A 57671-nucleotide genomic window follows, 5' to 3' on the forward strand; every position below is an offset into this window, starting at 1 on the left:
AACTGCCTCATTCTGCTGATTCGATAGCCCTCTGCTTTCAGCATTGGCATGGCATCAGTTTGGATGATTTTTAATAATTCATCATGACTACGGGTTTGTCTCAAACAACTAAAAATAGTAAATGCCATTTCTAAATCTTCAAGAACTCTGTTGTCATCTTCCTCTTGTGACCATTCAATCTCAAAATCAATCAGCCGCACATTTCCTTGGGAATCTATAATTTCATTTTTCCCCCAGCGATCGCCATAAATGATTCCCTGTCTGTGAGCCAAGTTAAGTTCTCGCAGAACCTTGAGCAGAATTTCTACTTGTCCTGCCTCCAGTAATTCATGGAATAATTTCCCTTCAATGTATTCAATCAGCATCCAATCTGTATCTGCTTTAATTAACTTAGGAACAGGCAAGCCAACAGTTAGGGCGCGGCTGATAAAGTCAATTTCTTCAGCAATCGTTCTAAGTTTAAATTTTCCTCCTATTTCTAAAAAACCTGTGTTCTCATACATCCGCTTCAAGTATGCGTTAATTCCTTCTAAGGAATTGCCACGTCTAGCGCGAAAAACGTATCGTTCCTCAGCTATTGTAATTAATAAAACATAGTTTAATGCCGCTTCCCATTGAGTAGGCTCCTCTATTTTTGCTGTTTTTCCTTTCGGCAGTTGAGCTAAAGCACGCTCAAGTTTTTGAGCAATGTTTTCCGGGAGTACAACTTTTAAGTTTTCATTCAGTGGGTCGTTCATCACCTTTAACCGAGCCTTAATTATAGGGGGAGCGAACATCTACAGAAAAGAAGCGTCTTCATTCAGAATATAATGCTTCACCTCAGATCCTTTGTTTGATGTCATAACTATGTTTTTGACTGAGTACAGCGTCAATTTTTTTTTTGTCATAGGAAACCCCTAAAAAGTCAAGCATATTTTTAAAATTACTACTTTTACTAATAACATCTTCATATTGAATATGAAACGTGTTTTCATAGTTCTTTAGATAATTATTAAATCGCTCCTCAGTTGTTAATATTATCTCTTTACTTGTGTTATAATCTCGTTCTCGCCACCACCCACTTTGAAGAACATTCTCGATATTTCTAGTGTTAAAAAGAAACGCAACATTGGGAAAAATATTGGTTAAAAAGCTAAGATATTCTTCAAAATTATTCAAAATTTCTGGATAAGTATATCTTTCTTTAAAGCCGTAACACTGGATTTGTGGGGAATGGCTCTCGTCAGCAATAATTAATTCTTTAACTAATGATTGGCATCGGATGAGAAATAATTTCTCATTTAATAAAGGCGCTCCATACCAAGGATGGTTGACAACCGTAGCTGGATAGTCAGCCGGAACATTAGCTGCTTTTTCTTTGGCTTTTAAGATTGCTTGATAAGTGTTAAATAGGGGAAAGCAGAAATTATTATTTTCTCCTCTAATCAGGCAACCTTCTAGGCTATTGAGAACTCCTTGTAATAACGTAGAACCAGTTCGCCCGTAGGTAATTATTAAAATTGATTGATAATTCATAGTTGTTTGCTGACTGCTGATGTGAATAGAATATAGATGATTTTTAAATCAAACTCTCTGCCTAATTAATAGTACTATTAACTTCCTTTGTCAAGCATACGCTTGACAAAGTCATTTAATTCACTGCAATTAACAATCATGTCATCATCTTGTGGTTTGCACAGAATAAAACCATGTTTAAATCCTAGACCTTTAGCCAGAGTATAAAAAAAGTAGCTGGGTTTTTGACCAAACAACTCAATAATAATTGGGTTGTTAGAAAAGATCATATTAGCAAAACCAGCTCCATGAGGAGCAACAATAATTTTTGCCTGGGAAAATATTTTTACCTGAGTTGGAAAATCTAAATCTTCCAAAACATAGGAAATAAAGCCCATTTTAGCTAAATTTTTATTTAATTCTTCTTCATTAATTACCCGACGGCAAAGAGCTTTTCTTCTGGAGATGATAATTTTTGGAGACAAAGGAATATCGCTAGTTTTACTAAAGTCAAGATTACTAAGTATTCGTTCGCCAAGCCAACGACAAGCTTTAATTGATTGACGACGTTGCTCCCGTCGGTTGGAGGGAATAACCAATCGGTTGACTTGAGCTTTATAGCCTTGCCATTCAATGCAATCCTCTCGGCTATACCCCATCAGTTCCAATGACTGAAATTTCCACAAAGGAGCATTTTTTTCAATAATTAATTTAGGTCGTTCACCAGTTTTTTCATAGTAGTGTTCAAGTGCTTCAATTCGTGTCAAACATTCTACAATCCAATGGGCATATAAATCGCTCCAACAATTAATTAATGAGCAAGCAAAATCAATTTTTTTTATATCTGAGGCAGGTTTTAGGTACTGTAGATAAAATCCTTGATTTATAGTAGCTGTAATACTTTTTTCAAGACAGTCTTCTCTCGCTAACGCTGTCTCTAAAACAATTTTTATATCTTTTGTAACGCCAACAGCATGAGGACCAATTAAATATACATTTTGAATTTCCGCAACAAAAGGAATACTAAAACTAAACTCTCCTTCTTTTTCTTTGATAATTTCTGGAACCTCGTAGGAAGAGATTGACTGGTCATAATAAATTGATTCTTCGTACTTAAGCGAAAAAAAATTATTTTCCTTACGAGTATCAGCTTGAAAAATTAAGGTTTTTCTATCAAGTAGATTTTGATGAATATATTTCATTAATAGAGGCTTTATTAGATACTGTAGCCACTTTAGTTTTTGCCATGTTGGTATCTGTTTAATCAACCCGAACATCAAATTATATTTTTCCTTAGTTTTTGTCAGCCCCTAAGATATTAGCCTATTTCTAATATCTGTGTGATTAAGATATTAATTTAACACAAATGTTTAAATGTAAAAAATATAAAACTATAAAAATTTGTTACGTTACTTTGTGAAGTAACGTTAAAGACAATGAGTCGGGGAGACATTGAGGCACTAGAATACTCTGGGTAAGTGTTAGCGCTAATTTTTTAGGGCGCATTTCACTTAAGGAAAACTTGATAAGCTCTAAGGAACGAGAACCAATGCCTGTAACAACCTTACGCTTTCCCATTAACCTAGATACTTACAAACCGTTAAAATTAGACCCGACTAATTCAACTTTGACGAATGAGCAAAGAGAAACGCTGAAAGCTAATATTCAAGTTTGTCGAGACACTATTGTTTTTTTTACTGCCATAGCAGCAGCAAAAGGTCTAGGCGGTCATACAGGAGGGGCTTATGATACAGTTCCCGAAGTTATGATTCTAGATGCCTTCTTTCGGGGAGTACCAGATAAGTTTGTACCGATTTTCTTCGATGAAGCCGGACACCGAGTTGCCACACAATATCTCATGGCGACTCTACTCGGTGATCTTGATGCTGAAAATCTGCTGCACTATCGAGAACCCTATTCCAAACTTCTTGCTCATCCGGAACGCGATCGCACTCCTGGGGTAAAATTTAGTGGTGGTAGATTAGGACATCTGTGGGCTTATGTGAATGGAGTTGCGATCGCTAATCCTAATCGGGTAGTCTTTTGTCTGGGATCGGATGGATCGCAGCAAGAAGGAAATAATGCAGAGGCAGCACGTTTAGCTGTAGCCAAAAATCTCAACATTAAGTTGATTATTGACGATAACAATTCCACCTGTAGTGGATACCCTTCAGACTATTTGACGGGTTTTAGTGTAGGTAAAACCTTATCTGGACATGGGCTAACTGTGTTACCAGGAGAGGGCGAAGACTTGGATGATTTGTATTGCCGCCTCTGTGAGGCAGTTACCACAGTCGGCCCAGTAGCGGTTGTGAATAAACGTAAGATGTGCCCTGGCATTGCTGGGGTAGAAGGTACGCACCTTGGTCATGATGCCCTCTCGCGGGATTTAGCGATCGCATATCTCGAAACTGGCGGACACACCCAAGCCGTTAATTATCTCAAAGGAATTGTTCCGCTCAAAGCATCTTATACCTTCGCGGGTTCTAGCAGTAAAACTCGCCATATCTTCGATGCCACCGTCGTTTCACTTCTCAGCCATCTAACTCCATCTGAACGCCAAGAAAAAGTCATGTGCATTGACAGTGACTTGGGAGAATCTTGTGGTATCAACAAAATTAGTCAAGCCTATCCAGAAATTTTCTATCGCGGCGGCATCATGGAGCGGGGAAACTTCTCGGCAGCGGCGGGGTTTGGCATGGAAAAAGGCAAACAAGGCATTTTCAGCACCTACAGCGCCTTTTTAGAAATGTGCATCTCCGAAATCACAATGGCGCGGTTGAATAAATCTAACGTTCTTTGTCAATTTTCCCATAGCGGTATAGATGAAATAGCAGATAACAGCTGCCATTTTGGTTTGAATAATATGTTTGCAGATAACGGGCTAGAAGATGGCTACGAAACCCGTCTGTATTACCCAGCCGATGGCGGACAAATGAAAGCCTGTGTGGAAACTATATTTCACCAACCTGGCTTACGGTTTATCTTTTCCAGTCGTTCCCCTGTTCCCGATATCTTTAATGCTGATGGCAAACCTTTGTTTGGGGAAAGCTATACCTTTATTCCCGGAAAAGATGACATTGTACGTGAGGGAACATCTGGGTACATCGTCAGCTTTGGTGAAGTGCTTTACCGCGCCCTTGATGTCGTAAAAAAGCTCAAGCAAGAGGGAATTGATGTAGGGCTAATCAACAAGCCAACCCTAAATATGGTTGATGAAGAAATCATAACTCATATTGGCTCCACACCCTTTGTCTTGGTCGTGGAATCCTTGAATCGTCGCACAGGTTTAGGAAGTCGCTTTGGTTCCTGGTTATTAGAGAGAGGTTTATCTCCCAAATATGCTTATATGGGTACTCATCAAGAAGGATGTAGTGGAATATGGGAGCAATTACCCCATCAAGGTATTGATGCTATTGGAATCATGAACAAAGTTAAGGAATTATTGACGTGATCAAAGTTGCTTTTCTTGACCGCGATGGCGTTATCAATGTTGATTACGGCTATGTTGTCATGCGATCGCAGTTTGAGTTTGTCGATGATGTGTTTACAGTCTGTCGTCTACTGCGGGATTTGGGCTACTTCCTGATAGTAGTAACTAATCAGTCGGGTATTGCTCGTGGTTATTATTCTGAACAGGACTTTTTATATCTGACTGCCTGGATGTGTGAGCAATTTAACAGACAAGGTGTACCCTTGCTTGATGTGTTTTATTGCCCACATCATCCCCAAGCTGCTATACCTAATTACCGCCAAAATTGCCGATGTCGTAAACCTTACCCAGGAATGATTGAGCAAGCTTGTCAAAAATATCCCATAGACCTTAAAAGGTCAATAATGATTGGTGATAAAACATCGGATATGCAAGCAGCAAAAGCCGGAGGAATCGGTAAATTTTATTTGCTGAGTAAAGAAGTTGCTCAAAAAAAATGGAGGTGTCTACTCGACTGGACAACTTAGCTCAAATAAAGTATTTTATTTAAGAATATTTGAGGGAAATTTGTTGATTAATCATTGATAATATTCACCTAATTTATTCCAATTTGTTGCAAATCTAAATTAAGAGTTTTATGAACAGATGAACAAAATTTGGAGTAGTTTACAACAATTATTGATTACCAAACTAATTTATCCTATATTATTAAAATATATTGATACTCACTTGCTCACTACTACTGAGGTGATGGAGCAATCTAAAAGGGAAAATAATATCCCTAATTTAGAAGAGGAATATAAACAAATACCTGCTTTAAAATTTATATATTTTATTTTATTTAATTATATTAACAAGAATTTAATTAGTAGAGTAGGGTTGACAGTAACCTCTAAAAATCAACATAAATTATACCAATTAAACTATGAAAAAAATATTAAAATTCAACTTCCTATTACCGATCAAGAAATACCCAATATATTAAAAGAAAAAGCAGGAATATTTAAATTTACCGTTCCTTTTGCTGCTGAAATCAAAAATGTTGAATTATTTGGAGTTGATGCTATTGGATTTACTGAAGATAAAAAGATTATTTTAGAAACAGCTTTAGACAGAGTAGATTGTTTACAGCACAGTGTCATTTCAACACTTAAGCAAGGGTTTAATTTTCAATATATTAGACCTATGCCTAATTCAGAAAATATTGATTTAGCTTGTTCATTAGTTAATTATTGGAGCCGTTTGTATGCTCATTGGATTTCTGAGGGATTAACTCGGCTAGAAGCCCTGGAATATTATTCTAAAAAAACAGGTAAAAAACCAGTATTAATTATTGATAAAGACCCTCCAATTTGGAAAATCAAATCTTTAGAATTGATGGGTTATCGACCAGAAGATTGTATTCAATGGAATGGATATAGAGCTAAAGTTAACGAATTAGTTATTTGCTCTAAACGTAGGGAAGAAGGTCGTGTTTCAATTAAAGCTTATTATTGGTTAAGAGAACGTATTCTTGGTAATATAGATAGTTATGCGGTTTCCAAGGTTCCTTTGAGTCCAAATATTTTTATTTCTCGTAGGAAAACAAATGCTCGATGCATTCTCAATGAAGAAGAAGTGATAAATACTTTAGCTGAGATGGATTTTATTACTTATGTTTTTGAAGATATAGATTGGCAAAATCAGGTAAAAATATTTGCTCAAGCTAAAATTATTGTGGCTCCTCATGGCGCGGGATTAACAAATATGATTTTTTCTCAGAGGGCAACTATAATTGAAATATTTGGCGATAAAATTAGTCATTTCTTCTATACTATGGCTCAGGGATTAAAATTTAATTACGGATGCCTGTTTTGTGAAGCAAATAATGAGAATATGATTGTTAACTGCGAACAATTGAGCAAACTGATTTATAAAATGTCAAATAAAACGTTATTTAAATGAACAGTGAATTGAATTCTGCTAAACATTGCTTAGTGACGGGTGCTGCTGGTTTTATCGGCAGTCACTTGTGCGATCGCCTCCTCAAATTAGGTCACAGTGTTGTTGGTTTGGATAATCTAGTCACAGGACGAACTGCAAATTTAAAAGTAGCTCAAACATATAAATCATTTACTTTTATTGAGCAGGATCTAGCCAATATTTCAGCTTCCACCCTAGTAGACATTGATTGGGTATTTCATTTAGCAGGATTAGCTGATTTAGTGCCATCAATCGAAAATCCAGGGGACTACTACCATTCAAACTTGCACAGTACCTTCGCTCTTTTAGAGGCTTGTCGTACTGCTCAAATCGAGAAGTTTATTTACACAGCCTCCTCAACCTGCTACGGTATTCCTGACCAATATCCCACACCAGAAACATATCCCTGTCATCCCAAACACCCCTACGGATTGACTAAATATATGGGGGAACAACTTGTGATGCACTGGGCGCAAGTTTATCAACTGCCAGCCCTATCATTACGATTATTTAACGTTTATGGGCCGCGATCGCGCACGACTGGGGCGTATGGTGCGGTGTTTGGTGTGTTTTTAGCTCAGAAACTAGCTGTAACGCCTTTCACTGTCGTTGGAGACGGGACTCAAACTAGAGATTTCACCTTTGTCAGCGATGTAGTAGAAGCCTTCGTCAAAGCTGCCCAATCTGATATTACAGGGGAAATCATTAACATTGGTTCCGGTAAATCCGAAAGCGTTTTGACACTCGTGAAATTATTGCAGGGAGAAATCACTCATATCCCCAAACGACCAGGAGAACCTGATTGTACTTGGGCAGATATTACCAAAGCTACTACACTTTTAAAATGGCAACCTCAAGTAACTTTAAGTCAAGGGGTAGCCGAGATGTTAGCTAATATTGAACTCTGGCGAGATGCTCCAGTCTGGACACCAGAAGCGATTCAGCAAGAGACAAAATCGTGGTTTGAGCATCTAGGGAAGGAATCAGCATGACAAACTCATCAATAAGACTTTACCAACAATCGATTCAGGTACAAACCACTGGTAAATCCCTGTGTCAGATTACACCACAAGTGCAAGCGGTAATTACAGAATCAGGACTTCAATCAGGACTTTGTACGCTTTTCCTGCGTCATACTTCAGCCAGTTTACTAATTCAAGAAAATGATGCCAAGCCGGATGTAGAAGCCTTCTTTGCAAAATTAGTTCCAGAAACAGGTCAATACCTATTAGCAGGAGAGGGTTTAGACGATATGCCTGCCCATATTCGATCTGCCCTCACTCATACCTCTGAACAAATCCCTGTTGCTCAAGGTTTGTTGCAGCTGGGTCGTTTACAAGATATCTATATTTGGGAACATCGCCAGTCTGGTCACACTCGTGAAGTCTTTATCAATATTCTGGGATATTAAAGTGTAACAATTAACGATTAATAGACCTTTTGCATAAGTTTTTGAAGGGAAATTAACCACAGATATCCACAGATAAACACAGATGAACACAGATGTAATTACTGATTTTTGCAAGAGGTCTAATCAAATTCCCTACATCGACCTCAAAAGTCAACACGCTTCCCTGAAGTCTGAGTTGTTAACAGCAATTGGCGAAGTTATTGATGATGGCAACTTTATTTTAGGTGAGCAAGTTGCAGAGTTTGAGCGTCAGTTTGCTCAATTGTGCGGTGTTCGTTATGCAGTTGGCGTTAATTCTGGGACAGATGCCTTAATTTTTGCACTCAAAGCGATCGCTATTCGTTCTGGTGATGAAGTCATTACTGTACCTAATTCCTTTGTGGCTTCAGCTAGTTGTATTCGCGTCCTTGGTGCTAAACCTGTATTTGTTGACGTGGGTGATGATTACAACATCGATCCGAGTCAAATCGCATCTGCCATTACTCCCAAAACGAAGGCAATTATTCCAGTGCATCTGACGGGGCGACCCTGCAACATGGAACCGATTTTAGCTATTGCGAAAGAGAAAGGAATAGCTGTAGTGGAGGATGCAGCCCAAGCGATCCTCGCTGAATATCAAGGTCAGCGAGTGGGTTCTTTTGGAATAGTAGGCTGTTTCAGTTTACATCCCTTAAAAAACTTAAATGCTTGTGGAGATGGGGGGGTGCTAGTTACAGATGATCCAGAACTGTACGAACAGTTCAAAATCATGCGTAATATTGGCTTGCGTACCCGCGATGATTGTGTTTTGTGGTCTCACAATTCCCGTTTAGATACCCTACAAGCAGCAATTCTTTTAGTAAAATTGCGCTACATCCAAGAATGGACACAGCAGCGTCGGCAAAATGCCCGTTACTACCAAACTCAACTTGCTGACATTCCTGAGATCAAAATGCCACTAGAACGTGAGTGGGAAAAATGCGTGTATCACACCTTTGTCATCCAAGCTGAACGCCGCGACGAATTGCGCCAATTTTTGAGCGATCGCGCGATCGGTACTGCAATCCATTATCCAGTACCAATTCACTTATCCACAGCAGGTAAAGAATTAGGCTATCCAGAAGAAAGTTTCCCTGTTACAGAGATGCAGGCACGCCAAATCCTCAGCTTACCTATTTATCAAGGATTAACCGTTGAGCAACTTGAGAAAGTCTGTGATAATATTAAATTATTCTATCAATAATCTCTGAACGATTCAGCTAAAGAAAATCTAAATAATACACTGCCAATGAGAGATGTTTATGATACGCTCATACACGCCTTGTCAATCTCACGAGAGTATCTGTTTTTTATTCAAATAGGCTCTAATGATGCTACGCATGGCGATCCACTTCATAGATTTTTGAGACATGAACACTGGCATGGAATCATGGTTGAACCTGTTAGCTATGTGTTCGATCGCTTGCGTGCTAAATATGGTGGTTCAGAACGGTTTATACTAGAAAATGTAGCTATTGCTGAAGTTAACGGTACTAAAGAGTTTTACTATCTTGAGCAGTCAAATGACGATTTACCAGTTTGGTATGATCAGCTTGGATCGTTTTCACTACCGATTATTATGAAGCATACTGATTTCATTCCCAATATAGAGAAACGTATTAGAAAAACCAATATTGAGTGTATAACGTTTCAAGCATTGTGTGATAGACACTCAGTAGGAAGTATAGATATCATCCATATAGATACGGAGGGTTTTGACTATGAGATCCTCAAATTGATTAATTTTGAATACTATAAACCTGTTCTATTAATTTATGAACACAAGCATTTATCTAAAATCGATCAAGCTGCCGCCCAAAGACTTTTAGGTGAGCAAGGGTATGAAGTGTTAGAGGTTAACAGTTCTGATACAATATCAGTTAATTTAGAAGCTATAGAAAATGAACATTTGTTAAAAAAAATATGGGACATTGTACTCAAAGAAGTTGGTGTAAGCAATGCCAGTTTGGAAAATAATTATTAAAAAGAGTCTTTTGTCTATCAGATAAATTTATCAGAATACGAAGAAGGCAGTAAAATTTTGCAATTCTGAAGTTTTTGAATCGTTAGATTATCAAATTTAAGATTAAATATGCCAAATAACATTAACCCATCAAACATTGGCTGTGCAGCTTGGGGCTGGAGAGAAGTAGAAATACCGGAATATTTTCACTGGATAGCTAGCCAAGGCATTCGTTTAGTAGAAGTCAATGCCCATCCCCAAGCACCCAAACATCTTATAGATGGTGGTAACGACGAATCAATCGCCAAGATTGCAACTTGGGCAGAGGAAGCCGGAGTAGATATTATTTGTATCGCGGCACGAAATAATTTTACAATTCCAGAAGTTGCTGAATTAGAAAAAGAGATTCAAAGAGTAGAGCGTTTCGTTGATATAGCACAACAACTAGGGGCAAAATTTGTCCGATTATTGTCTGGCGATCACAGAAACGCTCATATTCTTCCAGATGTTTTCCCTCGGCTTCACTATGCTTTTAATAAAATTGGAGATTATGCCGAAAAACAGGGGATTAAAATAACCATTGAAAATCACGGTGGCCCAACAGCAACAGGGCAACGAGTTGCTAAGATTATGGAAGGCATCAAGAGTCCTGCAGTTGGTGTCAATTACGACCCGGCTAACTTTTTGAACCAGGGAACCGACCCTTTGATGGCACTACGCTACATCCTGCCTTGGGTAAACTACAGTCATTGGAAAGATGTCCGATGGGCTAATGGCAAACCCGAATTTTGTGCTTTTGGAGAAGGAGAAATTGTTTGGCAACCGATTATTCAAGAACTTCTAAATTCAGGTTATCAGGGATATTGGGTAGTTGAATATGAAGAGCCAGCAGATGTGCAGCATGGAACCAAAGAGAGTTTAAATAATTTATCTCAATTATTAGAAAAATTCTGATTTTTGTTTCCTCATTTTCATGTTTAGGTTAGCAATTAAATGTCATTTTCTCTAGATGGACACGTTGCCCTAGTCACAGGAAGTTCTGCTGGCTTGGGGAAAGCGATCGCGCTGAGGTTAGGTTTAGCTGGTGCTAAGGTAGCACTTAACTACTGCAACAATATATCGCGTGCAGAAAGTGCCTTGGCAGAGTTACAAAACCAAGGCTGTGAGGCTATCCTCGTCAAGGGTGATGTCACCCAAGAAGAAGATGTGGCAGCTATTTACGAAGCGATCGCTACACAGCTAGGTTCAGTGGATATTTTGGTGCTGAATGCAACAGGAAATCAGCCCCAGATACCCTTTGAGGAGTACACCTGGCAAGATTTCCAGACGATGATCGACTTTTTTATCAAGAGTCCTTTCTTGCTGACTCGTGCTTGCTTACCCGCGATGAAGGAGAAACAATGGGGACGAATTATCAATATCAGTAGCGATGTTTTTTTTCGGACAGTTAACCACTTCAGTGCTTATGTTACCGCTAAAGGCGGGCAAATCGGGTTCACGCGCAGCATGGCAACCGAACTTGCGCCCTTTGGAGTTACAATAAATGCGATCGCTCCTGGGTGGATTCCCGTAGAACGGCACGAAACAACCGCTCAAGAGAAAAAGGATGCTTACCAAGCAAGAGTTCCTATGCAGCGTTTCGGAACTCCACAAGATATTGCTGAAGCGGTGCTTTACTTCGCCAGCGTTGAGTCTGCATTTGTTACCGGACAGTATCTTTGTATCAACGGTGGCATCAGCCTAATGTAATTAGTTGAGTTTATACCTGTGGATACAAGCTTTTTATCAGTGGGTTGTGTGAATCTCAATTGGAAATGGTAGCGATCGCACTCGTTCCAGCGTGTCTTTCAATCAGGGATTATGCCGCAATACTTCGGGCAACTGCATACCAGCGAGCAGCCTTGGTCAACCCTTGGGGCAGTACAAACAATACAACAGGATAAGCGCCGTATCCTCTTCAACTGCGGCGACTTCCGTCTGACCATTAGCGTCCTAGCAGCAAACTTAATTCGGGTACGGATGACACCTACTGGCGAATTTCTGCCACGTCGGTCATGGGCAGTCACACAGGCAGATGAAGAATGGTCTACTGTGCCATTTGAGGTGCGAGAAAAAGCAGATGTTGTAGAAATTGAAACTCAACAGCTACGAATCCTCGTTAACCAAAACCCCTGTCGCATCCAGTGCTTCGACCTAGCAGGACAGCCCTTTGCTCAGGATGCAGCCCCAGGAATGGGTTGGCGGACTGGCGCTACTGCTGGGTGGAAACAAATTGAAGCTGACGAACATTTCTATGGCTTCGGCGAACCCACTGGTTTACTCGACCAACTGTCTAAAGTGAGAACTAATTGGACGAGTGATGCAGTTGATTTCGGCATCCTTACAGACAGTATGTATCACGCAATTCCGTTTTTCCTGGCGTTGCGTCCGGGAGTGGCCTATGGCATTTTCTTCAATACCACATTTTGGAGTCAGTTCGATCTTGGCGCAAAGCAACCCGGTGTTTTGCGGATGGAAACGCTTAGTAGCGAACTGGATTATTACATTATTTATGGCCCCGAACCGGCAAAAATTCTCGAAACTTACACCCAGCTAACCGGACGGATGCCTATGCCGCCGCGATGGTCGCTTGGTTATCACCAGTGTCGCTGGAGTTACGAGTCACAAGATATAGTCCGCAAATTGGCTGGTGAATTTCGTCAGCGCCGCATTCCCTGCGATGTCATCCATTTCGATATCGACTACATGAATGGGTACCGGATTTTTACCTGGAGTCCTAAACGCTTCGCCAACCCGAAACAATTGGTAGACGACTTAAAGCAGAATGGCTTCAAGGTGGTGCCAATTTCTGAACCAGGGGTGAAGTACGATCCAGAAGCAGATTACCAAGTCTTCGACGACGGACTCAAGAACGACTATTTTATCCGTAAAACTAACGGTCAATTGTTTCACGGCTACGTTTGGCCTGATAAAGCAGTTTTTCCCGACTTCATGCGCCCTGAAGTCAGGGACTGGTGGGGAATTTTGCAAAAAAGCCTAACCGACATCGGTGTTGCTGGTATCTGGAACGATATGAACGAACCCGCACTTGATGACCGTCCGTTCGGCGACCCCGGTAACAAGATAACGTTTCCCCTTGACGCCCCGCAGGGGTCAGCTGATGAGAAAACAAATCATGCGGAGACTCACAATCTCTACGGGTTGATGATGGCACAGGCTTCTTATCAAGGGATGGAAAAGTCACGTCCACAAGAGCGTGCTTTTTTCCTAACACGCGCCGGATATGCTGGTATTCAACGTTGGTCAGCCGTATGGACGGGAGACAATCAATCTTTGTGGGAACACCTGGAAATGTCCATCCCAATGCTCTGTAACCTGGGGTTATCGGGCGTCGCTTTTGTGGGTACCGATATTGGGGGGTTTGCGGGTAATGCGACGGCGGAACTATTTGCGCGTTGGATGCAGTTAGGGCTACTTTACCCGTTCATGCGGGGACACTCAGCGCTAACTACAGCACAGCACGAACCTTGGACGTTTGGCGACCAGGTTGAAAAAATTTGCCGCGAATACATCGAACTCCGTTACCGACTCCTGCCCTACATTTACAGCCTCTTCTGGGAAGCAGCAACTACTGGAGCGCCAATTCTGCGCCCCTTGCTCTATCATTTTCCCAATGACCCGAAGACTTTCACCATCGCTGACCAGATAATGCTGGGTTCTTCATTACTAGCAGCACCGATTTACCGTCCGGGTGTCGAACATCGTGCTGTGTATTTGCCGGAAGGTCGCTGGTATGACTGGTGGAGTGGTGAAGCTTTCGATGGATCAACCACTATCCTAGCCCACGCCCCACTGGAGCGAATGCCATTATATGTCCGTGCTGGCTCGATTATTCCGATGGCACCAGTAATGCAATACGTAGATGAACGCCCTTTAGACCAGCTGACGCTTCGGATTTGGATGGGCACAGGTCAGTTTACTCTTTATGAGGATGACGGTCATACTTTTGAGTACACAACAGGAGCCTTTTGCACGACAACTTACCACGTTCGTTCCGAAGGGCAACAAACCATTGTTGAGATTGAAGCACGAGAGGGTGGCTTTTCACCCGCAGCGCGTGAAACTATCGTGGAACTGGTCGGGATTGGCGAACAGCGCTTTGTCGATGATGGCATGGCACGTCAGTTGACGTTTTCAACCGACACTCCGCACCCTTAACTGTCGCATCCTCAGGACTTACGCAAAGCTTATACATATAGCGTTTTGTAGGGGCAATCCTCCAGGGGGATTGCGGTGGCAGATGTGGTGATGTTGCGTAAGTCCCGATCTTCTAAGAAAGCGATCGCTCAATTGTGCCCGATGAAGGTGCGAAATGTGAGATGTAACTTACATCTGGCACCAGTTGCATTAATCGCTAAGGTTTTAACAATTGGCGAGTAACTTAATTCCTGTTATATAAAACTAAATGCCTACTAGATAAGAATTTAACTCGGTTTTAACTGATATCTTGCACCACGATCAAGTCGAGGCTGGAGCCTCCGGCTTATTGATAATGGTGCAAGATGTGAGATGTAGCTTTATACTGATTTTCCATGACCTAAATATATAATCTATCCTACTTTTTGTGCATTTTTCCCCAGTCAACGAAAAATTTAGCTTTTCATAGCCCGATTACGCGAATAGTGAGTTATTAGGTTTGGTGTGATGCTATAGAGAGGAGAATTTATTGCCGATTTGAACAGTGTTTACTATTTATAGATCGCACTATGAGTGATGTGCGACCCGATGGATGCTTCTCTTAATATCTAGTTACAAACAGTTTTTAATGCATAAATTTGTAAAGAAAAGATAAAAATAAAACTGGGCTAAGCCAAATATTAGTATAATCAATAACCAAAATAAAAATTTGCTTGATATAAGAAGGTTTTTGCTGGATTACAAAGATTTTTCAGAAAGTTGACTTATAGCAGCATTGCTATTAAGATTTGGCGTCATACGATACATTTCACTTTCTGAAAGGTAGCTCGAATTGAGAAAAGTTTCGGACAACTAAATAACAGAATATCTATGCATTCAGCACCATCCCAAACGCTCCCGTTTTCTAGTGATTACTTTCGCCAATTAGCTGCCCTTGGCGAGAAGTTTCAGATAACAGATACCCAAGGTAAATTTATATCAATCTCTGAAGGAATTAATCGGGCTGCGGCTTTAGTCTATCGACAAAGAAAGCAGCAGCGAAAAGTTATTTTCATTGGTAATGGAGGGAGTGCAAGCGTAGCCAGCCATCAGGCGGTTGACTACTGGCGCAATGGTAACATTCCTGCGATCGCTTTCAACGACAGCGCCTCGCTGACCTGCATTAGTAATGACTTCGGCTACGAACAAGTTTTTAGCAAACCGATATCAATATTTGCTCAATCTGGAGATATTTTGTTTGCGATTAGCAGTTCTGGAGAGTCAGCAAACATCCTTGCTGGTGTTCGCCAAGCGATACAAATGGATTGCCAAGTCATTACGCTATCAGCCTTCCAAACCAATAACCCCTTGCGTCAACTCGGACATCTCAATTTTTACGTTCCGACTATGGCATACGGTTTTGCGGAAATCATGCATCTGTGCATTTGTCACTGTATTATAGATGGTTTGGTTAAGGGAGCTTTGCCTAGTTCTGATGAGGATAATTATCTGAACCTTGCCCAAAACGAAGTATCTTAATCGTTACCGAACGTAAAGCATTAATTATTTACTCTAGAAAACTCAGTCTCTGAATGGAACTAGCAATCAATAAAGAAAAGTATCTTAGCTTTGAAACCTGTGCAGAGATACTTGATAGCTACCGACAACAGGGGTCTAAAATCGTCCTTTGTAATGGAGTGTTTGATTTACTTCACCCTGGACACATCGCTCATTTGCAAGCCGCTAAAGCGATGGGAGATTTGTTAGTGATTTCCCTGACAGCTACTCCATACGTTAATCGAGGTCCCGGAAGACCGATATTTTCTGATGAATTGCGTCTAAGTTCTCTGGCGGCGCTAGCTTGCGTTGATTACGTGATCTTAACCCCAAAGGTAACGGCGTTGGAAGTAATTGAGAAAGTACGTCCCCATATTTACTGCAAGGGAGATGAATATGCTGACGCAAGCAAAGATGTCACCCAAAATATTGACAAAGAAGTTGCCCAGGTTAGAGCTTATGGGGGCGATGTTCGCTATACCAATGAAATCACTTTTAGCTCAACGCGATTGATTAACAATTACCTTGATGTTGTCCCCTCAGAATTAAAGGATTATGTCAAGGATTTAACTCAGCAGTATTCGTATGAGCAGATCGCAGATGCTGTGGAGGCGATGCAGCTGCTTAAGGTTTTAGTGCTTGGCGATGTCATTATTGATGAGTTTGTTCACTGTACCGTTCAAGGGTTAACCTCGAAAGGTAGAGCGCCGTCCACTCGATTTGTGAAAAAAGAACAGCACTTAGGAGGAATTTTTGCCATTGCTCGCCATCTGGAGAGTTTTGCTAATTCTGTTACAGTAGCTAGTGCTATTGGGAATGAACCTGATGTACATCGCTCGATCGCGAATCAGATCAAGGGTTCGATTGATTTAAATTTGCAGTATGCAGAAGGTTATTCTACTGTAACCAAGTGCCGTTATATTGAACAGCAAGGTACAACAAAGGGTTATACACAACTGTTTGCTATCAACTCTATAGATGAGGAGGGACTAGCACCTCAAGAGCGTCAAAAACTTTTAGATTCCTTGGAAAAGTCTATCAAAAGCTACGATCTAGTCGTTTTGGCTGATTATGGTCATGGATTAATTGATTCATCCATGATGGAATTAATTCAATCTCAAGCACCATTTTTAGCTGTTAACTGCCAAACGAACAGCGCCAATTACGGTTACAACTTAATTAGTAAATATCGACGCGCAGATACATTCTGTATAGATGAGCAGGAACTTCGTCTAGCTTTTTCTAATCGCTACGGCGATCGCAACGAGTTACTCAAGCGTTTGCAATCCCATTTAGGGGCGCAACAAGGCTGGTTGACTTTAGCCGCTTCTGGATCTTTGGCAATTCAGGCAAATGGAGAACTGGTAATGACTCCTGCGATGACACAACAAGTCAAAGATACTACAGGTGCAGGAGATGCCTTTTTTGCCCTAGCTAGTTTGAGCGCCAAGTTAGATTTACCTCTGAAGCTGGGGTCATTCCTGGGAAATATGGCAGGTGCGATCGCTGCTAATGTTCTGGGCAATGAAAAACCTGTAGCAAAACCTCGCTTGTTAAAGTTTGCCAAAACAATTTGCACGTTCTAGAGGACTGTTAGGAAACCAATCAACCCATGAATTCAATTCAAGAAGTTCTAGTTACGGGTGGTGCAGGTTATGTGGGATCTGTCTTAGTTCCTAAACTCCTGCAAGCTGGATATCGAGTCAAAGTGTTAGACCTCTATATCTATGGGACAAATGTACTAGAGGCTGTCAAAAATCATCCAAATTTGGAGGAGATTCAAGGAGACATCCGCGATCGCGCACTGCTGGAAAAAGTCATACCAGGATGCGATGCAGTGATTCACTTAGCTTGTATCTCCAACGATCCGAGTTTTGAATTAGATCCGGATCTGGGTCGTTCAATTAATTATGATGCCTTTGTTGACTTGGTGGATGTAGCGAAAAATTCAGGAGTCAAGCGGTTTATCTATGCCTCTTCTTCCAGCGTTTATGGAATTAAAGAGACTGATAATGTTACAGAAGACTTACCACTGATGCCTTTGACAGACTATTCCCGTTATAAGGCTTTGTGTGAAGAAGTATTGCTGAGTCAGCGAGAACCAGGATTTGTTACTTTAGTGCTGCGCCCAGCGACAGTGTGCGGTTACTCTCCCCGCCAGCGATTAGATTTAGTAGTTAATATTCTCACCACTCAAGCTATCAACAATGGCAAGATTACAGTTTTTGGCGGTCAGCAAAAGCGCCCCAATATTCATATTGAGGATATGACCGATCTTTATATTAAGTCTCTGCAATGGTCAGATGAAGCGATCGATGGAAAAATCTTCAATGCTGGCTACGAAAATCATACCTTGATGGAAATTGCCGAGATGATTCGTAAAGTAGTGGGATCTGTAGAAATTGTCTCCACACCCACAAACGATATTCGTTCTTATCACATTTCCTCAGAAAAAATCAAACAAGAATTGGGATTTGTGCCTTCACATACGGTAGAAGAGGCAATTCAAGATTTAGTGGCAGCATTTAGAGCCAATCAAGTTCCCAATCCGATGACAGATAGCCGCTATTATAATGTTAAGACGATGAAGGATCTCAATTTAAATTGAGATTTTTACCGCCAAATTAAATATTATGGCAGGGGTAATCATAGCTTTACCAAACTTTCATATTTTTAGGATTTACGCACCGCGTTGCTTGAAACCTAGATCCCCCCTAGCCCCCCTTAAAAAGGGGGGAACTTCAAAGTCCCCCTTTTTAAGGGGGATTTAGGGGGATCTCTGCGTAAGTCCTGATTTTTGTAGAGTTTATTCTGCTTCCGAAAAAATGGCTATCAAACGATTTGCTGGTTCAGTCATTGAAACATACAACTCTGGTGGTAAAGACCAGATATTACTGGGCTTATTGGGGTCAAGATAAAAGTTACAAAAACCTTGAATAAACTTCCCAATCATATCAATTTTATATCCCCAGGATTTCAGCAATGGCAAGGCATCATTTTGAACTATATTTAATAAATCATTTCGAGTGCTTGTCAGTCTTAGGGAGTGAAAAATGGGAACCGCCATTTCTAAAGCTTCAACAATGCCATCGTTGACTCCCTCGTAAGACCATTCAATATCAAAATCAATCATGCGAACGTTTCCTTGGGAGTCTATAATTTCATTATCACCCCAGCGATCGCCATAAATAATTCCCTTTGTGTGAGCTAAATTAAGTTCCCTCAGAATCTTGGGCAGAATTTCTACTTCTCCAGCCTTGACGAATTCATGGAAGGTTCTTCCTTCAATATATTCAATCAACATCCAATCTGTATCGGCATGAATTAACTTAGGAACGGGTAAACCTACAGCCAGTGCGCTTTTGATAAAGTCAATTTCTTCAGCAATATTTCTGAGTTTAAATATTCCTCCAGCTTCTAAAAAGCTAGTAGCTTCATACATATACCTCATGTATGCTTCAATCTCTTCTGAGGAACTTTCGCGTCTGGCTCGAAAAACGTAGCGTTCCTCATCTGTTGTAATTAATAAGATATGATTGAACGCGCCTTCCCCCTTGGGTTTCTCTATTTTTGCCGTTTCTCCTCCAGGTATGTGAGCCAAAGCCTGTCCAAGTTTTTTAGCAATATTTTCTGGCAGTACCGTAATTAAGCTTTCATTCATTAGATTGTTTATTACCTTTAACCAATGCTTAGTTATAAACTCATAGCTAAACTATCATAAAAATCTGCTAATATTTTATGATAGTGAGATGCAAAGTCAAGATGATCAATTTCTGATTGACTAAAGTAAGCTAATTTCTGCCCTTCGTGAAGCTTGATGTTAGAGATATCTAAATCAATTTGAGACCAAAAAATGTGTTCATCGCATTCTTCCCAATAATAAAACTTGAAGAATTTCACTTCATCTAACTCTAGTTCCATTTCTTCAAGTATTTCTCTGCGGATAGTTTCTTCGGGAGACTCGTTTTCTTCGATATACCCCCCAAGTAATGCCCAAGTATTCGGAAAAGGGATAGAGTTTTTATGATCACGAAGCACAAGTAAAACTTGATGTTTACTGTTGAGAAGAATTATGTCGGCTCCTGGTGGTTCTCTCATTTCACGGAATTTTTAACAATTTTTGTTAGTATACTTAGATCTTGCACCATTCTCCTTCAATTTAGTGGCGATCGCACGATTATTTGTGGCGATTCGGGTAACGATCTGTCTATGTTCCAAAATGTACCTTCCTGTGGCATTATTGTTGGTAATGCCCAGCCAGAATTATTAGAGTGGCATCACAATTCCCCGCCTGGGAAGCGTTATCTTGCTAAAAGTCACTTTGCTGCGGGGATTTTAGAAGGACTAGACTATTTCGGATTCTTGAGTCGCAGTCAGGAAGTCACCAATGCAGCTTCATCTGCGGTCTGGGAAAATCAATAGACCTCGTAGCCTTAGTCGAATTTTAGATAATTAACCACAGATAGGACATTTAAATTTAATTTTCCTCAAGTTCTCAAATCGAAACTTGAGGACATTCAATTCTAGCTCGGTTTTTTGCTTAATACTGTCCAGTAAAGATATTGCCATAATTTTTACCTTTATCTTGACCAAGTATATAGTATAATAATCTGGAAATATGTACCTAAGAATATTTATTAATCCGTTGTAGTGGATGATCAATTTTTCAAATTTTTGAGTCGTAATTAAAAAATAATCTATGCAGATAAATACACCTGATTGGGTCAAACACTCCGTTTTCTACCAAATATTTCCCGATCGCTTTGCAAGAAGTATCCCAACCCACCAAAATTGGTTACTTGATGTACCTTTAGAAGATTGGAATGCCCCGCCTACGTTTCATGGTTATAAGGGGGGGAATCTTTGGGGAGTAATTGAAAAACTAGATTATTTACAAAATTTAGGCATTAATGCAATTTACATTAACCCAATTTTTAGCTCTGCAAGTAATCATCGTTATCATACCCTTGATTATTATCAAGTCGATCCCTTATTAGGCGGTGAAGAAGCATTTACAAGTCTACTCAAAGAAGTTCATCGCCGTAAGATTAAACTTGTCTTGGATGGAACTTTTAATCATGCCAGTAGGGGCTTTTATTTTTTCAATGATATTATAGAAAATGGTCAAAAGTCTCCTTGGATAGATTGGTTCAAGATTCAAGGTTGGCCCCTCGCACCCTATGATGGCTCTCGCCCTGCTAATTATGCTTCATGGAACGACCATCGGGCTTTACCAGAGTTCAATACAGATCATCCAGGGGTACGCGAATATATTATGCGTGTAGCTGAATACTGGATTAAGCTGGGTGCAGATGGTTGGCGGTTGGATTCGGCGGATTATATTAAAACTCCTGGGTTTTGGCAGGAGTTTCGGGAACGGGTGAAGGCAATCAATCCTGAAGCATATATTGTCGGGGAAATTCCAATAGATGCGAGTGAGTGGTTAGATGGTACACAATTTGATGGTGTGTCAAGTCTGCCTTTTCTGATTGCTACGACTGCTTTTGTTGTAGGCGATCGCCAAGTCAAAGGTCATTTTAAAGAATATGCCCCACCTCCGCCTGCGGATGCTGCTGAATATGGGGAAAAAATTAATGATTTGCTCAAACTTTATCCTTGGGAAATTCAGTTAACCCAACTCAACGGTATCAACAATCACGATACAGCAAGATTAATTGATGTTGCTGAAGGCGATCGCTCTAGTTTATATTTAGCAACGTTGTTACTATTTACTTTTCCTGGCGCACCTTGCATCTATTACGGTGATGAAGTCGGTTTGACAGGTGGTTACGATCCTGAGTGTCGTAAAGGTTTTCCTGACCCAGAAGAGTGGGATCGAGATACTCTAGAGTATCATCGTCAATTAATTACACTGCGCCATACTCACGCCGCGCTGCGGATTGGTGAGTATCAAACGTTGTATGCTGAAGGACAAGTTTACATTTTTGCGCGGATATTACAAGCAGAAATATTAGTAATTGCCGTTAATGCTGGAAATGAAACAGCAAAAGTTAGTATTCAACTTTCATTGTCATCGAAACCTCAGCAAGTGTTATTTACCTATGGTTTTGGTGAAGCAAATTGGAGTGATGAAGCAGCACAAACAAGTCTCAACTTCACTCTTGCACCCCGCAGTGGATTAATCTTGGGCTAATTGTCGAATGAAATCTAATCACTCATTATTGTTAGCGACCGACTTAGATGGAACCTTTTTAGGTGGTTCTGAGCAAGAACGATCTGAATTTTATCAATATATTCAATCCCAGCGCGATCGCATTCTTCTCGTTTATGTGACAGGTAGAGAACTTGACAGAATTAGGAAACTATTCGACGAAGAACCCAACATTCCCAAACCTGAATACATCATTGGTGATGTTGGAACCACAATCGTACATGGCGACACCTTCGAGCCTATTTCTGTTTTACAAGACTGGGTAGCGCAAACTTGGGGAAATGCTAACGAACAAATCAAGGAACTATTAGCGAATGAACCAGGGATAGAATTACAGCCTGTTAATCCCGACTATCGCGTCTCCTACTACTACGAACCCGAATCTTTTCAACCTGGAACCATCCAAAAAGTAATCGACGCTGGATTTGATACTATTCTGTCGTATGACATCAGACTAAATTACCATTATTTTGATGTGATGCCAAAAGGCGTTTCCAAAGGCCCAACTCTCCTGAAATTTTTGGCAGAAATGGATTTTAAAGCTGATGACACAATTACTTGCGGAGATACTCTCAACGATTTGTCACTATTTGAGACTGGATTAAAGGGAATTGCTGTAGGAAACTCCGAGCCAAAATTAGTCGAGAAGATTCAGACAATGGAGAATGTTTACCACAGCCCTTATCCTGGTGTAATGGGCATTTGGGATGGTCTTAAGGCGTACAACAAGGACTAAAGGAATTCCCAAAACAATTAAATTAAATTAAATAATTTACGATCTTTTCCTGAATGTTAAAATCATCCCCAGATGCAGAGAGAGTGGGGAGCATCCCGGTTTTGTCAAAATTCCATCAACAGAAGAAAATAGGTAGAGAGTCAACACTCAAAGATGTCCCAGAAAGCTCCCAGATTACATCGCAAAACGCTGTGTTATTCCAAATCCGTAGAGATGCTGAGGTACTCAATACGTTTGCTACTCCACTACTTGCAATTGCGCTCGATACCGAAGTTTGCCTGATTCATACTTCATTCAGCAGCGCCAACTTTCCTTGCGGGACGTGGGCATCTGTCAGGTCAGCACCCTTGAGCATCGCCCGACTCAAATCCACATCCGTTAAGTCTGCCCCACTCAAGTTGGCTCCCCTTAAATCGGTTCGCGTCAAGTCTACCCCCCTCAGGTCAGCTTCACTTAAGTTCACCTGATTCAAGCTAGCTCCGGTCAAGTCTACTCCTCTCAAGTCGGCTCTACTTAGATTAGCTCCCTTCAAGTCGGCTCGCGTTAAGTCCACTCCTCTCAGGTCAGCCTCACTGAAGTTCACCTGCTTCAAAATGGCTCCCGTTAAATCCGCCCCTCGCAAGTCTGCCTCACTCAAGTTGGCATCCTCCAGGTCAGCTTTCCTCAAGTTAGCTTTGCTTAAGTCTACCCCTCTCAAGTTGGCTCCTCGTAACTTTGCCGCTCGTAGATTTGTCGCCCTCAAGTCGGCTCCGCTCAGGTTGACCCCACTCAAATTAACCCCAGGCAGCGATACACCCGCAGCAATTAAGTAAGCTCCCGCTTCACTGGGGTCAAACTCGTAGGGAAATTGAGTTTCTTGCGTATAGACAGCTTTTTCTAGAATGGCTCCCCTCAGCTTGGCTTTACTCAAATCCGTTCCGACCAGATTGGCACCCGCCAAGTTAACGTTCTCCAAATTTGCCCCGACCAGATTTGCCCTCATCAAATTTGCTGCTCTCAGGTCGGCTGACTTTAAATAAACTCCACTGAGATCGACTTCACTCAGGTTGACGCCGATGAGCGATGTGCCAGAGGCAATCAAGTAAGCCCCGGCTTCCTGAAGGTCAAAGTCTGGAGGGAATCGAGTCTCTTGATTGTAGACAGCCTTTTGCAAGATAGCCCCCCTTAGCTCGGCGGCGCTCAAGTCCACTCCCACCAGGTTCGCTCCCGCCAAGTTAGCGTTTTCCAGATTAGTCCCAACCAGATTCGCCTTTTTCAAGTTGGCTCCGCTCAAGTTGGCTGCCGTTAAATCTGCTCCAATCAGGTTGGTTGCACTCAAGTCTGCTTTCGTCAGGTCTGCCTTGCTCAAGTTTGCTAAATTGAGACAGGCTCCACTCAGATTTGACCCATTCAGGTTCGCCTCTGTCAGGTCTGCTTCTATTAGGTCTGCATAACTTAGGTTCGCCTCGCTGAGGTTTACCCTCTTTAGGTCTACTCCCCTCAGATCCTCCCCTTTGAGAAAAGCTCCCCTGAGTTCAGTTTCTTTCAAGTCTACAATCACGGCGTATGCCCCCTGGGTTTGTGCCCCCTTAGGTATTGGCTATTCAAGTCAGCTCGAATAGGTTTTTCCCGGCTCGGATTTTCTGGAAATGTTTTTTAATTTTTTTTCAGCACCAGGACTCGCCGCACATCACCACATAGTAAGGGCAACCACAGGGGGATTGAACCCGAAAAAACTCTATATGTATAAGCTTTGCGTAAGTCCTGAGCATTTTAAAAATAACCGCTTTCGACTCTTAAGTTATTATTCAGTTATTATTCCCAGTGCTGAGCAGGTGATTACTAATCATACGCGAAGTACATCGCCTCCCGATCGAGGGCAGATGGGGGGAGCCGCCGAACACTCGCGGCATACGCTAGCGAAGAGAGCGCATGGCAAGGGTTACGAAGAACGCGGCAATATAAGAAGTTTTACGCTTGTCAAATTTCCCCTCTTCCCGTTCGCCTAGCTCTCAATCTCGCCTCCACCGCTTCGAGAGTTTATGGTTCGGAGTCTTTAAGATTCTATCTGGGTTGTTGATGGTGTTATAATTTCCTCAGAAGTATTCACTGTTAACGGCAAAATGACAGTGAAGGTGGAGCCAACGCCCACTTGTGAAACTAGATATATTCTTCCTTGTAATAATTTTACCAATCGCGAGACAATTGCTAATCCTAAACCTGTACTTTCGGAAAGGAAATGTTTTTCTTTGGGGATAGAGCGAAAGTAGGGTTCAAATATCCGAGCTTGGTCTTCTGGATCGATGCCAATTCCTGTATCGCCCACAGCGATCGCCGACTCTTTATCTGATAGCGTTTTACAGGTTAATTTAATTGTTCCAGAGTCAGTGTAACGAATCGCATTACTGAGCAGATTAGTAATAATTTGCTGTAGTCTCAGGGGATCTGTCAGCACTCGATCGGGGGCGCGTGTTGGGTGTAGCCCTTCTCGAAGAGTAGCACAGCTATCGGCGCTAGCTGAATCGTAATCAACTATCATCTGTAGCTCTTTGGAATGCGCCAAAGGTTCCACCATTTCCAGGATGTTCTGAATTAAAGAGGGTACATCTGTTAGGGATGGCTGCAATTTCATCTTCCCAGCTTCATAGCGGGAGATTTCCAACGCATCGTTGATTAGGCGAAGTAACTGTCGTCCATTTCGTAGCACTTTCTCAATGTGTTCTAGGTGAGCAAGGTTATCGTCCTCCGACTTTCGCTGTTGTTGGCGCAAAAATAAATCTGAGTAGCCAATAATCAAAGTGAGAGGAGTTTTCAATTCGTGGGCTAGATGAGAAAGGTTATCTTTATTCGCGCGAAGCAAACGAGTCAATTCTTGATTGGTCATTTTTAACTGACTTTGCAGCTGCTGGAGTTCCCGAAATCGCTCATTCATGTAGCTTTTAAAACATTGAGCGATCGCTTCATCCACCACTGTGTCAATTATCCGAATTACTTGGATTATCTCTGTCGGTGATGAGTTTAGCAACTCTCCCTCTAAAGTGGAAACGATTGTCCAGCGTAAGATTCGATATTCACGGACAATTTCTACCGGATCGTAGCCTTGTTCAGCCCGAAGTACACCATGTTGTAAACTTGCATTTACTAACGACTGAACATCACTGTCTTGAAACTGAGAAAGTACAGTTGCTAATGCCTTGAGGACAAGGGGGAGGCTGTCGCGCAAACCCTTGTAAGATAATTCTGCTGCGGTCTCAATTTGACTATCAGCACGTACCGCTTCAATCCATTTCTCTATAATCGTGGCAGATTTATCGATAAGTAATTGACTAAAATCCATCATGTTCTGGCGCTCTTGACTCGTTCACAAATGCGCTCACTAAACTAAGATTAGCTTAGGGAGTCGTTGATTGGTTTTGTCTTCTCATTTTTGCGCCTAAATACTTAGTTTAGAATCTCCCGAAAGGTTTTGCTTCAGAATCCATTCTATGCTAAATTTGAAAATTGTCCTAATTTGCAAACGCTTATTTCTTCATAAACGATGAGCGCCGGAAATCGCTTCCACTAAAGTTGAATTTCTAGTTAAATTTTCTTTGCAGTTAGTATGTATTTCTAGTTGGGCATCCGGTAAGGCTTTAAACAATCAACGTTGTCTGGGAAAAACAATCCGTTCAAAGTTAAAGTTTTGAATACTATTAATTCGAGCAATTTGATTTTTACTTGTGCAATTTATATAAAAACAAAGGATTTGCTCGGAAGATTCAGAAACCAGAGAAGAGAATGCTGACATCATGTTGGGTGCCTTGAATTTTCTATAAAATTGGCTGATTAACAAGATAAATAATATAAACTTCGACTGCTTCAACCGGCTTCTACCTAAGGATGGGGTTGAGGAAAGACAAGATGTAGTCAGAGATACAAACATCAGCAATCCGTCCCCCGAAAGAGGTCGTAAAGTACTGTGAGTTTGATGCCACGATCGCTAGCAAGCAGCTATGTCTTTGGAAAGGTGGACTAACTTGAAAAGGCGTGCTAAACTTATCGATTAAATCCGAGTAAGTCAGCCTAATTCAGCGTCTTAGCAAGCGATCGCTCTCTATAAGCGCTGGAACGGAGGAACCAATTAATGGGGCGTATCTCTGCCAGGAAGAAGGCAAAAGGTGCAAGGCAGAATAAAAAATCTTTATTCATCCTTTATCCTTCATCCCTCATCCTTCAGAAGAAGAGCATCTCTCAGCTCTAGCCCGTCAGCTAACTTCGTAGGCATTGAGAGGAGACTGAAGAGTCAGCATTTTTCATTTTTTGAAATGTTCTGAACTCGTCAGTGTCCCCGGCTGGTACTGCTCTACTTTCTTGTACCTGAAGAGTGACTCTGAGGAGCTTCACAATGATATTGCAGCTGAATTTGTCTGCGATCGCGGTTGCTGGACAGGTAGCCTGGAAACGGGCAAAACCCGTCCTGATTCGGGATGTCGTCGTCCTTCCCGCCCTTGGGTTTTTAGGAATTATCGCTCTGTGGTGGATTGTTGCCCTTTTCAAGCATGAATTAATACCGACTCCACCAGAAGCGTTCGTCAAAAATTTAGACTACATCCTGAACCCATTCTACCGACGCGGTCCTGGCGATCTAGGGATTGGTTGGTTACTACTGGCAAGCATTCGACGAGTATTGCTGGGATTTTTGTTAGGTGCAGTTGTTGCCATTCCCATTGGATTTTTGATCGGGATGTCCAAGCAAGCAATGTTGGCGCTCAATCCCATGATTCAGATTTTCAAGCCGGTATCGCCGCTAGCTTGGTTGCCCATTGCTTTAGCAATTTTTAACCTAGCAGATCCGTCAGCAATTTTTGTTATCTTCATTACCTCTTTATGGCCCACGATTATTAACACTGCCCTCGGTGTTTCTAGCGTTTCCAAAGATTACCTTGATGTGGCACGGGTGCTAGAAATGCCCCGTTGGCGAAGAATTACCAAGATTATTTGGCCTGCCAGTTTGCCTTATGTCTTCACTGGTTTACGGATTAGTCTGGGAATTGCTTGGCTGGTCATTGTCGCTGTAGAAATGCTCACAGGTGGTATCGGAATTGGCTTCTTTGTCTGGGATGAATGGAGTCGCTTAAACCTAAGCTCAGTGTTTTTGGCAGTGATAGTGATTGGATTGACAGGACTACTGCTGGACTACGCCTTAGGCAAAGTTGAATCTTTGGTTACTCACCGTCGCCCTAGGGCAACAGCCGCCGAATAAATTTTCTGTAAACCTCTGTTGCAGCAGGTAATATTCCGCTCCCAGAGAAATCGCTAGCGTGAGCGAGACTCACAGGCGTCGTGGTAACGATGACCCCTCAAACGAGTGGGTTGAGAGTAGTACCTATCGGCGTCAATTTCTCCAACAACTCATTAGCAGTAGTAGCTCAAGCCACTAGGGTTGAGAAACGTGGAAATGGAGCGCGAGGACGAATTATGAGTGACACCACAAACTGGACGCGACGAAAATTTCTAGAGAGTATGGGTGCCACAGCAGCAGGAATGGCACTATCGTCTTGTGCGATTAGCGGCGATTCCCTCCGGGATAGCTCCGCTTCACGCTCTGCGAAAGGACTCACTGAAGAATCCGCATCCATCAAACAAGTCGTAGATCCCGAAACGTTAGAAAAACCCGATCTAATTATTGGCTACGTGCCGGTGAATGATTGTGCGCCGTTTGCGATCGCTTGGAAAAAAGGGTTTTTCCGCAAGTACGGTCTCAACGTCCAACTTAACCGGGAAGCTAGCTGGGCAACCTCTCGTGACGGCTTGATTTTTGGTCGCACTGATGCCGCCCCTGTTGTCTCCGGTGCCGTCACCAACGCCAGAATCGGTGCTGAAGGCGCACGCCATGCCCCCCTATGTGCCGCCATGACCATTCACCGACACGGCAATGCCATGACGATGAACCGGAAAATGTGGGAAGCGGGTTTGCGTCCCTGGCAGGAATATAACGGCGATCTAGAAGCATTTGGGAAGGACTTCCGTAACTACTTTGACAAACAGCCGCCAGAACAACGAGTTTGGGCAGTTGTACTCAGTTCTGCCATTTACGAATACTTCGTCCGCTACTTATCCGCCGCCGCCGGAGTCGATCCCCTGAAAGAGTTTCGCATCATCATCGTTCCCCCACCGCAAATGGTGACGAACGTGCGGATGGGGGCAATGCAAGCCTACATGGTGGCAGAACCTTGGAATACCCGCGCAATTACCGGAAATGAAGGCATTGGTTTTACCTTCGCTCAAGGCAAAGAAATTTGGTTGGGACACCCAGATCGACTGCTGGGGGTGATGGAATCTTTCATCAAAGAAAATCCCAAAACTTATCGTTCCCTCGTCAAAGCGATGATTGAAGCTTGCCAGTATTGCAGCAAGCCTGAAAACCGCGAAGAAGTGGCAACACTCATTTCCGAGCGTTCCTTTACGGGTGCCAAACCCAAATTTACTCGTCCCGCAATTATTGGCGAATACAATTATGGCGGTTTTGATAGTAAAGCTCGGATTGCCAAGGCGGATGACACTACGATTTTCTTCGATATCCCTGACAGCATTCCCAAACTTCCAGGAGAACATTCAACATTTCTCTGGCAATCTGAAAGTCTCTGGTTAATGACTCAAGCGGCTCGTTGGGGACAAATAAAAGAATTTCCAAAAAATGCAGAAGCAGTTGCCAAAAAAGGCTGGAGAACCGATCTCTATCGAGAAATTGCCGCAGAAATGGGCATTGAGTGTCCCCAGGAAGATTACAAGGTTGAAGCACCGGAAGTATTCATTGACAAGAAAGGTTTTGACCCCAGCGATCCAGTTGGATATCTCAATGGTTTTGAGATTCGAGCCAACCGTCCCACTCGTTTCTTCCTATCTTAATTCGCTGCACTTGCTACAGTTCAAACGGCTTGGCTGAGTTTTACTTTTTAGAAACAGCCAGCCTCGTTCATACCTTCAAGATTATCAAAAGTTCGTCCCCAGAAGGAGCATGATATGACTAAATCCACCTCATTATCAACGGATGCCAATAATCGAAGTGTCAACCGCACTGGATTTCTGGAAATAGAAAATCTTTGCAAATCCTATTCCACAGCGGATGGAGGTAAATTTGTTGTCTTGGATGGAATTAATCTGAGTGTAGGTGAAAACGAATTTATTTGCGTGATTGGTCACTCTGGCTGTGGTAAATCAACACTCCTCAAAATGGTTGCCGGGTTAGAAAAACCGACTTCCGGCTCAGTGCAATTAGAGGGTAAAGAAATTCGTAAACCTGGTGCCGAGCGGATGATGGTGTTCCAGCAATATTCACTGCTGCCGTGGCTGACAGTGAAAGAAAATATCCGTCTGGCGGTAGATGAAGTGCTAAAAAATGCCTCTCGTGCTGAAAAAATTAGCATCGTCAACGAACACTTGGCAATGGTGAATTTAACAGCAGCCGCTGACAAATACCCCGATGAAATTTCTGGTGGGATGAAACAACGGGTGGGGATTGCTCGTGCCCTCGCAATTCGCCCCAAAATGTTGTTGATGGATGAACCTTTTGGGGCACTCGATGCCCTAACGAGAGGAAAATTGCAGCAACAGGTACTGCATATTTGGGAACACCAGCGGCAGGCGGTGATGATGATTACCCATGATGTAGACGAAGCCCTGTATATGTCTGACCGAATTATATTGATGACCAACGGTCCCCACGCGAAAATCGGGGAAATTTTGGATGTGCCTTTTAAGCATCCACGCGATCGCCAAGCCCTCCGCAACTCCCACGAGTATTTTGAACTGCGTAACCACGCTCTGAATTTCCTAGATGAATATTTCAATCAAGACGAGTAGATGATGTATTGGTCAATTGTTTATTAAAGAAAAAACAACTGACCTGGAAACACGATCGACCGCATTTCCAGCCAACTAAAAACCTTTACTTTAGTTGTTGAAACGCTAGTCTAATCAATTCAGGAGGTTTGAGTTTGTGAATATTAAATCAATGTTAGCCCGTCTTGAAAGCGCAATGGGTCGTCAGAATGTCGTTGAACAAATGGTGTTGCTGCCAGAGCCAGCTTCCCTCGTTTCCAAGCGGGCTAATTCTGCTAAATCAATCAACTTAGTCGTGGGCTATAATCGCTCGCCCAGCAGTCAAACTGCGCTGGATATTGCCCTATGGATTGCCCATCAAACCCGTTTAGTTACAAAGGCACAGGTTACTGTTCAAGTCGTTTATGTTGTCGATGAAGATCAAAGTAGTCATTGTCCACATATCTCCAATGGGGGTGATACCAGCCGCCCTTCCATCCAACAGCTTCCCCTATCTCTGGAAGCATCGGCAGTAAGGTCTGCTACACCTGTTTTAACTCAACCTACCCCTGCGGAACTAGCAGCACGCACACGAATGACGGAGATAGATCCTTCCTATTTGAGGGCAATTTTTTATCAGACGAATCCCTTCGCGCAAGCAGATCGTATCTTATCGCAAGCCCGTTGTCTGGCTGAAGAATGGCGAGGTTCTTTCAAAGCTCATCTACGGTTTGGTTGCGTTTCTACAGAACTCAAAAAAGTTGTTGAATTAGAAGCTGCGACTTTATTGTTGCTGGGCTGTACCTCTGTCAATAATCCCATTGTTCAGGAACTAAGTTCTAATTTACCTTGCGCGGTGTTGGGTATTCCTACCATCTTGAATTCGTCAGATTCTTCAAATTGCTCCTCGGATTTCCAATCAGTTTAATCGTTGAGGGGACAGGCTCTCTATTAATGAATCCTGTTAGCGATCGCTAACCCGGTGCGGATGCGATCTCTTCGCTTTACACGCAAAGGAAGAGGAGAACAAAAGCGGATAATTTCACCAGGTACAACAAAAATAAAAAGGCAAATGCATCAAGAAAATCGCTCCTTTCTTTAGCATTTTGCCTTTTTATTTTCTCAAACCGACCATCGGATGTTGAAAAAGAAATTCTAAAAATTAGTACTCAATCAGATGGAGTACATCACGAACTACACTAGAACCTATACCGATAGAGGCTTGCATAAAATCATCTGATATATTACCTTCTTCCTTAGCCCCCCAGAGCCAAGTGTCTGTAACTTCTGATTCAGTTCCTAAAATTTGGATAGAAGATAAACTTTTATTAAAGGTTATTGTTCCAGTCCTTAACTTAAACTGCGCGTCATGGTTTCGGAGCATATCGCCTAGATAAAGCTGCTTATCGAAAGAAGCAGCAGGGTGTTTTAGGAAAAGGTCTGCAAATGTAGTTTTAGGGTTCGCGGTTTTCTCCCCTACCTCTCTCCATCCTGCCACAGGTATACATTTCAGACCTCAGGAGGATGCTTTGCAGTGACCGATTCGACGATTCTGACGTACAGAGAGGAGTTGGGCGACACATACAGAGTTACTAACTTAAGTAGATGAGTACAAAGAAACCAGAAAGATAATCACCCGTTTTTTTGACAAACGGGTGTTTCAGAGCGTGGTCTTTTTTGCAGATTTTGACCACTCAACATAGCTTAATTTATAATTTGCGCGGCATTTGCTTTGAGGAAGAAAATATCATGTTTGAGAGTAAGGGAATACTCATGGGAATGTACAAAACCCTATTCTGGATAGCTCAAGCTACGCCAGTCGATCCATCGGTGAATACTCCGGAAGAAGCGGCGCTTGTCTTTTCGGGACCTCAGTTTTTTGTAGCGCTGATTGCTGGGATAGTGTTAGCTTTTGCATTGCAATTATTGTTAACAAATCTCTCAGTTGCCGCCGGGATCTCTTACTTGGGGCATCAATCAGATTCTGATTCCGATCAGAATGAATCTAGCAGTTTTGGCGGGACAATTCGCAAAATTGGAACGGCAGTCGGAATTTGGACGTTGTTGACTGTCACCATTGCTTTAGCGATCGCGTGTTTCCTGGCAGTGAAACTGAGCCTGATTAGCAGTAGCGGTTTGGGTGCCATTATTGGTTTGGTAATCTGGGCGACGTACTTCTGCCTACTATTCTGGGTCAGTTCAACGACAGTGGGATCGTTAATTGGTTCAGTCGTTAATACGGCAACCAGCGGCTTTCAAGCAATTATCGGCACAGCAACCGCAGCCATAGGTGCACAAGCTGTCAACAATCAAGTTGTATCAACCGCAGAGGCGGCAGCAGCAGCAGTGCGGCGAGAACTGGGATCGGGGATAGATCCTGCCAGCATCCGCGAAACGCTGGAGGATTATTTAGGCTCCTTGCGTCCCCCGGAACTCGATATGCAAAAGATTCGAGGTGAATTTGAAAAATTGCTCAATGACCCGCAACTAAAAGCGATCGCTAACACCGACAATCTCCGCAACATCGACCGCCAAACATTTATAAATTTGGTAAGCGATCGCACAGACCTCTCGAAACGCGATATGAACCGCATCGTAGACCAACTCGAAGGCGTGTGGCGGCAAGCCGTGGGATCGCGAGAGCAACAAACAGATCGGATGGGCGAACTGCTCAACTATCTCAAGTCTGCACAACCTGGTCAAGTAAAGTCAGATGATATCAACGCCAAACTCGACCAGCTGATTGCAGAGACGCGCGATTCTAAGAAAGCCGATCAAAAAGCAGTCGAGGAAGCAGCTCCGGGTCCAATTCAGCTAACAATTCAGCAGGGTTTAACGACCCTCATGGGATTGGCAATGGGGCGCACGGATCTCTCAGATTTAGATGTGCAAACCATCTTAAGTTCGCTTTCTAAAGCTAAAGACAAAGTAACCGAGCAAACCGACAAACTAGCGACTCAAGCAGGAGTTAAACCAGAACTCCCCTACAGCACCATTCGAGCAGATGTAGAAAACTACCTGCTCAACACCTACTCCTGGCAGATAACCCGACCAGGACTCAACCGGGAATTCAAAGAAGTCATCTACGACCCCCAAGCCGATCCGGGGACAATTCGCCGCGAATTAGAGCAACTAGACCGGGGGTATTTTGCCAACCTGCTGCAACAGCGGGGCGTCTTTACCCAAGACAAAATCAACGACATTGCCGATCAATTAGAAGGTATCCGGCAAGAAGTTTTGGTGACAGTGCGGGCAGCTGAGGAAGAAGAAAAGACACAGGATCTGCGTCGCCGAGTCGAAGAATATATTCAAACGGCTCCAACAACTGAACTCACTGCACAAGGCATCAACGACAATTTCAAACGGGTGCTGGAAGATTCAGATACCGACCACGAGACAATTGAGCGTCGCCTTGCTTTGTACGATCGCTATGCCTTGACGCAATTGCTCAGGGGACGTACAGACATCACCGAGGAACAAGCCGATCAAATCAGTGCCAATTTGGAACAATCACGCGATCGCGTCCTAATTGAATCCCAAGCCCTGCAAGACCGGGTAAAATCCGAAACCGAGGCGCTGTGGGTGAATTTAGAGTCCTATCTGCGGAACACAGGTAAAGACGAACTGAATCCCGAAGGCATCCAGCGGGATCTAAAAACTTTCCTCTCCGACCCGCAAGCCGGACTGTCGGCGCTACAGGCAAGGGGTTCTCGCTTTGACCGCGATACCTTAGTCCAGCTACTGAGTCAGCGGCAAGACCTCAGCGAAGAGCAGGTAAATCAAATCATCGATCAGGTGCAAAATTCTTGGAGCAACGTTGTCCACGCACCGCAAATGGTCGTAGATAAAGCCAAAGAGCAAGTAGACAAAACCAGCACTGCTCTAACAGATTACCTGCGAAACACAGGCAAGGACGAACTCAACCCCGAAGGCATCCAGCGGGATTTGACCAAACTGCTCTCTGACCCCAAACAAGGTGCAACGGCACTGCGGCAACGGCTATCTCAAGTAGACCGCGATACCCTGGTGAAGCTACTGAGTCAGCGGCAAGACCTCAGTGAGGAGCAAGTAAATCAGGTAATCGATCAGGTGCAGGGTACGATTCGTAACATCGTCAGAGCGCCCCGTCGCCTCGCCACCCGGACGCAGGCACAAATCCAAGATTTCCAAAGCACCCTGGAAGACTATCTGCGGAACACTGGCAAGGACGAACTCAATCCAGAAGCGATTAAGCGCGATTTGCAGCTGTTACTGCACGATCCGCGCACTGGAGTTGATAGTCTGACCGATCGCCTCTCCCACATCGACCGCGATACGATGATCTCCCTACTGTCGCAACGGCAGGATATCTCTGAGGAAGAAGCTGCCCGAATTGTGGATCAAGTCCTCTCGGTACGCGACCAATTTGTTGAGCAAATTCGCAGCATTCAGCGTCGTATCCAAGATACGATTGACGGGATTTTTGGTCGAATCCGCAACTACCTCAACTCGTTGGATCGTCCGGAACTCAACTATGACAGCATCAAGAAAGATGTTCGCCAGTTGTTTGACGATCCGCAAGCTGGGTTTGATTCGCTTAAAGATCGCCTCTCCCATTTCGATCGCAATACTCTGGTTGCCATCATGTCTTCCCGCGAGGATATCTCCGAGGAAGATGCTAATCGACTTGTCGATCAAATTGAAGGCGCACGCAACAGCGTACTGCAACGGGTGGATCGCCTCCAACAGCAAGCCCAACGCCGCCTAGACGAAGTGAAGTATCAAGCGCAGCGACAAGCGGAAGAAACTCGCAAAGCTGCCGCCTCTGCTGCTTGGTGGCTGTTTGGAACTGCGCTAGTCTCAGGTGCTGTCAGCGCGATCGCTGGCGCTTTAGCCGTTTCCGGTCGTTAAAAGTTACCGATTTTCTCCGCTAATCCATAGACGTAGGGGCAGGATTGTTTTCCTGCCCCTACCGTTTTTTTAGAATCCCAGCATCCGGTTAACTTGATCGGGGGTTAAGGGTTTCGGTGAAATTTTGGGATCGTAGTCTAGCTGTCGCAGGCGATCGCGCACGGCTTTAAAACTCGTCGCCTCCAGCAATACCAAATTCTGATATACAGATTCTTTTGGCATTTCTACTCTTAAAATTACATCTTGTAGCTTCTCTTGTTCTATCGCGTGTAAAATTTGCTTGTAAAATAATTCACGCTTCGACACCTGAGTTAATGTCACTAAATACCAATTTCCTTGGACAGGAACATTCGGCGAATCATCCTGAGGTATGTTCTGCACGGGTGTAGATTTAGGGATATTGGGTAGCGGCAGATTGATGGAGTGCTAGGGACACGGCACGGCAGCGCCCCTACTAAGAAAAAACTCTGGCTTCAACCATTCATAGACATGGTTTTAATTAGCTTGAGGTTATTAATAACTCTTTAAAACTTCTGAAAGTCATTATTAACAGTCAGCAACTAATTCAGCATCCAGAAAATATTTCATAGCTTCATTCCCACAATAGTGTAGCAGGAGTCTGGGAAAGCTTCATTTTCTTCAATATCTTGAGATAAATGAAAATAATCTTTCTGTTGGCAAGATGGCGATTTTGCTTTAGATTACGATCTGCCTACGGAACCAGATTAATTCAGGGCTTTAAAATTACAACCGTCGCAGCAATTCTGGCAACAGCTTACCCGGAACCTTGGAAAGGGCGAGATTTTGCCCTTGTAAGCCACGTTCGCGGAAAAACGCCCGGATTGTCTGCACAACGTAAGACAGAGTGGATTCGTAGGCATCGGGTTGATTGCTAAAGCCCCGCAACGCTTGCAAATGGTTGTGCAACGCTGCCTCTAGATGCTCTAACAGAGAACCCTGAGCCAAAGCGAACTGCTTATCCGTCGCCATCTGGTAGTGAGCCAGCCCCAAATTATTGTAGGTGGCAGAGGCATCAAACGTGACCGACACTGGGGGAGTTAGTTTGCTCAGCCGGTGGACAAGCGCGATCGCAGTTTCATAAGCTGCAATACACAACTGCAAATATTCCTGTCGCGCTTCCGGCTTAGTTTCTATCTGGCTTGCCAAATGCCAGTAAGCCGTACCCAAATTATTCTGCGTCGCCGCGCAAGCTGCTGGGACTACATCAGGCGTCCGATATTTCAGCCCATTCAAGTAAGCAACGATTGCAAGCTTTAAATAGGTTGCGGGTTGTTCGTACTGGGCGAGATTCCAATAGGCGGTACCGATGTTGTTTTGCAGCATTGCCCAGCTGAGCGACTCTTGCTCTGGATTGTAATACAACAGCGCTTCTGTATAAGATGCGATCGCTTGTTGCAAGTGCGTCACTGGCTGCTGCTGCTGCGCTAAATGCCAGTAAGCCGTACCCAAATTATTCTGCGTCGCCGCATATTTGAGCGACTCCATCTGGGAGGAACGATAGCGCAAAGCTTCCTGATAAGCGCGAATCGAGTATTGCAAGTTCTCGGCGGCATCTCGATAACGAGCCAAATCTCCGTATGCCGCCCCCAAGTTATTTTGAATCATCGCATAGGTGTGGGGCGCTTCATCGGGATTGAAGGTGGTTAAAGCGGTTTGATACGCTTGAATCCCTTGCTCCAGATAGGCAAGCATCTCCTCAACTTTGCTGGGATAGCGAGCCAGCATCCAGTAGAGATTGCCCAAATCATTGAGGGTATCGGGTACCAGGGGCGAATCTGCCTCCAGCCAACTCAATGCCTGTTCGTAAGCTTGGATGGCAACGATCAGGTTTTCCGGCGAGGCATTAGATTGTTCGAGTTCAATGTGATCGCGGTAATGATTCCCCAGCCTCAAATAGGCTTCAGCAAGTGCCTCTGGCGGGCAGGATTGCTGCTGTAATTGGGCAATTTCCTGCAACGATTGCACCTGAGGCAAATTCTCCATCGCCTCATCATGGGAAGGATGAATTGATGCTGATTCATCACTCTTTTCTGCTGATTCCTGTACCGGGGAAGCATTCGTTGCCGAATTTGTCGCTGGTTGCTGAGATTGCTCTCCCGAAAGCCTCGCTTCTACCTCTTCCTTGCCAGAATCATTGCCTGAAACCGGATTTTCCAAACCTGTGTCGCCATATTTAGCGAAGTCACGGTTCAGAATGTGCCACAGATTTTCTTGGGGTACCGCCGTCTCTTGCTCAGCGGCTGGTTCGCGGGGCGCTGCGGATGCACGAGATGTATACCACATCTCTTCTGATACGGGCGTGGGTTCCCCATCAAACTCAAATAAGCCCGTGTGACACCGCCAAAACTCAGGTGCTGACTGCTGAATCGCCCGGAACCAAGGGCGAGGCATCCACAGCAACAAGCTAGATTCCAAGCGCGGCAAACTGCGCTCAATTCCCCTGAGAGAGCGCAGAAATAATCCCTGTACTGTTGCTGGCTGCTTGGTTAATAGCTCCACACCCAAAATTTGAAATCCGGGTGGGTTGTCGTCAAGGGGCGGGTGTTGTGCTAACCAGCGATTCATCTGAGCGATGGGATGCGGCTGGCTCAAGTTTAAGTTGAGGCTGACCAATCGGGGGTAGCCTGGGAAGGATGAATGAAGGCGATTGGACTTGTTTGTTCGTGCGTCTTGTGAAATCGCCAATTCTGCGTGTAATCGGGCAGCCAGACGATTTCTCAAGGTGAGATCGTCGCATACCGCCACAAAAATTTGGCGGCGCAAACCAAGACTCAGCGCCTGTTTCAACCGCTGATAGACGATCCTGTTTCCATCGGAAATTTTTCGGTGAGCGTTATCCGTCACCGTCATGCTGGCACTTTTGTGTCCGTTGGCTTGTGGCACCGACGTTTAGGAAGGATAAATAAGGGACTGGGGACTGTTCGGGGGGTTTGGAACTCGCCCATAGGGACTGGGCACTAGAAAACTAATTCAGTAAGTAGGAGAACCGAATTCAACTATGTAATTTTGTAGGTTGAGGGCGTGGCGTTTGAGGTACGAAACCCAGCACTGCAAATTGATTAATGAATCAGTTCCGATAGAAATTCTTGCCTGTCATCTTTAAAATCCGACTTCTGCCTTTTTTTACAAGTGGATACCCATTTCTTCCTATTCCTGTGGTCTGGGTCAGGATTAAACGCAGCTTTTATCTATCAGTCAAAAGGATGATTTTTGATTTAATCTTTTTGAGCGATCGCCATTCCCCACATCCGTAGCATTCTTGACAATTGCTGTATCCGTAGTTACATCATCTACCTCAATATCCCTTGTCCTCTAAAGATGTGGGAATTGGCAGCGATGGAAAAAGGCTAACTTAGACAATAATTGAGAGGCTTTTCAGCAGCTATTTAAAAAGCCTCGAATTTGCCAGAGAAAGCAGAAGAAAGCTTTGGGCAGAAACAGACAGGTATTCGCAATTATTCAAATTTTTTGATTTGGATTTTCCCTAAAATTTAGGTATATTATTTATTATAATGACAATTGCTCTATTATTCTGCCGCTACAAATAAATTTGAAGTTTCGTAAAGCAGTTTCAACTGACTTGAGACACTGGCATCGGGAAATGGCACCTAGAAAAGCAAATAGCGTCACGGTTCTCAGGGCGAATGTCATTTTCGATTTCGATACCATCGTGCATCCCGCCGAGCCGGTGCTAATTTGCACTGAAGAGAATTCCCTAAAAAAATAGCGATGTGCCATCGTCGGGAGCAGGTGAATGCCTGTGTCCCTAAAGCCATTGTTAAGATAATTTATTCTGGGGAAGTCCTTTAGAATTAAAGGAAGCACAAGACGACAGTTGGTGGCGAGATTTGGGTAAATTCCGTCTGCAATCTTATTGGAAATATTTGACCGTACCGTGCCCACTACCATACCAGAGCTAGACCTTAAGACTTTATTTTCCTTTGAACTGGATCAGTTTCAGCAGGAAGCGATCGCTGCGTTAGATGCCGATTGCTCCGTCGTTGTGTGTGCCCCCACCGGGTCGGGAAAAACGCTGATTGGGGAATACGCCATTTATCGCGCCTTGAGTCGCGGCAAGCGGGTATTTTACACCACACCCCTAAAAGCGCTATCGAACCAAAAATTACGAGACTTCCGCGATCGCTTTGGGGCTGACCGGGTAGGGTTGTTGACCGGAGATGTGTCGATCAACCGGGATGCCCCGATCCTGGTGATGACGACGGAAATTTTCCGGAATATGCTCTACGGTACCCGCATCGGCGAAGTCGGCACCTCCCTCACAGGTGTAGAAGCCGTGGTGCTGGATGAGTGCCACTACATGAACGACCGACAGCGGGGCACGGTTTGGGAAGAATCAATTATTTATTGTCCCCGCGAAATTCAGCTGGTGGCGCTATCGGCAACTGTCGCCAACAGCGATCAACTCACCGACTGGTTGAATCGGGTTCATGGCCCCACCAAGCTCATCTACTCCGATTTTCGTCCCGTTCCCTTGCAGTTTCACTTCTGCAATCCTAAAGGGCTGTTTCCCCTACTGGATGAGTCGCAAAAAAAACTAAATCCGCGACTCAAGCCCAAGCGCCCACAAACAAAAGAAAAAGGCAAAAAGCAAGACAGCCCTAGTTTAGGGTATGTCTTGAGCCATCTGTGGAAGCGGGATATGCTGCCAGCGATTTACTTTATCTTCAGCCGCCGGGGTTGTGACAAAGCGGTGGAAGAATTGCGGGAAGTAACGCTGGTAAACCAACAAGAAGCGAGAATTTTAAAACAGAAAGTTGAAGCATTTTTAGCCCACAATCCAGAAGCGGCTCGCAGCGGTGGGGTTGAACCGTTGCTGCGGGGGATTTCCTCGCACCACGCCGGAATTTTACCGGCATGGAAAGGTCTGGTAGAAGAACTGTTCCAAGAAGGCTTGGTAAAAGTGGTATTTGCCACCGAAACCTTGGCGGCGGGGATTAATATGCCTGCCCGCACCACCGTGATTTCTAGCCTTTCCAAGCGCACCGACCGGGGACACCGACTGCTGACGCCCAGCGAATTCATGCAAATGTCGGGTCGCGCCGGACGCCGGGGGATGGACACCACAGGTCATGTGGTGACGTTGCAGACGCCTTTTGAAGGCTTCAAGGAAGCGGCTTATTTGACAACCAACGGACCTGACCCGCTGGTGAGCCAGTTTACACCCAGCTACGGCATGGTCTTGAACTTGCTGCAAACCCATAGTCTGGAAGAAGCTAGAGAGTTAGTGGAACGTAGCTTCGGGCAGTATTTGGCGACAGTGCATCTCGAACCGACTCGGAAAGCGATCGCAGACTTATCCGAAGAACTGGCAAAAATCGAAGCGGATCTGGCATCAGTAGACCATAAAAGCCTGCAACAGTACGAAAAACTTCAGGAACGTCTCAGAGAAGAACGCCGATTACTGAAAATTTTACAAACTCAAGCCGAAGCCGAGCGATCGCGGGAAATAGCGATCGCGATCGCTTCTACAGAAGCCGGGACACTGCTGAGTTTAAAAGGGAAACACATTCCAGTATCCTCTCCTGTACCCGCCGTGTTAGTCACCAAGACACGCGGTTCCGGTCAATCGCCCTACCTGATTTGCTTAGGTGCAGATAACCGCTGGTATGTAGTCACCGCTGCCGATGTCGTCGCTTGCAGCCAACTACCCCGCGTCTCCAATGTCGAATCCGTACAGCCGCCGCCGGAAATGCCCATAAAACCCGGTCACTGCAAGAAGGGCACCGAATCCACAGAGGCAATTGCCCGTCAAATTGGCTGGGCTTGTCGGAACGACGCTTGCGGTCGTCCAGACGCGGATCTAGAAGCAGATACCGCCCCAGAAGTGGTCGCGCAGCAGCAGCGAGTAGCCGCAGTAGAAGCGCAACTGCAAAATCACCCCGCCCATCAATGGGGCAATCCCGCCGCCCTCCTCAAACGCCAGCAGCGCCGAGAGGGATTGCTTGACCAAGTTTCCCAGCTTCAAAGCCTCCTCCAAGAAAACCTAGCACGCCACTGGGAAGAATTCATCGACCTGATTGAAATTTTGCAACGGATGGGCGGACTGGAGGGCGTGATGCCGACACCGCTGGGAGAAGCCGCCGCTGCAATTCGGGGTGACAACGAGCTGTGGATGGCTTTAGCGCTGATGTCGGGTAAACTTGACGAGTTAGATCCCCACCACTTAGCCGCTGCTTGTGCCGCCTTTGTGACCGAAACAATGCGACCCGACAGCTGGACGCACTACAATGCACCGGCTGAAATGGAAGAAGCCTTGGGAGGCTTGCGGGGCTTGCGGCGCAACCTATTCCAGCTACAGCGGCGGTATCGCGTAGCGCTGCCAGTCTGGATGGAGTATGACTTAACAGGTTTGGTGGAACAATGGGCGTTAGGCGTTCAATGGGATCAAATCTGCTCCAACACCAGCTTAGATGAAGGGGATGTTGTCCGAGTGTTGCGGCGGACGGTGGATTTATTATCTCAAATTCCTCATGTGCCTCACATTTCAGATTCGTTGCAGCGCAATGCCTATCGGGCGATTCATCTAATTGACCGCTTTCCAGTTAATGAGGTCGTTGCTTAGAACCAGCGGTTAGCTGTCAAAAGGTCATTGTGATTCGTCCTTAGTCATTAGTCATGGGTTCGTTGCTACTGACTGAGGTCGTTGCTTAGAATAAGCGATTAGCCATTCGCTGTTGAAAGGTTATTGGTGATTCGTCATGGGTCGTTAGTTTGTTGCTAATGACTGATGAGTAATGACTAACGATGAAAAGCTAATCGCTAACAGCTATTTCAGGAGCAGCTTGTGTTGAGGAGTGGTTTTGGTTTGAAGCGGCAACGCCAGGGAAAGGAAAAATGCCAAACTTGGAACTGGGCATTTTTAGTTTTGAATTTTTCCTGTTTAATTTTTAATTCTTTTCCTGCCGGTGCCGCACCGGGTGTACTGGGAGTGGTGAAAACCCAGGACAATGCCAACCAATGGGAGGGAATTACAACGCGCCTGGGACTGAGTGGTGTTGCCTACTGTGTGGTGGACTTACAGCAAGTCCGGCAGGCGGCAGATTTAGCAGGCACGTCGGTTTTATTTTTACCGAATGTTGAAACCCTGAGTGCCGTACAGGTACAAGCAATCCAAGAATGGATGGGAAAAGGTGGACGCGCGATCGCTAGTGGTCCCCTGGGCACCCTCTCGCAACCGAACGTCCGATCGCAATTGCGATCGCTCTTTGGCGCTTACTGGGGATTTGGCTTACAAAGCCCCTCCACCTTGGCACCCGCGCCTGCCAAAAATCAGAACTGGGTGCAACAGAACGGACTCGCCGGAACCGCCCAGGGAGGTGTAATCGTTCCCGCCGGATTGACCAGTCAAACCGCTGCTGTCTGGAAGTCGGTTGAAAATCCACCGGCGGTCGTAACCACCGATCGCTCGGTCTTTTTGGGCTGGCGCTGGGGCGTCGATACTGCCTCTAGCCCAAACCTGGATAGCGCATGGCTGCGGGCGTCCCTGAACCGCTACGGGGGAGTGAGAACAGCCAAAAATTCAGCAACCGATGTGCCACAGCAGTGCAACTCCCCAAGCGGAACCACTGCGGCTGCCACACCACGCCCGCCAAACGGGCAGCCAAGCTCAACGAATCCTGTTTCTCCAGGGTCTGCGGCAGGTCGAACGCCAGCCAACTCCCGCACCCAATCGGGAACAACAGCGCTTTTCCCCACCTTCACGGCACCCACAGACGCCAACGCCGATGGTTTGGTGGCTCCGCCTGGACTCGACGTAAAACCAAGCTCTTTGCCCATCACAGGCGGACAAGCAACCGCCATGCGTCAGGAGTTGGAAGCTCTCATCGGACGCTTTGAGAGTGCCATGTTAACTGCCAACGCCACGAACCAGGTGGGAACGGCAAACGGAAACAATTCCTCAACGCAAACCAAGCTCATCGCCCAAACTTCTTCACTCTCCAATCAGCAATCAGCACTCAAAACTGCCCAAACAGGGTTGCAAAAGTTTCTTCAGCTAATTGCCCAACAAGACTACAGCGCTGCCAGACAGCAGTGGCTTCAGGCGCGGCGATCGCTCTGGGACAACTATCCCACCGACCGACCCCAAGGACAGTCAGAAATTCGGGCGATGTGGTTAGATCGGGGTACCATTGTCAGCGCTGGTTCGGAGCAAAAATTAGCGAAAATTTTCGACCGGCTGGCGGCGGCGGGGTTTAACACGGTTTTTTTTGAAACAGTCAATGCGGGATATCCCATTTATCCCAGTCGCGTCGCTCAGATTCAGAACCCCCTGGTGCGTGGCTGGGACCCCCTGGCGTCCGCTGTTAAATTAGCCCATGAGCGAGGGATAGAGTTGCACGCCTGGGTGTGGATTTTCGCCGTCGGCAACCAGCGTCATAACGCCTTAGTCAACCGTCCAAAAGAGTATCCTGGCCCGGTACTCGATCTGCACCCAACTTGGGCAGGCTACGATAACCGGGGGCGTTTGTTCCACTTGGGTTCGGGTAAAACGTTTCTCGACCCGGCGAATCCGGAGGCGAGGCGCTACTTATTACAGATGTTGGGGGAAATTGCCACAAATTATCAAGTGGATGGCATTCAGTTCGATTACATTCGCTATCCTTTTCAAGATCCCCGTGCGGGTTATGCTTTTGGCTACGGTACGGCGGCGCGTCAGCAATTTCAGCAGTTAAATGGGGTCGATCCGGCAAAGATTTCGCCAAAAGACCGCAATCTATGGCAAAAGTGGACGCAATTTCGCACCAATGCCATCAACAGTTTTGTGGCAGATGCATCGAGAAGCCTACGCGCCTTAAAACCAAACCTGATTTTGTCGGCGGCAGTGTTTCCTTTTCCTGAAACTGAGCGTCTGCAAAAACTACAACAACATTGGGAAGTCTGGGCGCAGCGAGGAGATGTGGATTTGCTGGTGCCGATGACTTACGCTTTAGATACTAACAAACTCCAGAGTTTGGCGCAGCCTTTACTTACTCAGGCTCTACTGGGTTCAACTCTAGTTTTGCCCTCGATTCGCCTACTGAATCTGCCGGATGTCGTGGCAATCGATCAAATACAGGCGCTGCGGAATTTTCCTGCCAGTGGTTACGCTTTATTTGCCGCCGAAAATCTTAACGAAAATCTGCAAGGAATCTTCCGCCGCACTCAGGGAAGGGAAATAAAATCATCTACAGAACCGCTGCCTTATCGCCAGCCTTTCCTAGCTGCTGCTACTCGTTACGCGGCACTCCAAAAAGAATGGGATTTTCTGTTGGAAACTAACCAATTTGGGATTAAAGAACCAGCACTCTCGGAATGGCGCAAACAAGCAGATGCTCTCTCAAATGCACTGAATCAGCTGGCTGCGAATCCTTCTGCAAATAACCTGGCAAAGGCAAAAATTTCACTTCAATCTTTTAAATTTCAGTTCAATCAATGGATGCAACAGGAAGGTTTAGAACAGCCCTACCAAGTCCAAGTTTGGGATAACCGTTTGGCAACTTTGGAAAGGCTGCTGCGCTATGGTGAGCGAGGGATTAAGAATTAAAAATTAAAAAATAGGAGAATTTTAAATTCTTACTTTAACTTAAAGGAAATTTCTGCTTGCCCGTAATTAATTGGGGTTTGGGGGTCTTCTTTGGCTGGAATTACCAAACCATCACTTGCTCTGGAATTACCAAACCATCACTTGCTCTGGACTTACGCAAAGCTTATACATATAGCGTTTTTTCAGGTTCAATCCCCCTGCAGTTCGCCCACACTATGTGGTGCTATTTGCGTAAGCCCTGTTGCTATCCAACCCCAAACTGTATTGAATACATGGCTACTGTTTGATTGATTGCAATCAGCTTAAAAAAAGGGGATGAAAAAGATAGCGATCGCGCAATATCTAGAAAGCGACGCCGGGGGTGGAGAAAGCCCAAGGTGAAGTTGCTGCAAAGTCTCGCAGAATACATCATTTTTGTCGGTTTTTCTTCTTGCCTTTTGCTCCCACCAGAGAAGCAAAGCCTTGGGAAACGCCGATAATTAAGGCGAGTACTGTTACCATCGGGTGTCTGGATGGCGGTACCTGTTGTATGGTGCTGGTAGATGTTTCAGACACGCGATCGCTTGCCTCTTCTTGCTCACCTGCTGCCTCTTTGTCCTCAGTGCGGGGTATCCCCTGCTGCGCCCTAGCCTTTTCCGTGACGGGTACGGCATTCTTAGCGGGGACAATTCGGGAGCCGTATTTATTGGCGTAAACTTGAGTAAATTCAGCACCGAAAAAGAGAATCTGGGCGGAATAATTCACCCACAATAGCAGCACTACAAACGATCCAGCCGCGCCGTAGGTTGAGCCGACGCTGCCATTGCCTAGATACAGCCCCAGTAGGTACTTACCAAGGGTAAATAGTAAAGAGGTAATGGCGGCACCAATCCAAACGTCACCCCAGGCGATTTTGGCGTCTGGCAGAACTCTAAACATCAACGCGAACAGCACCGTCACGATACCGAAGGAAAGGAGAAAGTTTAGGGCTTGCAGGAAGGGCAAACCGGGCATCAAATGACCGAAATAATTGCCTACTCCTGCTAAACCGGCGCTCAAGATTAGGGAAACCAAGAGCAAAAAGCCAATTCCTAGTACCATTGAGAAGGACAAAAATCGGTCTTTGATAAAGCCTTTAATGCCGCGTCCAGGCTTCGGCGCGACTTCCCAGATAGTGTTTAGTGAATCTTGCAATTGACCAAAGACGCCGGAAGCACCGAACAAGAGGATGCCAACGCTGATCAGGGTGGCAATTGTGCCTTGCTCTGCCTTCCGGGAATTTTTGATCATATCTTGGACGGCATCGGCACCCTGTGAGCCAAGCAAGCCTTCAATTTGCTCATCAATTCTACCCTGAGCCGCTTCTTGCCCAAATACTAAGGCAGCGATCGCGATCGCAATAATAACTAGCGGTGCCAGAGAAAATACAGTGTAATATGCCAGCGCCGCCGCCAACCGCGATGCCTTATCTTCTTGCCATTCTGAAAATGTATCTTTAAGCAGTCCTACTATATCTTTTGGCTTCATAACTAACTTCTAGCCTGCGCTACCACTCTTCTTTGAGTTTGCAATGCCTTGCCTGGAAGTTAAAAGACCCGAAAGTTAGAGTTTCTCCAGAATTCCAGCTTACACCAGCCCTCGTTTTTTCAGTTTGGACAGTGCATCTTCAGCAGCCGCTTTCTCAGCATCTTTTTTGCTGCGTCCTTTACCTTCCCCGTAAGATTTATCGCCCACAAACACTGTGGCGATGAACTCTGGGGCGTGGGGTGTTCCGCCTGCTTGTTTGGTAACATATTTAGGTGGCGTTGAGCCAAGGTCAGAGTCTGCTTGCACCCATTGCTGAAACCGATTTTTCGAGTCTACATTGGAGAGGGACACTACAATATCCTCCGGAACGGAATCAAACAGCGGTTCTACAAAATTGCGGACTTTCTCAACATCTAAATTGTTATCTAGATAATAAGCGGCGACGACGGCTTCAAAGGTGCTGCTGAGTAAATTTGGATTATAGTAGCCTCCCTCGCGAATGGCACCTTGACCTAACCGCATTTTGAAGTTTAAACCAATCTCGGTAGCGAACTTTGCTAGCTGCTTTTCATCTACCAGCGCCGAACGTCTACGAGTCATTTGGTCTTCTCCCATTTGTGGGTGACGACGATAGAGATATTCGCCACTTAAAAAAGTTAGCAAAGCGTCACCCAAAAATTCTAGCCGTTCGTTGTTTTCGCATTCTCCGGGGTTTTCATTGGCATAAGAACGGTGAGTAAGCGCATGAAGCAAGAGTTTTTCATCCCGAAATGTTGGCAGTGACATTTCTATTTCTCCTGTTTTGGGGTAAATTAATTGCATGGAAATATCAGTACCATTAATTGATGGCTATTAACTAGGTAAACACGAGAAAACCGCCCACTAGCGGTTTTTTGGATAAACCCGGTTTGGAGGGAAACCGGGTTTTTGATAAGGTAGCGATCGCTTGATTATCTAGCTTTCAGCAATCGGCTTAACTATACTAACAACATTTCCTCATTTTGCAATTTGATTTTCCCATCTTTTACAACAGCAGCAACAAACTTGCTGAAGCTTGAAAATTTCGTCCTATCAGCTTTACGAATAGTGGAAAACCCTTTATAGTTGGGAAAATGCTGACTTTTACGCATCAGGTTGTCAATGGTGGAATATACTGCATGCTTACCTTGGCTGTTCGCAGTCTTGATACCTGCGATAAGATACTGAACAGCATCATCGTAAGTGATATCAGGCAAAACGCTATCTTTCTGAATCACAGTCTTGTTGCTAACTAAGTTAGGTAATTCGTTTACAAAGTGAAATTCATTAGCAACACTTTTCAGACTTTGCTTTACAGTGCATCGTTGAGCTAAAATTATCACTTTTTTCTCTGACTTTTGCAGAATCAAAACTAAATTCTCAAAATCACCATCTCCTGATACAAGAAGAACCACGCTGGGAGGGTTGTTGCTGTGAATATCGTTAATACAGTCAACTATCAATTGATTGTCAGCACTGTTTTTTAAAGGACAAGGAACATCAACACATATAAACCCAATACTTTCTGAATTTACTTTGGCAGAAAGCTGGTTTTTGCACTCTGAATTGTAGTACAATCTTTTGTTAATCAAACGTCCTTGCAACTTGGCAAAGTCCACCAATAACTTTGCTTCTTCTTCTGTTAAGGAGACGTTTTGAAAATCCCAGTAAATTGAAACTAACGGTTTCTGATTGTTTGTTTTTGTTTGGGAAGCTACAAGAATGCTTGTCATTTTGATACGTCCAAATAGTAAGTTAATGGACATCAAAAAATCGTGCATTTAGCTTCAGCAAAAAGCCGATCTAGGGATTTAAGAAAGATAAAATAAACCCCGACTAAGTTAATAGCCCGAATCAACTCTTCTGCCTGGGAAGCTATTGAATTTGCAGTCTCAGATATAGAATTTTCAGCTTCCTACTGAGCGTGCAGTCAACCATTTGACCGACATACTGTTCAGCCAAATCGTTGACTAGACGCTCAGCAGGAAACTAAAAAATCGTGTACCTGAGACAGCATTCAAAACTTCTTAATGCGAGATTTTTTTACTGTCTGCGTTGAATTTAACATCGGCAAAACTTGGATGTCAAGAGTAATTGGGTGGATTTGAAGCGTAGGACTTAGTTGAAGGCGACAAACTTTGCGCTATGCTGAAAAATTGGACTTGCATCGCTTTTAAACTATGCCTGCATCTGTAGCTAACCCCGCCTTCCCCCTCGCTGCTGTGGTGGGACAAGAAGCAATAAAAATGGCGCTGCTATTGGCAGCAATTGATCCCGGACTGGGAGGGGTAGCGATCGCGGGTCGTCGCGGGACTGCTAAATCGGTCATGGCACGCGCCTTGCACTCCCTTCTGCCCCCCATTGAAGTCGTCAAAGGGTCGATTAGCAATTGCAACCCCGATTGCCCCAGCGAGTGGGATGACAAACTATTGGCAGAGGCTGATGCCCAGCCGGATGCCCAGATTGACGCTCAGGTGATTCCGGCTCCATTTGTGCAAATTCCTTTGGGAATCACAGAAGATCGGCTGCTGGGTTCTGTGGATGTGGAACAATCAGTTAAACAGGGAGAAACGGTGTTTCAGCCTGGGTTACTGGCGGCAGCACACCGGGGCGTCCTGTATGTAGACGAAATTAATCTGCTCGATGAGCAAATTGCTAACCAACTGCTGACCGTTTTATCTGAAGGGCGCAACCAGATTGAGCGGGAGGGGATTAGCTTTCAGCATCCTTGTAAGTCTTTATTTATTGCCACCTACAACCCGGAAGAAGGGCCACTGCGAGAACATTTGCTCGATAGAATTGCGATCGCGCTTTCCGCTGATGGTGTACTCGGTTTAGATGAACGAGTGCAAGCAGTAGAACAAGCTCTCGCCTACGCCAAATCCCCGGAACTCTTTCTAGAACAGTACAGCGAAGACCTCGACAACCTGAAAACTCAGATCGTATTGGCGCGGGAATGGCTTAAGGAGGTTCGCATCACCCGCGAACAAATCGCTTACCTGGTTGATGAAGCAATTCGCGGCGGAGTGCAGGGACATCGAGCCGAACTATTTGCTGTGCGAGTTGCCAAGGCTGCTGCTGCTTTAGAGGGGCGCACTAACGTGACGGCGGAAGACTTGCGCCGTGCGGTGGAATTGGTTATTGTGCCGCGTGCCACAGTAGTGCAGACACCTCCAGAAGAAACGCCTCCTCCTCCTCCCCCACCGCCACCACCCCAAGATGAATCTCAGCAAGAGCAGGATGAGCAGGATGAAGAGGAACCGGAAGAACCCCAGCAGGATCAGCCCAGCATTCCAGAAGAATTTGTCTTCGATCCAGAGGGTGTCATCCTCGACCCCACCGTGCTTTACTTTGCTCAGATGGCGCAACGTCACGGCAAGTCGGGCAGTCGCAGCCTAATCATTTCAGAAGATCGAGGGCGTTACGTCAAGCCGATGTTGCCGAAAGGCAAGGTGCGGCGAATTGCCGTTGATGCGACGCTCAGAGCCGCTGCACCCTACCAAAAGGCGCGGCGGGAGCGAAACGATGCCGTCGCCCAATCTCCCCTTGGTCAGGGGGGACAAAAAGGAGATCGGCGGGTATTCGTCGAGCAAGGGGATGTTCGCTCCAAACGCTTAGTCCGGAAAGCCGGGGCGCTAGTCGTTTTCGTCGTCGATGCCTCTGGCTCAATGGCGCTGAACCGGATGCAGTCAGCTAAGGGTGCGGTGATGCGCCTGCTGACGGAAGCCTATCAGAACCGCGACCAAGTGGCGTTGATTCCCTTCCGAGGAGAACAAGCCGATGTGCTGCTACCGCCAACTCGTTCGATTGCCTTAGCGCGGCGGCGTCTAGAGCTATTGCCTTGTGGCGGCGGCTCCCCTCTGGCTCATGGTTTGACTCAGGCAGTGCGCGTCGGCATGAATGCTCGGATGTCTGGAGATATCGGTCAGGTGGTGATTGTGGCGATTACCGATGGACGCGGCAATATTCCTTTAGCTCGTTCTTTGGGCGAACCGATACAGGAAGGGGAAAAGCCGGATATTAAAGCTGAATTGTTGGAGATTGCTTCCAGAATTCGCGCTTTGGGGATTCAGTTGTTAGTGATTGATACGGAAAATAAGTTTATTTCCACTGGTTTCGCTAAGGAATTGGCAAAGCAATCAGGGGGAAAATATTATCACTTACCCAAGGCAACGGAGCAAGCGATCGCTGGAGTGACCAGAGGAGCGATCGCAGATATGAAATCTCGCTAAGGTTAATTACCCATAATTCCCCAGCACCCGGAACCCCACCCCCAACCCCTCCCCGCTTGCGGGGAAGGGAGCCGGAGCCGCAGGTGATGGCGGGGTGGGGTTCTTTTATTACGGGTAATCAACCAGACTTAATATCACTTCTACCAATTACCAATTACCAATTACCAATTACCAATTACCAATTACCAATTACCAATTACCAATTACCAATTACCAATTACCAATCTCAAAAATTCTCTATCGCCCGATATTTCGCTTCAACTGCTCAAGCTCGTCGTCCGCTTCCCAGTGCTTAAATTTATCCTCTAATGGATCGGGACCGCTGTTGATCGGGCGGTGGTAATTCTGATTCCAGCCAACCGTCTCCGCACGCTGCTGAGTTTGAGAACTTGTACGCGCTGCTTGCGCCTGCACGGCTTTGGTATGTACTTCCTGTCGGCGAGCCTGAATTTGACGCTGTAGCTGTTTCGCTTGCTCGGTTCGCTGTTTAACCCCTTGCATCTGTCCCCAAAGTTGATTCCCTTCACGTAGCAGGGCTGCTTCTCGCTCTTGGGCAGGCTGGACTAAATCTAACCTGTTCGCAGCTTTTGCCTTTTCAATCCGGATATGCCAGCGCTGAATTTCCTGGGCAGTTGAGAGAATTTCATCCTGTAATTTTTTCTCTTGCAGTTGCAAGTCTGCAATCAGCTTCAGGGCGTCTTCTTCTTGTTCCCGCAGCTGCTCCTCTAGCGCCTGTAATTCCAAATGAGGATTATTACGCAAGAATTCTTCTAATCGGGTTTCCAGAAATCGGTTGAAATCGTCAAATAGACCCACTGCAAGAACTCCCACTACAGGTTTGTCACCATGTTAGCAATTAGGAGCGATCGCTCCAAAGCCATTAGTCATTGGTAATAGATTCATAACCGATCGCTAATGACTCATTCAAAACTTCTGCCCAACATAAACAGAACGGACTTCTCCATTACGTCGGATAATCGCTTCCTGATTGGAGATGGAAACCAAAGTCCATCCACTAGAGCCAATATTTTCGCCCACGCGGATGCGGTTGGCAACACCACCGAAGTCAAATAGAGCCGCAGAGCGATCGCCCAACTCTAAAACTCCCACAAGCGTATGCATCGCTGTAGGAACTGGATCTGGGATGGGTGCGGCTGGGGGTGCGGGGGGTGCGAGGGGCGGTAACGTAGGGATGGGAAGCCGGGGCATTGTGGCAGCCACGGGAGGCGCTACCAGCGGTTTAGAACGCACTGGGGGCGCGGGACGCACCGACGGTGCCGGACGGCTGACTGAGGGCGCGGGACGCACTGGCAGCATCGAACTAACTGAGGGCGCGGGACGCACCGGCGGTACCGGACGCCTTGGCAGTGACGGAAGCAAGGGAGGACGCACTAAGGGCGAAACGCTTTGCAGTCCCAGGGCAGGCACTTGTGGAACCACAGACTGACTTTGGGGTGATGGATAGATGGGAATGTAGACTCTTTCCATAACCCCCGTTCCTCTGGCTGCCCCAGGCGCATTTCCGGGGATCGTCACGGGTGGCAGATTAGTACCTTGTGGCGCGACTTCACTCCGCGTGCGTTTGTTAGCGTCGGCTTTGCGATCGATGACTTCGAGCGATCGCTGCATATAGTTAACAAACTGCTCATCTGCTTTCGACTGAACCTCTTGGCTGAGGGGTGGAACCATTGCGGGCGGCGAAAACAGCCTAAAGAGCCTGCCCGACCTTGCCAGCCACAGCAGCAATGTCACTGCCACCGATGCCAAAGCCAGTCCCAGCAAGAGTTTCTCGAATAATTTGCCTTCCCCACGATCCTGGTTGCCTTCGGGTTCAATCTCCTCCACGCTGATATCCAGCGCCAGAGGCGTTTGCACAATACTGCGGGGTGTATTGTCTGGTTGCCCCTGGAGCAGATCGTCTGGTGGCACCCAGGAAGGAGGCAATGTGACTTGCGAAACTTGGACAGGTTGTAAGGAGATATACTCTGAGGGCGGCTGCTCTGGGGTTGAGATGCTGCCGCCCTCCAAAACCCGGTCGATGTCTGCAAACAAGTCGTCCATTAATTGATCGGCATATTTGTCAACCGACCAAGGTTGGATTGAAGTGGAATTTGCCAAGGGCGCTGAGTCCCTCTGGTTATTGCTAACATCCTGAGTCATGGATTGCTCACTCTCGTGGCTACACTGAATCAACGATAAGCCTTAAGGCATTTGATGGGGCTTAGATCGGTAAAAAATTTCTAATTGTGGGACATTATTCCCTACGGCAATCAGTTGTCAATGCTCCCTGACTGATTGGTTAAAAGAAAGCCTTACTTCTAGCTTATATTTTCGCGTGAGGACAAAGCCAATTTTATCGTTAAATTGGGCTTGACCCAGTTAGCAAACCATGCTTTTTGTCACTTGTCAATTGTCAGCGGGTAGAGACGCGACTAATCTCGTCTCTCGGTCAGTTGTAGACGTTTTTACCACTAACTAAGGTAAGGGAACAGTACCGAAAAAGCCCCTACGATGACTGGCTGCTGACCAACGCCATATGCCGAGAGCGCAATTCCAGATATACCAGTAAAGCGTTGATATCAGCCGGATTGACGCCGCCAATTCGAGCCGCTTGACCAATCGTGAGCGGTTTCACCTGTGCTAGCTTTTCGCGGGACTCCTTCGAGAGAGTCTCGATCGCCGCATAATTGAGATCCGGTAGCAAGGGGCGGTTTGCATGACGGCTAACTTGGTCAATTTGGTGCTGCTGACGCTGGAGATAGCCAGAGTATTTGAGATCGATTTCTGCGCCTTCTTTCTCCACTGAGTCTAGACTGGGGTTGCTCAGTCCGTAACGATCTAAGTCAACGTAGTGGAATCCAGGGCGTCGCAGCAAATCAGCCAGAGTAATCGAGCCTTTGATGGCTTGTTGGGTGTCGGACGCGATCGCCTTCCCGATCTCATCATGCTCCTTAATCCGCGTTGAGTACAACCTTTCCTTCTCAGCTGCAATATTCGCTTGCTTGTGTTGGAACAACTCCCAGCGACGGTCATCAATTAAGCCGACTTCCCGACCCAGAGGCGTCAAGCGCTGATCGGCATTATCCGACCGCAGTAACAATCGATACTCAGAACGGCTAGTCAGCATCCGGTAAGGTTCCCGCAAATCTTTGGTACACAGATCGTCCATCAGCGTCCCGATGTAACTGTGTTCGCGCGGGAACACAATCATTTCTTGATGGCGGACAAACCGAGCTGCATTAATTCCCGCTACAATGCCTTGAGCAGAGGCTTCTTCATAGCCGGTCGTGCCGTTAATTTGCCCAGCACAAAATAGCCCCTCCACCTTTTTGGTCATCAGTGTCGGATAGCACTGAGTTGCGGGTAAATAATCATACTCCACGGCGTAGGCTGGACGCAGCATCGTACAGTTTTCTAGACCGGGGAGACTTCGCAACAAAGCAAGCTGCAAATTCTCCGGCAATCCCGTCGAAAACCCTTGGATATACAGTTCTGGAATATCCCGTCCTTCCGGTTCAATAAAAATCTGGTGGCTTTCCTTATCGGCAAAGCGCACAATTTTATCTTCAATGCTAGGACAATAACGCGGTCCCTTTGCATCCACCCAACCGCCATAGACTGGCGATAGGTGCAGATTTTCTCGAATGATCCGGTGAGTCTCCGGCGTCGTCCGGGTGAGATAACAAGGCATCTGTTCCCGTTCCACCCAAACTGAGGGGTCAAAGCTGAACCACCGCACCTCAGTATCACCCGGCTGGGGTTCCAAATTAGTATAGTCTAGCGATCGCTTATCGACCCGTGCCGGAGTTCCCGTCTTCAGCCGTCCCGTTTCAAACCCCAGCCGATTCAAGGTTTCTGTCAACCCAACTGCGGCAAATTCCCCCGCACGACCCGCTGACATCGACTTGTTACCAACCCAGATGCGACCCCCCAAAAAAGTGCCCGTCGTCAGGATGACTGCTTTGCACCCAAACGCTACGCCAAAATAAGTCTCGACGCCAATCACTTCATCGTTAGCGCCGATTACCAAATCTGTCACCATGCTTTCGCGGATTGTCAAGTTTTCCTGGTTCTCGACAATCTCCTTCATCACCGCCGCATATTCCCGTTTATCCGTCTGCGCCCGCAATGCCCACACCGCAGGTCCTCGCGACGAGTTCAAAATCCGCTTTTGTAGGTAGGTGCGATCCGCCATTTTGCCAATTTCCCCACCCAAGGCATCGATTTCATGCGTCACCTGGGACTTGGCAGGACCACCCACTGCTGGGTTGCACGGTTGCCAAGCAATTTTGTCCAGGTTAAGTGTCAGCAGCAGGGTACGACAGCCCAATCGTGCTGTAGCGAGGGCAGCTTCGCAACCGGCGTGTCCGGCTCCGACTACAACAACATCAAAAGCATCTTGAAATTCTACGGACGTGTGCATGGTCATCGAAAGCATCTGAGCATTTGGGACTCATACATAATCTTAGCGGTTAGCATTGATGTCAGCGTTAGCTCTAAATTTTACGATTGGCAGAAGTTGTGTAGCATGACTGAAGTAAACTCAACCCAAGCTCAAGAAAACTTTCCAGAACTCATTACTCGTGTTGGCGAGCGTGGAGAGCGGTTTGTGATTGAACAGCAAGGTCAAGCCGTCGCCGCCACGATCAGCTATGCAGATTTAAAGCGTTTTGAGGCTTTGGAAGATGCTTTAGATTCGGCGATGCTGCGCCGTGCTGTTGCTGAAAATAAAGAGTTTGTAACCCTTGAAGAAGTCATAGCAGGGTACAACGAATTGCATAATACAAATCTCGACTTTAACAGCTCGATCGATGAGTGAGAGATCCGCCTTAAGACTCGCCAAATCTGCTGAAAAAGATTTGTTTGATTTACAAGCTAAACAGTTCAAGCAGGTTGCTTAAAAAATCTTTTCTCTTCAGGGTAATCCTAGACCTCAAGACTGCAAGCAATTAGAGGGTTATCCGGGCGGCTATCGTGTCGATCGGGGAGAGTACCTAATGCTCTACACTATTGAAGAGGGTGAGGTGCGCGTGTTTAGGATAGTAAGCGTAATGATGATGAAGTTTATGAGAACTTGTAGCTTTTGATGCCACCTTCACAGCCGGAGTGTCCAGCACTCACGACTGAACCACTGGCATCTTAAAACTCAAATAGGATTGCTATAGATGCAGAAATGGTTAACTCAACAACAAACTTGATTTTGATTCGGAGGCGATTGCTCCAAGTGCTTGCAGAATTGCCAGCGACTCGACAGGAAGATGTGCTTAAATATGCGTTCTCCCTACGCCAACAAGAACTAACACAAAAATGAAATGCCATTTCTGATGAACAAGCTGTTGCACTTAAAGCTGAGTTTGCAGATGAAGATTTGGCAATGGCAGAAGCTGCCTTAACCGATTATCTCCCCCTACTTCAGCAAGAGGATGAAGCTTGATATGGGGAGATTTTCATTTGGCTCTTGAGCATTTTACAGGTGCGATCGCGCCCCAATGGGTATGATTTTCCAAGAACAAGCGTTATTTCTCTTGCATTCTTTTACAAAAGCATCTGGAATTCTTCAATTGTTAGCCCAGCATCTCTTATGATTCCAGCCATTGTGTAAGCATTAATTGGGTTAGCTCTAGGAATAGTGATAATGCGTTCGCCGTTAGTCATCGTAATATGTTTGCCCTGCCTGACTACTTGAAACCCAGCTTTTTCAAATGCATTTACAGATCGTAGATGATTGACTCCTGGTAGTCTGGGCATACTTATCCCACTTCCACATAACGAAATTCTGAATCTTTAGCTAATTCATCAACAGTATCAAGATATACTTGAATGGCATCTTTGATATTTTCTAAAGCTTCATCCTCTGTCTCTCCTTGCGACCAGCAACCCGGTAAACTAGGACACCAAACAGCGTATCCTTCCTCAGTTTTATGTAACTGTACTTTGTATCGCATAACCAAATTTTTACTTTCTACCTTGTTCAATCATATAAAGTGCGATCGCCTTCATCAACCAAGATGCCCTAGCCAAGGGGCGCTTTGTGTGCTTCCTTTAATCCTTATTGCATACCCTCAAACTCAGTCAAGCGCGATCGCATCTTTAGTCACGCTTCCTGAGAAATGGTAAGAAGACATACTTATAAGTTTAATTGATGTCTTTATAATAGATAAGCTTTCGTTATGGCGAGGACATCTGAGTGCTAGAAGTGGTAGTTAATGGTAAACACCAAGTTCCACTCTCTAGCGCCTGTATAAAGAAAGTTGAAAGTTCGTGAAGTATTTTTTCCTTTCTGATGGATGGACTGTAGGTCGAGTATGGGAATTCGGCGGCTTATGGAACGAAAACTCCTGGCGACGCAAACCCGAAATTCAGCAAATCAACCTTTGCATCTTCGAGCAAGGCGAAAAACTGTGGCTGTATCGAGTAGAAGACGCCATTCTCATGGTCGAAGTCAAACCCACAGCCAATGTCCCAACTGACTCAGCCAATCAGAATATTGGTCAAGTGGTGCTAAAACGCTTGATTGATGCTGAAGATGTCATCCAGAGAATGAGCGAGTCAGCAGTGTTATCCCAACTCAGCAGCACGCAGGAGTCGGGATGAAAGGTTAAGAATGCGATCGCTACCTTAATCCCAACTGTCAACCCGCTTGCAATGGATTCTAACAATAGTTACACTTCTTTAAATGGTAACTCCCCTCGGTCTTCCGACCTAGGAATGGCGTGAACCTGGTGTGACGAGGCCAAAAACCTCATCGACGCGATAAAT

The 57671-nt window shown here is 45.2% G+C and carries 48 protein-coding genes, 2 pseudogenes and 1 riboswitch (1 of these 51 only partly in view); of the genes and pseudogenes, 31 read left to right on the forward strand and 19 right to left on the reverse strand.

Translation table 11 applies throughout. The annotated features are described in order from the left end of the window. The 3 genes from ACFW2W_RS07510 to ACFW2W_RS07520 all read right to left on the reverse strand — a co-directional run. Positions 1-737, reverse strand: the 5' portion of a protein-coding gene (locus tag ACFW2W_RS07510) for a hypothetical protein (RefSeq protein WP_378175461.1). 133 nt of this gene lie to the left of the window's left edge; only the first 737 of its 870 coding nucleotides appear in the window; it begins with the start codon at positions 735-737; its stop codon lies beyond the left edge, outside the window. Positions 738-819: 82 nt separating this feature from the next. After that, on the reverse strand, positions 820-1515 hold the full coding sequence (locus tag ACFW2W_RS07515; protein WP_378175464.1) for a sulfotransferase: 696 nt from the start codon (positions 1513-1515) through the stop codon (positions 820-822). Between the two features lie 77 nt (positions 1516-1592). Continuing rightward, positions 1593-2696, reverse strand: a complete 1104-nt coding sequence (locus tag ACFW2W_RS07520; protein WP_378175467.1) for a glycosyltransferase family 61 protein — start codon at positions 2694-2696, stop codon at positions 1593-1595. Between the two features lie 347 nt (positions 2697-3043). On the opposite strand from ACFW2W_RS07520, the gene ACFW2W_RS07525 reads away from it, so the two are divergent. From ACFW2W_RS07525 to ACFW2W_RS07590, 14 genes are all read left to right on the forward strand, one after another. Beyond that, complete coding sequence (locus ACFW2W_RS07525; protein WP_378175470.1) at positions 3044-4948, forward strand: transketolase C-terminal domain-containing protein; 1905 nt, start codon at positions 3044-3046, stop codon at positions 4946-4948. Next, entirely contained in the window at positions 4945-5454 is a 510-nt protein-coding gene (gene gmhB / locus ACFW2W_RS07530) for a D-glycero-beta-D-manno-heptose 1,7-bisphosphate 7-phosphatase (protein WP_378175473.1), read from the forward strand. The genes ACFW2W_RS07525 and gmhB overlap by 4 nt, the downstream gene beginning before the upstream one ends. A 118-nt stretch (positions 5455-5572) precedes the next feature. Further along, on the forward strand, positions 5573-6871 hold the full coding sequence (locus ACFW2W_RS07535; protein ID WP_378175476.1) for a glycosyltransferase family 61 protein: 1299 nt from the start codon (positions 5573-5575) through the stop codon (positions 6869-6871). Continuing rightward, entirely contained in the window at positions 6868-7881 is a 1014-nt protein-coding gene (locus ACFW2W_RS07540) for an SDR family oxidoreductase (protein ID WP_378175478.1), read from the forward strand. Before ACFW2W_RS07535 ends, ACFW2W_RS07540 begins: the two co-directional genes overlap by 4 nt. Beyond that, positions 7878-8300 (forward strand): secondary thiamine-phosphate synthase enzyme YjbQ, encoded by a 423-nt coding sequence (locus ACFW2W_RS07545; protein ID WP_378175481.1) that lies wholly within the window; start codon positions 7878-7880, stop codon positions 8298-8300. Before ACFW2W_RS07540 ends, ACFW2W_RS07545 begins: the two co-directional genes overlap by 4 nt. A gap of 82 nt (positions 8301-8382) precedes the next feature. Further along, positions 8383-9522: a DegT/DnrJ/EryC1/StrS family aminotransferase gene (locus tag ACFW2W_RS07550; RefSeq protein WP_378175484.1), complete on the forward strand. Its 1140-nt coding sequence runs from the start codon at positions 8383-8385 to the stop codon at positions 9520-9522. A gap of 45 nt (positions 9523-9567) precedes the next feature. Beyond that, positions 9568-10302, forward strand: a complete 735-nt coding sequence (locus ACFW2W_RS07555) for an FkbM family methyltransferase (RefSeq protein ID WP_378175487.1) — start codon at positions 9568-9570, stop codon at positions 10300-10302. Between the two features lie 108 nt (positions 10303-10410). Continuing rightward, positions 10411-11235, forward strand: coding sequence for a sugar phosphate isomerase/epimerase family protein (locus ACFW2W_RS07560; protein ID WP_378175490.1), 825 nt, complete (start codon positions 10411-10413; stop codon positions 11233-11235). Between the two features lie 39 nt (positions 11236-11274). Continuing rightward, a complete protein-coding gene (locus ACFW2W_RS07565; protein ID WP_378175493.1) occupies positions 11275-12030 on the forward strand; it encodes an SDR family NAD(P)-dependent oxidoreductase in 756 nt (251 codons plus the stop codon). A 111-nt stretch (positions 12031-12141) separates the two neighbouring features. After that, positions 12142-14499 carry a glycoside hydrolase family 31 protein gene (locus ACFW2W_RS07570; RefSeq protein WP_378175496.1) on the forward strand — a complete coding sequence of 786 codons (2358 nt, stop codon included), beginning with the start codon at positions 12142-12144 and terminating at the stop codon, positions 14497-14499. Between the two features lie 90 nt (positions 14500-14589). Beyond that, positions 14590-14721, forward strand: a complete 132-nt coding sequence (locus ACFW2W_RS07575; RefSeq protein ID WP_378175499.1) for a hypothetical protein — start codon at positions 14590-14592, stop codon at positions 14719-14721. Positions 14722-15348: 627 nt separating this feature from the next. Continuing rightward, positions 15349-15996: an SIS domain-containing protein gene (locus ACFW2W_RS07580; RefSeq protein ID WP_378175502.1), complete on the forward strand. Its 648-nt coding sequence runs from the start codon at positions 15349-15351 to the stop codon at positions 15994-15996. Between the two features lie 53 nt (positions 15997-16049). After that, positions 16050-17600: a PfkB family carbohydrate kinase gene (locus ACFW2W_RS07585; protein ID WP_378175505.1), complete on the forward strand. Its 1551-nt coding sequence runs from the start codon at positions 16050-16052 to the stop codon at positions 17598-17600. Positions 17601-17626: 26 nt separating this feature from the next. Continuing rightward, a complete protein-coding gene (locus tag ACFW2W_RS07590) occupies positions 17627-18622 on the forward strand; it encodes an NAD-dependent epimerase/dehydratase family protein (protein ID WP_378175508.1) in 996 nt (331 codons plus the stop codon). Positions 18623-18820: 198 nt separating this feature from the next. Here ACFW2W_RS07590 and ACFW2W_RS07595 read toward each other — a convergent pair whose 3' ends face one another. Both ACFW2W_RS07595 and ACFW2W_RS07600 read right to left on the reverse strand, forming a co-directional pair. Then, positions 18821-19675 carry a hypothetical protein gene (locus tag ACFW2W_RS07595; protein ID WP_378175511.1) on the reverse strand — a complete coding sequence of 285 codons (855 nt, stop codon included), beginning with the start codon at positions 19673-19675 and terminating at the stop codon, positions 18821-18823. 32 nt (positions 19676-19707) lie between these two features. Then, a complete protein-coding gene (locus ACFW2W_RS07600; RefSeq protein ID WP_378175514.1) occupies positions 19708-20112 on the reverse strand; it encodes an NUDIX domain-containing protein in 405 nt (134 codons plus the stop codon). Between ACFW2W_RS07600 and ACFW2W_RS07605 the strand changes: the two genes are divergently transcribed. From ACFW2W_RS07605 to ACFW2W_RS07620, 4 genes and pseudogenes are all read left to right on the forward strand, one after another. Further along, positions 20065-20436, forward strand: a complete 372-nt coding sequence (locus ACFW2W_RS07605; protein WP_378175516.1) for an HAD family hydrolase — start codon at positions 20065-20067, stop codon at positions 20434-20436. The two genes, ACFW2W_RS07600 and ACFW2W_RS07605, sit on opposite strands and share 48 nt — an antisense overlap. A gap of 277 nt (positions 20437-20713) precedes the next feature. Further along, the gene (locus ACFW2W_RS07610) at positions 20714-22168 is read left to right on the forward strand and encodes a glycoside hydrolase family 13 protein (protein ID WP_378175519.1); all 1455 of its coding nucleotides are present in this window, start codon (positions 20714-20716) and stop codon (positions 22166-22168) included. 7 nt (positions 22169-22175) lie between these two features. Further along, entirely contained in the window at positions 22176-22922 is a 747-nt protein-coding gene (locus ACFW2W_RS07615) for an HAD-IIB family hydrolase (RefSeq protein ID WP_378175522.1), read from the forward strand. A gap of 168 nt (positions 22923-23090) precedes the next feature. Continuing rightward, positions 23091-23204 (forward strand): annotated as a pseudogene (locus ACFW2W_RS07620) (IS1 family transposase); the annotation flags it as partial. A 1-nt stretch (position 23205) separates the two neighbouring features. Here the strand turns inward: ACFW2W_RS07620 and ACFW2W_RS07625 are convergent. Next, entirely contained in the window at positions 23206-24462 is a 1257-nt protein-coding gene (locus ACFW2W_RS07625) for a pentapeptide repeat-containing protein (protein WP_378175525.1), read from the reverse strand. Positions 24463-24550: 88 nt separating this feature from the next. Here ACFW2W_RS07625 and ACFW2W_RS07630 point away from each other — a divergent pair, with 88 nt between their 5' ends. Further along, positions 24551-24910 (forward strand): hypothetical protein, encoded by a 360-nt coding sequence (locus ACFW2W_RS07630; protein ID WP_378175528.1) that lies wholly within the window; start codon positions 24551-24553, stop codon positions 24908-24910. 47 nt (positions 24911-24957) lie between these two features. On the opposite strand, the gene ACFW2W_RS07635 is transcribed toward ACFW2W_RS07630, so the two are convergent. Then, positions 24958-26238 carry a sensor histidine kinase gene (locus ACFW2W_RS07635; RefSeq protein ID WP_378175677.1) on the reverse strand — a complete coding sequence of 427 codons (1281 nt, stop codon included), beginning with the start codon at positions 26236-26238 and terminating at the stop codon, positions 24958-24960. Between the two features lie 303 nt (positions 26239-26541). After that, the gene (locus tag ACFW2W_RS07640; RefSeq protein WP_378175531.1) at positions 26542-26823 is read right to left on the reverse strand and encodes a DUF1830 domain-containing protein; all 282 of its coding nucleotides are present in this window, start codon (positions 26821-26823) and stop codon (positions 26542-26544) included. 127 nt (positions 26824-26950) lie between these two features. Next, a riboswitch (cyclic di-AMP (ydaO/yuaA leader) is annotated at positions 26951-27179 on the forward strand. 106 nt (positions 27180-27285) lie between these two features. On the opposite strand from ACFW2W_RS07640, the gene ntrB reads away from it, so the two are divergent. The 4 genes from ntrB (at position 27286) to ACFW2W_RS07660 (ending at position 31629) form a co-directional block, all read left to right on the forward strand. Further along, positions 27286-28143 (forward strand): nitrate ABC transporter permease, encoded by an 858-nt coding sequence (ntrB, locus tag ACFW2W_RS07645; RefSeq protein WP_378175534.1) that lies wholly within the window; start codon positions 27286-27288, stop codon positions 28141-28143. Between the two features lie 215 nt (positions 28144-28358). Next, positions 28359-29789, forward strand: coding sequence for an ABC transporter substrate-binding protein (locus ACFW2W_RS07650; protein ID WP_378175538.1), 1431 nt, complete (start codon positions 28359-28361; stop codon positions 29787-29789). Between the two features lie 114 nt (positions 29790-29903). Next, positions 29904-30743 (forward strand): ABC transporter ATP-binding protein, encoded by an 840-nt coding sequence (locus tag ACFW2W_RS07655; protein ID WP_378175540.1) that lies wholly within the window; start codon positions 29904-29906, stop codon positions 30741-30743. A 136-nt stretch (positions 30744-30879) separates the two neighbouring features. Beyond that, positions 30880-31629: a universal stress protein gene (locus ACFW2W_RS07660; protein ID WP_378175542.1), complete on the forward strand. Its 750-nt coding sequence runs from the start codon at positions 30880-30882 to the stop codon at positions 31627-31629. A gap of 234 nt (positions 31630-31863) precedes the next feature. On the opposite strand, the gene ACFW2W_RS07665 is transcribed toward ACFW2W_RS07660, so the two are convergent. Beyond that, a complete protein-coding gene (locus ACFW2W_RS07665; protein WP_378175545.1) occupies positions 31864-32199 on the reverse strand; it encodes a DUF6882 domain-containing protein in 336 nt (111 codons plus the stop codon). Positions 32200-32450: 251 nt separating this feature from the next. Here ACFW2W_RS07665 and ACFW2W_RS07670 point away from each other — a divergent pair, with 251 nt between their 5' ends. Then, positions 32451-35591 carry an MFS transporter gene (locus tag ACFW2W_RS07670; RefSeq protein ID WP_378175548.1) on the forward strand — a complete coding sequence of 1047 codons (3141 nt, stop codon included), beginning with the start codon at positions 32451-32453 and terminating at the stop codon, positions 35589-35591. 69 nt (positions 35592-35660) lie between these two features. On the opposite strand, the gene ACFW2W_RS07675 is transcribed toward ACFW2W_RS07670, so the two are convergent. After that, positions 35661-35972, reverse strand: coding sequence for a chromosome segregation ATPase (locus tag ACFW2W_RS07675; RefSeq protein ID WP_378175551.1), 312 nt, complete (start codon positions 35970-35972; stop codon positions 35661-35663). Positions 35973-36335: 363 nt separating this feature from the next. Further along, positions 36336-38462: a tetratricopeptide repeat protein gene (locus ACFW2W_RS07680; protein WP_378175679.1), complete on the reverse strand. Its 2127-nt coding sequence runs from the start codon at positions 38460-38462 to the stop codon at positions 36336-36338. A 751-nt stretch (positions 38463-39213) separates the two neighbouring features. On the opposite strand from ACFW2W_RS07680, the gene ACFW2W_RS07685 reads away from it, so the two are divergent. From ACFW2W_RS07685 to ACFW2W_RS07695, 3 genes are all read left to right on the forward strand, one after another. Then, on the forward strand, positions 39214-39339 hold the full coding sequence (locus ACFW2W_RS07685; protein ID WP_378175554.1) for a hypothetical protein: 126 nt from the start codon (positions 39214-39216) through the stop codon (positions 39337-39339). 168 nt (positions 39340-39507) lie between these two features. After that, positions 39508-42195, forward strand: a complete 2688-nt coding sequence (locus tag ACFW2W_RS07690) for a DEAD/DEAH box helicase (protein WP_378175556.1) — start codon at positions 39508-39510, stop codon at positions 42193-42195. Positions 42196-42417: 222 nt separating this feature from the next. After that, a complete protein-coding gene (locus tag ACFW2W_RS07695; protein WP_378175559.1) occupies positions 42418-45156 on the forward strand; it encodes a glycoside hydrolase family 10 protein in 2739 nt (912 codons plus the stop codon). A 408-nt stretch (positions 45157-45564) separates the two neighbouring features. On the opposite strand, the gene ACFW2W_RS07700 is transcribed toward ACFW2W_RS07695, so the two are convergent. The 3 genes from ACFW2W_RS07700 to ACFW2W_RS07710 all read right to left on the reverse strand — a co-directional run bounded on the left by ACFW2W_RS07700 (position 45565) and on the right by ACFW2W_RS07710 (position 48413). Continuing rightward, positions 45565-46662: a YihY/virulence factor BrkB family protein gene (locus ACFW2W_RS07700; RefSeq protein WP_378175562.1), complete on the reverse strand. Its 1098-nt coding sequence runs from the start codon at positions 46660-46662 to the stop codon at positions 45565-45567. A 99-nt stretch (positions 46663-46761) separates the two neighbouring features. After that, complete coding sequence (gene rnc / locus ACFW2W_RS07705; protein ID WP_378175565.1) at positions 46762-47448, reverse strand: ribonuclease III; 687 nt, start codon at positions 47446-47448, stop codon at positions 46762-46764. Positions 47449-47639: 191 nt separating this feature from the next. Continuing rightward, positions 47640-48413, reverse strand: coding sequence for an NYN domain-containing protein (locus tag ACFW2W_RS07710; protein ID WP_378175568.1), 774 nt, complete (start codon positions 48411-48413; stop codon positions 47640-47642). Positions 48414-48860: 447 nt separating this feature from the next. Between ACFW2W_RS07710 and bchD the strand changes: the two genes are divergently transcribed. Continuing rightward, complete coding sequence (gene bchD, locus ACFW2W_RS07715; RefSeq protein ID WP_378175571.1) at positions 48861-50912, forward strand: magnesium chelatase ATPase subunit D; 2052 nt, start codon at positions 48861-48863, stop codon at positions 50910-50912. Positions 50913-51149: 237 nt separating this feature from the next. Here the strand turns inward: bchD and ACFW2W_RS07720 are convergent, their stop codons facing one another. From ACFW2W_RS07720 to mnmG, 3 genes are all read right to left on the reverse strand, one after another. Continuing rightward, a complete protein-coding gene (locus tag ACFW2W_RS07720; protein ID WP_378175573.1) occupies positions 51150-51728 on the reverse strand; it encodes a TIGR04376 family protein in 579 nt (192 codons plus the stop codon). Between the two features lie 108 nt (positions 51729-51836). Further along, positions 51837-53072, reverse strand: coding sequence for a hypothetical protein (locus ACFW2W_RS07725; protein WP_378175576.1), 1236 nt, complete (start codon positions 53070-53072; stop codon positions 51837-51839). 346 nt (positions 53073-53418) lie between these two features. Then, entirely contained in the window at positions 53419-55341 is a 1923-nt protein-coding gene (gene mnmG / locus ACFW2W_RS07730; protein WP_378175579.1) for a tRNA uridine-5-carboxymethylaminomethyl(34) synthesis enzyme MnmG, read from the reverse strand. Positions 55342-55440: 99 nt separating this feature from the next. Here mnmG and ACFW2W_RS07735 point away from each other — a divergent pair, with 99 nt between their 5' ends. Together ACFW2W_RS07735 and ACFW2W_RS07740 are read left to right on the forward strand one after the other, a co-directional pair. Continuing rightward, positions 55441-55731: a type II toxin-antitoxin system Phd/YefM family antitoxin gene (locus ACFW2W_RS07735; RefSeq protein ID WP_378175582.1), complete on the forward strand. Its 291-nt coding sequence runs from the start codon at positions 55441-55443 to the stop codon at positions 55729-55731. Further along, positions 55724-55992 (forward strand): annotated as a pseudogene (locus tag ACFW2W_RS07740) (type II toxin-antitoxin system RelE/ParE family toxin). Before ACFW2W_RS07735 ends, ACFW2W_RS07740 begins: the two are co-directional and overlap by 8 nt. Before the next feature lie 455 nt (positions 55993-56447). Here the strand turns inward: ACFW2W_RS07740 and ACFW2W_RS07745 are convergent. Both ACFW2W_RS07745 and ACFW2W_RS07750 read right to left on the reverse strand, forming a co-directional pair. Continuing rightward, positions 56448-56660 carry a type II toxin-antitoxin system HicA family toxin gene (locus tag ACFW2W_RS07745; RefSeq protein ID WP_378175585.1) on the reverse strand — a complete coding sequence of 71 codons (213 nt, stop codon included), beginning with the start codon at positions 56658-56660 and terminating at the stop codon, positions 56448-56450. A 2-nt stretch (positions 56661-56662) separates the two neighbouring features. Next, positions 56663-56857: a type II toxin-antitoxin system HicB family antitoxin gene (locus ACFW2W_RS07750; RefSeq protein ID WP_378175588.1), complete on the reverse strand. Its 195-nt coding sequence runs from the start codon at positions 56855-56857 to the stop codon at positions 56663-56665. A gap of 316 nt (positions 56858-57173) precedes the next feature. Between ACFW2W_RS07750 and ACFW2W_RS07755 the strand changes: the two genes are divergently transcribed. Beyond that, the gene (locus ACFW2W_RS07755; protein ID WP_378175591.1) at positions 57174-57506 is read left to right on the forward strand and encodes a hypothetical protein; all 333 of its coding nucleotides are present in this window, start codon (positions 57174-57176) and stop codon (positions 57504-57506) included. Positions 57507-57671 lie beyond the last annotated feature (165 nt).

It is taken from the genome of Coleofasciculus sp. H7-2 (assembly GCF_042747725.1).
Taxonomy (GTDB): Bacteria; Cyanobacteriota; Cyanobacteriia; order Cyanobacteriales; family FACHB-T130; genus FACHB-T130.

Bases quoted from the DNA above. Each gene is read 5' to 3' on its own strand.
- ACFW2W_RS07515 (WP_378175464.1), bottom strand. From the start codon at position 1,515: ATGAATTATCAATCAATTTTAATAATTACCTACGGGCGAACTGGTTCT.
- ACFW2W_RS07680 (WP_378175679.1), bottom strand. From the start codon at position 38,462: ATGACGGTGACGGATAACGCTCACCGAAAAATTTCCGATGGAAACAGG.
- ACFW2W_RS07520 (WP_378175467.1), bottom strand. From the start codon at position 2,696: ATGAAATATATTCATCAAAATCTACTTGATAGAAAAACCTTAATTTTT.
- ACFW2W_RS07575 (WP_378175499.1), top strand. From the start codon at position 14,590: ATGTTGCGTAAGTCCCGATCTTCTAAGAAAGCGATCGCTCAATTGTGC.
- ACFW2W_RS07525 (WP_378175470.1), top strand. From the start codon at position 3,044: ATGCCTGTAACAACCTTACGCTTTCCCATTAACCTAGATACTTACAAA.
- ACFW2W_RS07540 (WP_378175478.1), top strand. From the start codon at position 6,868: ATGAACAGTGAATTGAATTCTGCTAAACATTGCTTAGTGACGGGTGCT.
- ACFW2W_RS07615 (WP_378175522.1), top strand. From the start codon at position 22,176: ATGAAATCTAATCACTCATTATTGTTAGCGACCGACTTAGATGGAACC.
- mnmG (WP_378175579.1), bottom strand. From the start codon at position 55,341: ATGACCATGCACACGTCCGTAGAATTTCAAGATGCTTTTGATGTTGTT.
- ACFW2W_RS07580 (WP_378175502.1), top strand. From the start codon at position 15,349: ATGCATTCAGCACCATCCCAAACGCTCCCGTTTTCTAGTGATTACTTT.
- ACFW2W_RS07560 (WP_378175490.1), top strand. From the start codon at position 10,411: ATGCCAAATAACATTAACCCATCAAACATTGGCTGTGCAGCTTGGGGC.
- rnc (WP_378175565.1), bottom strand. From the start codon at position 47,448: ATGTCACTGCCAACATTTCGGGATGAAAAACTCTTGCTTCATGCGCTT.
- ACFW2W_RS07745 (WP_378175585.1), bottom strand. From the start codon at position 56,660: ATGCCCAGACTACCAGGAGTCAATCATCTACGATCTGTAAATGCATTT.
- ACFW2W_RS07545 (WP_378175481.1), top strand. From the start codon at position 7,878: ATGACAAACTCATCAATAAGACTTTACCAACAATCGATTCAGGTACAA.
- ACFW2W_RS07735 (WP_378175582.1), top strand. From the start codon at position 55,441: ATGACTGAAGTAAACTCAACCCAAGCTCAAGAAAACTTTCCAGAACTC.
- ACFW2W_RS07570 (WP_378175496.1), top strand. From the start codon at position 12,142: ATGCCGCAATACTTCGGGCAACTGCATACCAGCGAGCAGCCTTGGTCA.
- ACFW2W_RS07700 (WP_378175562.1), bottom strand. From the start codon at position 46,662: ATGAAGCCAAAAGATATAGTAGGACTGCTTAAAGATACATTTTCAGAA.
- ACFW2W_RS07635 (WP_378175677.1), bottom strand. From the start codon at position 26,238: ATGGATTTTAGTCAATTACTTATCGATAAATCTGCCACGATTATAGAG.
- ACFW2W_RS07655 (WP_378175540.1), top strand. From the start codon at position 29,904: ATGACTAAATCCACCTCATTATCAACGGATGCCAATAATCGAAGTGTC.
- ACFW2W_RS07565 (WP_378175493.1), top strand. From the start codon at position 11,275: ATGTCATTTTCTCTAGATGGACACGTTGCCCTAGTCACAGGAAGTTCT.
- ACFW2W_RS07670 (WP_378175548.1), top strand. From the start codon at position 32,451: ATGTTTGAGAGTAAGGGAATACTCATGGGAATGTACAAAACCCTATTC.
- ACFW2W_RS07650 (WP_378175538.1), top strand. From the start codon at position 28,359: ATGAGTGACACCACAAACTGGACGCGACGAAAATTTCTAGAGAGTATG.
- bchD (WP_378175571.1), top strand. From the start codon at position 48,861: ATGCCTGCATCTGTAGCTAACCCCGCCTTCCCCCTCGCTGCTGTGGTG.
- ACFW2W_RS07685 (WP_378175554.1), top strand. From the start codon at position 39,214: ATGGCACCTAGAAAAGCAAATAGCGTCACGGTTCTCAGGGCGAATGTC.
- ACFW2W_RS07725 (WP_378175576.1), bottom strand. From the start codon at position 53,072: ATGACTCAGGATGTTAGCAATAACCAGAGGGACTCAGCGCCCTTGGCA.
- ACFW2W_RS07600 (WP_378175514.1), bottom strand. From the start codon at position 20,112: ATGAGAGAACCACCAGGAGCCGACATAATTCTTCTCAACAGTAAACAT.
- ACFW2W_RS07640 (WP_378175531.1), bottom strand. From the start codon at position 26,823: ATGTTTGTATCTCTGACTACATCTTGTCTTTCCTCAACCCCATCCTTA.
- ACFW2W_RS07710 (WP_378175568.1), bottom strand. From the start codon at position 48,413: ATGACAAGCATTCTTGTAGCTTCCCAAACAAAAACAAACAATCAGAAA.
- ACFW2W_RS07550 (WP_378175484.1), top strand. From the start codon at position 8,383: ATGAACACAGATGTAATTACTGATTTTTGCAAGAGGTCTAATCAAATT.
- ACFW2W_RS07630 (WP_378175528.1), top strand. From the start codon at position 24,551: ATGTTTTTTAATTTTTTTTCAGCACCAGGACTCGCCGCACATCACCAC.
- ACFW2W_RS07590 (WP_378175508.1), top strand. From the start codon at position 17,627: ATGAATTCAATTCAAGAAGTTCTAGTTACGGGTGGTGCAGGTTATGTG.
- ACFW2W_RS07610 (WP_378175519.1), top strand. From the start codon at position 20,714: ATGCAGATAAATACACCTGATTGGGTCAAACACTCCGTTTTCTACCAA.
- ntrB (WP_378175534.1), top strand. From the start codon at position 27,286: ATGATATTGCAGCTGAATTTGTCTGCGATCGCGGTTGCTGGACAGGTA.
- ACFW2W_RS07605 (WP_378175516.1), top strand. From the start codon at position 20,065: ATGTTTACTGTTGAGAAGAATTATGTCGGCTCCTGGTGGTTCTCTCAT.
- ACFW2W_RS07535 (WP_378175476.1), top strand. From the start codon at position 5,573: ATGAACAAAATTTGGAGTAGTTTACAACAATTATTGATTACCAAACTA.
- ACFW2W_RS07585 (WP_378175505.1), top strand. From the start codon at position 16,050: ATGGAACTAGCAATCAATAAAGAAAAGTATCTTAGCTTTGAAACCTGT.
- ACFW2W_RS07555 (WP_378175487.1), top strand. From the start codon at position 9,568: ATGAGAGATGTTTATGATACGCTCATACACGCCTTGTCAATCTCACGA.
- ACFW2W_RS07750 (WP_378175588.1), bottom strand. From the start codon at position 56,857: ATGCGATACAAAGTACAGTTACATAAAACTGAGGAAGGATACGCTGTT.
- ACFW2W_RS07595 (WP_378175511.1), bottom strand. From the start codon at position 19,675: ATGAATGAAAGCTTAATTACGGTACTGCCAGAAAATATTGCTAAAAAA.